57 protein-coding genes and 1 pseudogene (1 of these 58 cut by a window edge) are annotated in these 53836 nt (G+C 70.6%); 31 read left to right on the forward strand and 27 right to left on the reverse strand.

The genetic code is table 11. The annotated features are described in order from the left end of the window. Positions 1 to 1448: 1448 nt before the first annotated feature. From ACWIHY_RS31900 to ACWIHY_RS31910, 3 genes are all read left to right on the forward strand, one after another. Positions 1449 to 1823: a peptidoglycan-binding domain-containing protein gene (locus ACWIHY_RS31900; protein ID WP_454379605.1), complete on the forward strand. Its 375-nt coding sequence runs from the start codon at positions 1449 to 1451 to the stop codon at positions 1821 to 1823. Between the two features lie 223 nt (positions 1824 to 2046). Continuing rightward, the gene (locus tag ACWIHY_RS31905; RefSeq protein ID WP_454379732.1) at positions 2047 to 3057 is read left to right on the forward strand and encodes a C40 family peptidase; all 1011 of its coding nucleotides are present in this window, start codon (positions 2047 to 2049) and stop codon (positions 3055 to 3057) included. A 335-nt stretch (positions 3058 to 3392) separates the two neighbouring features. Then, complete coding sequence (locus ACWIHY_RS31910; RefSeq protein ID WP_454379607.1) at positions 3393 to 4133, forward strand: phosphatase PAP2 family protein; 741 nt, start codon at positions 3393 to 3395, stop codon at positions 4131 to 4133. A gap of 21 nt (positions 4134 to 4154) precedes the next feature. Here ACWIHY_RS31910 and ACWIHY_RS31915 read toward each other — a convergent pair whose 3' ends face one another. Both ACWIHY_RS31915 and ACWIHY_RS31920 read right to left on the reverse strand, forming a co-directional pair. Beyond that, entirely contained in the window at positions 4155 to 5759 is a 1605-nt protein-coding gene (locus ACWIHY_RS31915) for an FAD-binding oxidoreductase (protein ID WP_454379609.1), read from the reverse strand. 318 nt (positions 5760 to 6077) lie between these two features. Then, the gene (locus tag ACWIHY_RS31920; RefSeq protein WP_454379611.1) at positions 6078 to 6254 is read right to left on the reverse strand and encodes a hypothetical protein; all 177 of its coding nucleotides are present in this window, start codon (positions 6252 to 6254) and stop codon (positions 6078 to 6080) included. A gap of 281 nt (positions 6255 to 6535) precedes the next feature. Here ACWIHY_RS31920 and ACWIHY_RS31925 point away from each other — a divergent pair, with 281 nt between their 5' ends. Together ACWIHY_RS31925 and ACWIHY_RS31930 are read left to right on the forward strand one after the other, a co-directional pair. Further along, entirely contained in the window at positions 6536 to 7360 is an 825-nt protein-coding gene (locus tag ACWIHY_RS31925) for a hypothetical protein (protein WP_454379613.1), read from the forward strand. Positions 7361 to 7471: 111 nt separating this feature from the next. Then, the gene (locus ACWIHY_RS31930) at positions 7472 to 7684 is read left to right on the forward strand and encodes a hypothetical protein (protein WP_454379615.1); all 213 of its coding nucleotides are present in this window, start codon (positions 7472 to 7474) and stop codon (positions 7682 to 7684) included. 211 nt (positions 7685 to 7895) lie between these two features. Here ACWIHY_RS31930 and ACWIHY_RS31935 read toward each other — a convergent pair whose 3' ends face one another. After that, the gene (locus tag ACWIHY_RS31935) at positions 7896 to 8264 is read right to left on the reverse strand and encodes a metal-sensitive transcriptional regulator (protein WP_454379617.1); all 369 of its coding nucleotides are present in this window, start codon (positions 8262 to 8264) and stop codon (positions 7896 to 7898) included. Between the two features lie 195 nt (positions 8265 to 8459). Here ACWIHY_RS31935 and ACWIHY_RS31940 point away from each other — a divergent pair, with 195 nt between their 5' ends. Together ACWIHY_RS31940 and ACWIHY_RS31945 are read left to right on the forward strand one after the other, a co-directional pair. Beyond that, the gene (locus ACWIHY_RS31940) at positions 8460 to 9080 is read left to right on the forward strand and encodes a DUF47 domain-containing protein (RefSeq protein ID WP_028814660.1); all 621 of its coding nucleotides are present in this window, start codon (positions 8460 to 8462) and stop codon (positions 9078 to 9080) included. Between the two features lie 6 nt (positions 9081 to 9086). After that, positions 9087 to 10085 (forward strand): anion permease, encoded by a 999-nt coding sequence (locus ACWIHY_RS31945; RefSeq protein ID WP_454379619.1) that lies wholly within the window; start codon positions 9087 to 9089, stop codon positions 10083 to 10085. A 121-nt stretch (positions 10086 to 10206) separates the two neighbouring features. On the opposite strand, the gene pstB is transcribed toward ACWIHY_RS31945, so the two are convergent. The 11 genes from pstB to mshD all read right to left on the reverse strand — a co-directional run bounded on the left by pstB (position 10207) and on the right by mshD (position 21979). After that, entirely contained in the window at positions 10207 to 10983 is a 777-nt protein-coding gene (gene pstB, locus ACWIHY_RS31950) for a phosphate ABC transporter ATP-binding protein PstB (RefSeq protein ID WP_454379621.1), read from the reverse strand. Positions 10984 to 11007: 24 nt separating this feature from the next. Next, on the reverse strand, positions 11008 to 12066 hold the full coding sequence (pstA, locus tag ACWIHY_RS31955) for a phosphate ABC transporter permease PstA (protein ID WP_454379734.1): 1059 nt from the start codon (positions 12064 to 12066) through the stop codon (positions 11008 to 11010). A 17-nt stretch (positions 12067 to 12083) separates the two neighbouring features. Beyond that, positions 12084 to 13085 carry a phosphate ABC transporter permease subunit PstC gene (pstC, locus tag ACWIHY_RS31960; RefSeq protein ID WP_454379623.1) on the reverse strand — a complete coding sequence of 334 codons (1002 nt, stop codon included), beginning with the start codon at positions 13083 to 13085 and terminating at the stop codon, positions 12084 to 12086. Positions 13086 to 13181: 96 nt separating this feature from the next. Beyond that, positions 13182 to 14315, reverse strand: a complete 1134-nt coding sequence (gene pstS / locus ACWIHY_RS31965; protein ID WP_454379625.1) for a phosphate ABC transporter substrate-binding protein PstS — start codon at positions 14313 to 14315, stop codon at positions 13182 to 13184. A 415-nt stretch (positions 14316 to 14730) separates the two neighbouring features. Then, positions 14731 to 15150 carry an NUDIX hydrolase gene (locus ACWIHY_RS31970; protein WP_454379626.1) on the reverse strand — a complete coding sequence of 140 codons (420 nt, stop codon included), beginning with the start codon at positions 15148 to 15150 and terminating at the stop codon, positions 14731 to 14733. Beyond that, entirely contained in the window at positions 15147 to 16265 is a 1119-nt protein-coding gene (locus tag ACWIHY_RS31975; RefSeq protein ID WP_454379628.1) for a CHAD domain-containing protein, read from the reverse strand. The genes ACWIHY_RS31970 and ACWIHY_RS31975 overlap by 4 nt, the downstream gene beginning before the upstream one ends. Further along, positions 16252 to 18492 (reverse strand): RNA degradosome polyphosphate kinase, encoded by a 2241-nt coding sequence (locus ACWIHY_RS31980; RefSeq protein ID WP_454379630.1) that lies wholly within the window; start codon positions 18490 to 18492, stop codon positions 16252 to 16254. The genes ACWIHY_RS31975 and ACWIHY_RS31980 overlap by 14 nt, the downstream gene beginning before the upstream one ends. A 217-nt stretch (positions 18493 to 18709) precedes the next feature. Further along, complete coding sequence (locus tag ACWIHY_RS31985; protein WP_454379632.1) at positions 18710 to 19675, reverse strand: ABC transporter permease subunit; 966 nt, start codon at positions 19673 to 19675, stop codon at positions 18710 to 18712. Continuing rightward, positions 19672 to 20556 carry an ABC transporter ATP-binding protein gene (locus ACWIHY_RS31990; protein ID WP_454379634.1) on the reverse strand — a complete coding sequence of 295 codons (885 nt, stop codon included), beginning with the start codon at positions 20554 to 20556 and terminating at the stop codon, positions 19672 to 19674. Before ACWIHY_RS31990 ends, ACWIHY_RS31985 begins: the two co-directional genes overlap by 4 nt. Next, on the reverse strand, positions 20553 to 20948 hold the full coding sequence (locus tag ACWIHY_RS31995; protein WP_454379636.1) for a GntR family transcriptional regulator: 396 nt from the start codon (positions 20946 to 20948) through the stop codon (positions 20553 to 20555). The genes ACWIHY_RS31990 and ACWIHY_RS31995 overlap by 4 nt, the downstream gene beginning before the upstream one ends. Before the next feature lie 104 nt (positions 20949 to 21052). Beyond that, positions 21053 to 21979, reverse strand: a complete 927-nt coding sequence (gene mshD / locus ACWIHY_RS32000; RefSeq protein WP_454379638.1) for a mycothiol synthase — start codon at positions 21977 to 21979, stop codon at positions 21053 to 21055. Between the two features lie 119 nt (positions 21980 to 22098). On the opposite strand from mshD, the gene ACWIHY_RS32005 reads away from it, so the two are divergent. After that, the gene (locus ACWIHY_RS32005) at positions 22099 to 23946 is read left to right on the forward strand and encodes a bifunctional metallophosphatase/5'-nucleotidase (protein WP_454379640.1); all 1848 of its coding nucleotides are present in this window, start codon (positions 22099 to 22101) and stop codon (positions 23944 to 23946) included. A 144-nt stretch (positions 23947 to 24090) separates the two neighbouring features. On the opposite strand, the gene ACWIHY_RS32010 is transcribed toward ACWIHY_RS32005, so the two are convergent. The 5 genes from ACWIHY_RS32010 to ACWIHY_RS32030 form a co-directional block, all read right to left on the reverse strand. Then, the gene (locus ACWIHY_RS32010) at positions 24091 to 25524 is read right to left on the reverse strand and encodes a sensor histidine kinase (protein ID WP_454379642.1); all 1434 of its coding nucleotides are present in this window, start codon (positions 25522 to 25524) and stop codon (positions 24091 to 24093) included. Beyond that, complete coding sequence (locus ACWIHY_RS32015; protein ID WP_454379643.1) at positions 25521 to 26240, reverse strand: response regulator transcription factor; 720 nt, start codon at positions 26238 to 26240, stop codon at positions 25521 to 25523. The genes ACWIHY_RS32010 and ACWIHY_RS32015 overlap by 4 nt, the downstream gene beginning before the upstream one ends. Before the next feature lie 106 nt (positions 26241 to 26346). Next, positions 26347 to 27369 (reverse strand): S1C family serine protease, encoded by a 1023-nt coding sequence (locus ACWIHY_RS32020; protein ID WP_454379645.1) that lies wholly within the window; start codon positions 27367 to 27369, stop codon positions 26347 to 26349. 107 nt (positions 27370 to 27476) lie between these two features. Next, a complete protein-coding gene (locus ACWIHY_RS32025) occupies positions 27477 to 28505 on the reverse strand; it encodes a LacI family DNA-binding transcriptional regulator (RefSeq protein WP_454379647.1) in 1029 nt (342 codons plus the stop codon). 24 nt (positions 28506 to 28529) lie between these two features. Continuing rightward, positions 28530 to 29327, reverse strand: a complete 798-nt coding sequence (locus tag ACWIHY_RS32030) for a winged helix-turn-helix transcriptional regulator (RefSeq protein ID WP_454379648.1) — start codon at positions 29325 to 29327, stop codon at positions 28530 to 28532. Between the two features lie 219 nt (positions 29328 to 29546). On the opposite strand from ACWIHY_RS32030, the gene ACWIHY_RS32035 reads away from it, so the two are divergent. The 8 genes from ACWIHY_RS32035 to ACWIHY_RS32070 all read left to right on the forward strand — a co-directional run bounded on the left by ACWIHY_RS32035 (position 29547) and on the right by ACWIHY_RS32070 (position 34921). Next, complete coding sequence (locus ACWIHY_RS32035; protein ID WP_454379650.1) at positions 29547 to 30593, forward strand: alpha/beta fold hydrolase; 1047 nt, start codon at positions 29547 to 29549, stop codon at positions 30591 to 30593. 33 nt (positions 30594 to 30626) lie between these two features. After that, a complete protein-coding gene (locus ACWIHY_RS32040) occupies positions 30627 to 30881 on the forward strand; it encodes a MoaD/ThiS family protein (RefSeq protein ID WP_069928149.1) in 255 nt (84 codons plus the stop codon). A 10-nt stretch (positions 30882 to 30891) separates the two neighbouring features. Beyond that, positions 30892 to 32187: a hypothetical protein gene (locus tag ACWIHY_RS32045; protein ID WP_454379652.1), complete on the forward strand. Its 1296-nt coding sequence runs from the start codon at positions 30892 to 30894 to the stop codon at positions 32185 to 32187. A gap of 91 nt (positions 32188 to 32278) precedes the next feature. Continuing rightward, positions 32279 to 32977, forward strand: a complete 699-nt coding sequence (locus ACWIHY_RS32050; RefSeq protein WP_454379654.1) for an LmeA family phospholipid-binding protein — start codon at positions 32279 to 32281, stop codon at positions 32975 to 32977. A gap of 164 nt (positions 32978 to 33141) precedes the next feature. Next, a complete protein-coding gene (locus ACWIHY_RS32055) occupies positions 33142 to 33225 on the forward strand; it encodes a putative leader peptide (RefSeq protein WP_355254274.1) in 84 nt (27 codons plus the stop codon). Between the two features lie 181 nt (positions 33226 to 33406). Further along, positions 33407 to 34246, forward strand: coding sequence for a sulfurtransferase (locus ACWIHY_RS32060; RefSeq protein ID WP_454379656.1), 840 nt, complete (start codon positions 33407 to 33409; stop codon positions 34244 to 34246). A 35-nt stretch (positions 34247 to 34281) separates the two neighbouring features. Then, complete coding sequence (locus tag ACWIHY_RS32065; RefSeq protein WP_018101653.1) at positions 34282 to 34569, forward strand: DUF1416 domain-containing protein; 288 nt, start codon at positions 34282 to 34284, stop codon at positions 34567 to 34569. 91 nt (positions 34570 to 34660) lie between these two features. Continuing rightward, complete coding sequence (locus ACWIHY_RS32070; protein ID WP_454379659.1) at positions 34661 to 34921, forward strand: DUF3099 domain-containing protein; 261 nt, start codon at positions 34661 to 34663, stop codon at positions 34919 to 34921. 21 nt (positions 34922 to 34942) lie between these two features. On the opposite strand, the gene ACWIHY_RS32075 is transcribed toward ACWIHY_RS32070, so the two are convergent. After that, positions 34943 to 35305: a DsrE family protein gene (locus ACWIHY_RS32075; RefSeq protein WP_454379661.1), complete on the reverse strand. Its 363-nt coding sequence runs from the start codon at positions 35303 to 35305 to the stop codon at positions 34943 to 34945. A gap of 105 nt (positions 35306 to 35410) precedes the next feature. Here ACWIHY_RS32075 and ACWIHY_RS32080 point away from each other — a divergent pair, with 105 nt between their 5' ends. From ACWIHY_RS32080 to ygfZ, 6 genes are all read left to right on the forward strand, one after another. Further along, the gene (locus tag ACWIHY_RS32080) at positions 35411 to 36238 is read left to right on the forward strand and encodes a hypothetical protein (RefSeq protein WP_454379662.1); all 828 of its coding nucleotides are present in this window, start codon (positions 35411 to 35413) and stop codon (positions 36236 to 36238) included. Further along, a complete protein-coding gene (locus ACWIHY_RS32085) occupies positions 36235 to 36999 on the forward strand; it encodes a hypothetical protein (protein WP_454379664.1) in 765 nt (254 codons plus the stop codon). The genes ACWIHY_RS32080 and ACWIHY_RS32085 overlap by 4 nt, the downstream gene beginning before the upstream one ends. Continuing rightward, on the forward strand, positions 36996 to 37844 hold the full coding sequence (locus tag ACWIHY_RS32090; protein WP_454379666.1) for a hypothetical protein: 849 nt from the start codon (positions 36996 to 36998) through the stop codon (positions 37842 to 37844). Before ACWIHY_RS32085 ends, ACWIHY_RS32090 begins: the two co-directional genes overlap by 4 nt. Before the next feature lie 223 nt (positions 37845 to 38067). Continuing rightward, entirely contained in the window at positions 38068 to 38631 is a 564-nt protein-coding gene (locus ACWIHY_RS32095; RefSeq protein WP_454379668.1) for an FABP family protein, read from the forward strand. A 54-nt stretch (positions 38632 to 38685) separates the two neighbouring features. Continuing rightward, positions 38686 to 39159 (forward strand): Fur family transcriptional regulator, encoded by a 474-nt coding sequence (locus ACWIHY_RS32100; protein ID WP_454379669.1) that lies wholly within the window; start codon positions 38686 to 38688, stop codon positions 39157 to 39159. A gap of 10 nt (positions 39160 to 39169) precedes the next feature. Beyond that, positions 39170 to 40135 carry a CAF17-like 4Fe-4S cluster assembly/insertion protein YgfZ gene (ygfZ, locus tag ACWIHY_RS32105; protein ID WP_454379670.1) on the forward strand — a complete coding sequence of 322 codons (966 nt, stop codon included), beginning with the start codon at positions 39170 to 39172 and terminating at the stop codon, positions 40133 to 40135. A 36-nt stretch (positions 40136 to 40171) separates the two neighbouring features. Here the strand turns inward: ygfZ and dtd are convergent, their stop codons facing one another. Further along, positions 40172 to 40597: a D-aminoacyl-tRNA deacylase gene (gene dtd, locus ACWIHY_RS32110; RefSeq protein WP_454379671.1), complete on the reverse strand. Its 426-nt coding sequence runs from the start codon at positions 40595 to 40597 to the stop codon at positions 40172 to 40174. Between the two features lie 119 nt (positions 40598 to 40716). Here dtd and ACWIHY_RS32115 point away from each other — a divergent pair, with 119 nt between their 5' ends. From ACWIHY_RS32115 to ACWIHY_RS32125, 3 genes are all read left to right on the forward strand, one after another. Beyond that, on the forward strand, positions 40717 to 41340 hold the full coding sequence (locus ACWIHY_RS32115; protein WP_454379673.1) for an RsiG family protein: 624 nt from the start codon (positions 40717 to 40719) through the stop codon (positions 41338 to 41340). A gap of 55 nt (positions 41341 to 41395) precedes the next feature. Then, positions 41396 to 42370, forward strand: a complete 975-nt coding sequence (locus ACWIHY_RS32120; RefSeq protein WP_454379675.1) for an asparaginase — start codon at positions 41396 to 41398, stop codon at positions 42368 to 42370. Between the two features lie 177 nt (positions 42371 to 42547). After that, a complete protein-coding gene (locus ACWIHY_RS32125) occupies positions 42548 to 43792 on the forward strand; it encodes a GNAT family N-acetyltransferase (RefSeq protein WP_454379677.1) in 1245 nt (414 codons plus the stop codon). A gap of 79 nt (positions 43793 to 43871) precedes the next feature. Here the strand turns inward: ACWIHY_RS32125 and ACWIHY_RS32130 are convergent, their stop codons facing one another. Together ACWIHY_RS32130 and ACWIHY_RS32135 are read right to left on the reverse strand one after the other, a co-directional pair. Further along, positions 43872 to 44060 (reverse strand): hypothetical protein, encoded by a 189-nt coding sequence (locus ACWIHY_RS32130; RefSeq protein WP_454379679.1) that lies wholly within the window; start codon positions 44058 to 44060, stop codon positions 43872 to 43874. A 194-nt stretch (positions 44061 to 44254) separates the two neighbouring features. Then, entirely contained in the window at positions 44255 to 44443 is a 189-nt protein-coding gene (locus ACWIHY_RS32135; RefSeq protein WP_454379681.1) for a hypothetical protein, read from the reverse strand. Between the two features lie 161 nt (positions 44444 to 44604). On the opposite strand from ACWIHY_RS32135, the gene ACWIHY_RS32140 reads away from it, so the two are divergent. The 3 genes and pseudogenes from ACWIHY_RS32140 to ACWIHY_RS32150 all read left to right on the forward strand — a co-directional run. Then, entirely contained in the window at positions 44605 to 45486 is an 882-nt protein-coding gene (locus ACWIHY_RS32140) for a winged helix-turn-helix domain-containing protein (RefSeq protein ID WP_454379683.1), read from the forward strand. Positions 45487 to 45524: 38 nt separating this feature from the next. Then, a complete protein-coding gene (locus tag ACWIHY_RS32145; protein WP_454379684.1) occupies positions 45525 to 46232 on the forward strand; it encodes an HAD family hydrolase in 708 nt (235 codons plus the stop codon). Positions 46233 to 46331: 99 nt separating this feature from the next. Next, positions 46332 to 48368: pseudogene (locus ACWIHY_RS32150) on the forward strand (aminoglycoside phosphotransferase family protein); the annotation flags it as partial. A gap of 198 nt (positions 48369 to 48566) precedes the next feature. On the opposite strand, the gene ACWIHY_RS32155 reads toward ACWIHY_RS32150, so the two are convergent. Together ACWIHY_RS32155 and ACWIHY_RS32160 are read right to left on the reverse strand one after the other, a co-directional pair. Further along, on the reverse strand, positions 48567 to 49319 hold the full coding sequence (locus ACWIHY_RS32155) for an ABC transporter permease (RefSeq protein WP_454379686.1): 753 nt from the start codon (positions 49317 to 49319) through the stop codon (positions 48567 to 48569). After that, positions 49312 to 50268, reverse strand: coding sequence for an ABC transporter ATP-binding protein (locus ACWIHY_RS32160; protein ID WP_454379688.1), 957 nt, complete (start codon positions 50266 to 50268; stop codon positions 49312 to 49314). Before ACWIHY_RS32160 ends, ACWIHY_RS32155 begins: the two co-directional genes overlap by 8 nt. Positions 50269 to 50375: 107 nt before the next feature. On the opposite strand from ACWIHY_RS32160, the gene ACWIHY_RS32165 reads away from it, so the two are divergent. Further along, positions 50376 to 51203, forward strand: coding sequence for a TetR/AcrR family transcriptional regulator C-terminal domain-containing protein (locus ACWIHY_RS32165; RefSeq protein ID WP_454379690.1), 828 nt, complete (start codon positions 50376 to 50378; stop codon positions 51201 to 51203). Positions 51204 to 51373: 170 nt separating this feature from the next. On the opposite strand, the gene ACWIHY_RS32170 is transcribed toward ACWIHY_RS32165, so the two are convergent. After that, a complete protein-coding gene (locus ACWIHY_RS32170; protein WP_454379692.1) occupies positions 51374 to 52348 on the reverse strand; it encodes a zinc-binding dehydrogenase in 975 nt (324 codons plus the stop codon). 90 nt (positions 52349 to 52438) lie between these two features. On the opposite strand from ACWIHY_RS32170, the gene ACWIHY_RS32175 reads away from it, so the two are divergent. Then, positions 52439 to 53056: a TetR/AcrR family transcriptional regulator gene (locus ACWIHY_RS32175; RefSeq protein ID WP_454379694.1), complete on the forward strand. Its 618-nt coding sequence runs from the start codon at positions 52439 to 52441 to the stop codon at positions 53054 to 53056. Positions 53057 to 53098: 42 nt separating this feature from the next. Further along, a complete protein-coding gene (locus ACWIHY_RS32180; protein WP_454379696.1) occupies positions 53099 to 53257 on the forward strand; it encodes a hypothetical protein in 159 nt (52 codons plus the stop codon). Between the two features lie 210 nt (positions 53258 to 53467). On the opposite strand, the gene ACWIHY_RS32185 is transcribed toward ACWIHY_RS32180, so the two are convergent. Next, positions 53468 to 53836, reverse strand: the 3' portion of a protein-coding gene (locus tag ACWIHY_RS32185) for a nitroreductase family deazaflavin-dependent oxidoreductase (protein ID WP_454379698.1). The gene runs 105 nt beyond the window's last position; only the last 369 of its 474 coding nucleotides appear in the window; its start codon lies off the right edge, out of view — the gene reads right to left on this strand; the stop codon is at positions 53468 to 53470.

Here is a 53836-nt window from a genome sequence, read left to right on the forward strand (position 1 = left end):
CTCATGGCGATGCGGGTGGTGCGCGGCAGTTGAATGGGGGGACTCGTGCCGGTGTGGCGTCCGCCCCCGCCGGTGGCCGGTCGGGCCACAAGCACGTGGCCGGGCTTGGTGGGTGGAAGGGTGCCCGGGGGCTTTGTGGTCCTGCCGGCGGCTCGGACCGGTGTGATCCGACCGAGCGGTTCCTCGACCGGTTGGTTTTCAGCGGTCTAGGTGTGGCCAGTGGGGCCAGTGGGGCCGGTGGGGTGGTTGGAGGTGCCCGGCCCCGGCGGATGCGACGAACCCGGCAGAAGACGAACAAGCGCGCCCACTTTGCCCCTCTTTCGGCGCATCGGAAGGCTGCGAGCCGCATCACGTGCTGGGTTAGTCGCATAGCAACCACTCAGCTGGGCTTGGCGTGAACCGGACCCGACATGTGATGCCTGCCGACACCACACCGGCCCCACTGGTCCCTTCGTGCTCGACAAGCTGGCGGGGGAGGCGCGTTGGTGCGGTTCGGTGGCTTCCGCGCTCGGGTCCGGGAGGCCGGAAGGCGATTAACCCGGCACTTGGCGATCCTCAGTGGCTCTCCAGTCCCACCGGCCACAGCCGTATCGTTTCCTGCCATCAAGGGAGCCTTTCCACCCACGGTGCCAGCATGGGCCCTGCGCGGACAGCCGGGTGGCGTGACTGGTGTGAGCCGTGTGCGACGAGTGGGCCCCTGCGGCGGCCGGACACGCGACATCCATTACGGCGCCGTGCGGCATCGGTGTCTCACCACCCACCCACACCAGCAACCAGCTTGTGGTTCGGCCGGCCACCGGTGGGGGTGGACGCCACACTCGCCCGAGTCGCCCCATTCAACTCTCGCGCCCCACCCGCACACCCACTGGCCCGCAGGTCGTCCATCGCGATCGTCGGTCCACCGGCCCGGGTGCGCGAGTGCGGAGGAATGGGGGTGTCGCACCAACGACCGTTCCCGCACCCGCTGAGCCAGGGGCCCGAGCGGCCCCCGAAGCGGAGCGCGCCCCACTCACACACCCGCCGTCCGGCAACGCACCACCAGCCACTTGCCGAGCTTGACCCGTGGGCTTCCCCCGGGGCCGCCCCCCTTAAGCATTGCGGCGGAGGTTCGGCGGTCAAGGGTGGAGCGAAGCGCAATCGCCGCAGGCGACGCGACAAAGGAGCGCCCTTGAGGGCCGGGCCTCCGACGCCACCCTTAGCCAAGGCGGCCCCCACCCCAGAAGCAACCGCAGCCCCAGGACCGCCGAAGCACCCGCTCCCGCCCCCCGCCCCCCGCTCCCGCCGATTCGCTGGACGTCCCATTCCGGCAGCTGGGCTTCCCCAGTGCCTGCGGGGTGCCGTGCGCCGGCCCGTCACCCACATGGGTTGTTCTTCTGGCATATGCGAATGGTGGGGCGTTCGGTGGACACGAACCTCTCCGGTACTTCCGTCCCGGTAGGAGACTCCCCATGCTCGTACGCCGCCGTGTCGCCCTCGCTTCCGCCTCCGCCGCCGCACTCTGCGCGCTCGCCATGTCCGTACTGCCCGCCGCCGCCGCGCCCGCCGCTCCGGCCGCCGCCCCCGTGCCCGTCTCCCAGCTCGCCGCGCCCGCCCACTGCGGTTACTACGGCGGCAGCGTCACCACCAGGCGTGGCCACTCCGGCGCCGCCGTGAGGGAGGTGCAGTGCCTCATCAACTACTGGGCCGGCGCGCAGTCGCTCACCGTTGACGGCATCTTCGGCGCCCGTACGGAGAGCTGGGTCGTCCACTTCCAGGATGTGAACGGCCTTCGCGTCGACGGGATCGTCGGGCCGCAGACCTGGGCCGCCCTGCGCGCCCTGTGATTCGACGCGCCCCTTCAGTACGGCCGCCGTGTGATGCGACGCGCTCCGGCGCATCGAGCGGCCCCGTGATCAAGTGCGCCCGTGATCGGGCGCTCCCCGTGCCCCCGTGCCCCCCTGGCGGCACGGTGTTTCGGACGTGTTCGACGTCGCATCGGACGCGCGCGCGAAAACTGCTGTGAACCTGTCCCGGATGGGGGAGGGTTGAGGGGTGCGCAAAGTCTGGGTGGCCAGTGGGATCGGGATCGGGCTCTGCCTGAGCTTCGTCGCGCTGCTCGTCGTCGGTACCTTCTCCGCAGCCGCTGGGCTGGCCGGTGGTGCGGGCGGCGTGCGGGCGGTCGGGCTGGCCAAGGGGGCTGTGCCCGCGCTCTACCAGCCGCTCGTGCAGAAGTGGGGCAACCTCTGCCCGGCCATCAACCCCGCTCTGCTCGCCGCCCAGTTGTACCAGGAGAGCGGCTGGAATCCGCAGGCGCAGAGCCCGGCCAACGCGCGCGGAATCGCGCAGTTCATCCCCGGCACCTGGGCGTCCCACGGGATCGACGGGGACAACGACGGCGACCGGGACATCTGGGACCCCGCCGACGCGATTCCGTCAGCCGCGACGTACGACTGTGAATTGGCCGGATACGTCAAGAAGGTGCCGGGGGATCAGACCAGGAACATGCTCGCCGCGTACAACGCGGGCGCGTACGCCGTCATCAAGTACGGCGGTGTCCCGCCGTATCGCGAGACGCAGAACTACGTGAAGATCATCACCAGCCTGGAGCAGAGTTTCGCGCGCCCCGTAGGCCGGGTCGAGCCCTCGCGGCAGGCCGCCGGGGCCATCTACTTCGCGCAGAAGAAGCTCGGGACCAAGTACCTGTGGGGCGGCAACGGTACGCCGGAGCAGGGCGGGCGTTTCGACTGCTCGGGGCTGACGCAGGCCGCGTACCGGACCGTCGGGATCGAGCTGCCGCGCGTGGCCAATGACCAGTACAACGCGGGGCCGCACCCTTCGAGGGACGAGCTGCTGCCCGGGGACCTGGTGTTCTTCTCGGACGACCTCACCAATTCCCGCGCGATCCGGCACGTCGGGTTGTACGTCGGCGGCGGGTACATGATCAACGCTCCGTACACCGGGGCCGTGATTCGCTTCGACAAGATCGATACGCCGGATTACTTTGGTGCGACCCGGGTGACCGAGGATGGCGCGAAAGCGCTTCCCACGGACCTGCCGGAGGGTCGCGGCGGCGTGTGACGTGGCTTGAACTCTCTGTTATCGCCACTCTCTGAGCTGCGACGACGCATCTCTCTTCGATAACGTGATCGTGATCATTCGGTGGAGAGTGGAACGGTGGGGGCCGCACAGGCGTTCCCTGGACTGGGGAAGTGGGACAGTCGCGCTGACCACGCGGCGCTGCCCCCGCAGCACTGTCCCCGCGCACTGTCCGCGCAGTACCGGCCGGAGCACGGCAGGGCACGGCACGGCAGGGCACGGCATCGCTTGGCATCGCACGAACCACGGGGGTTCGCAGGAGCGGCACGCAGACACGCGTACCGCGCAGCAGGCAACAAGGCAAGGGGCCGCGGCAGATGGCTGGACTCGCACTGGATGGGGCGAACCCCGACGTCAGTCTGCTCTACGACATCAACGGACTGGCGGCGGATGCGCCCGGCTGGTTCGACCGGGTCATGGAGTTCGTCGGTGAGTACGGGATCATGCTCGGCATGGTTTTGGTGGCGCTCTGGTGCTGGTGGAGTGTGCGCCGGCGCGAGGACGCGGTCACCTCGGTGGCCGGGCTCGTCTGGGCGCCGCTGGCGGCCGGGATCGCACTGCTGATCAATATTCCGATCCGCGGGTTCGTGGAGCGGCCGAGACCCTTCAAGGACCACAAGGGGCTCGAAGTCCTGATCGCAGGCAAGACGGACTACTCGTTCGTCAGCGACCACGCGACGCTCGCGATGGCCATCGGCGTGGGAGTCTTCGTCGCCAACCGGAAGTTCGGGCTCGCCGCGATCGGTCTCGCTGTCCTGGAGGGCTTCTGCCGCGTCTACATGGGCGTGCACTACCCGACCGACGTCATCGGCGGATTCGCCCTCGGCACGGCCGTGGCGCTGCTGCTCGCGCCGGTCGCGATGGCGCTGCTGACGCCGCTCACTGCGGCGATCTCGCGCTCGCCGAAGGTCGGCTGGCTCGTACGGGCCAAGGGCTCCGCGGAGTTCGGAGGCGCGGGTGCCGGGGCCGGACCGGGCTTCGGCCCCGGCGACGGTGGGCCGGCGGTGGTCCCGGCGCAGCGGACCGGAGACAGCGAGCGCAACGACCTCGCCGCCTGACGGGTCATCGCGCTCGCTGGTTCAGAGAGCCTGCGGGAAGTCGAAGAGCCTGTCGGGGTCGTAACGCTTCTTCAGCTTCGTCAGCCGGTCGGCTGCCGGGCCGTAGTACGCCTTCCGCCAGTCCGTCAGGGTCGAGTCCGTGTAGTTCTGGTACGCCGCCCCGGAGGCGTACCGGCGCATCGCCCCGTGGGCGTTTTTCAGCCACGCCTGCTGGGCGGTGCCGGTGGTGCCCGCGCGCCAGGCGCCGATGTACTGGGCGAGCATCCGCTGCCGGCGGTGCACGAACGCTGTCGCGAGCGGGTCCACGCGGTTCACCGCGCCGCCGAGCGCGGTCAGCGCGATGCTGCCGCCACCACCGCCCTGGGAGACGGGGATGCGGGTGAACGCCTCGGTCCGGGCGAGCAGCTCGCGTACGCCCGAAGGCGAGAGGGAGCGGTCGAAGAAGTCGCTGCGGGCCGCGTACGTCTCACGGCCGAGGGCTCCCTGGGGGGTGCGGCCGGGGGTGGTGCCCGGCAGGTGGCACTGGGCGTCGCTGAATCCGGAGCAGCCGGCGTACACGAGCATCGACTCCTGGTAGCTGCGGCGGCGCAGCGAGACGGAGCGGGCCGGGGCGCCGATCTTGTCGGCGAGGCGGTCGACGGCGTTCTGGAGGTCTCCGTACGTGCCCAGCGAGAAGGCGGAGACCGAGACGTTGGGCGTCGAGCCGCCCGGCCCGGCGTTGAGGTGCGCGGACGACCAGATCTCGTCGGGCTGGGACGGACCCCACTCCTGCCAGGCGGTGATGACGGCCTGGGCCTTCGACCACGGCCAGGACATGTACGCGGTGACGGCCGCCGGCGCCGGGTGGGTGCGGAACGTCAGGTCGGTCACTACGCCGAAGTTGCCGTTTCCCGCGCCGCGCAGGGCCCAGAAGAGGTCTTTGTTCTCGGTGGACGAGCAGTGGAGGCGTTCGCCGGCGGCGGTGATGAGGGTGGCGGAGGTCAGGCTGTCGCAGGTCAGGCCGTACGCGCGCGAGACGACGCCGTGGCCGCCGCCGAGGGTCAGCCCTGAGATGCCGACAGTGGGACAGGAACCGGCGGGGAGGGTGCGGCGGCCCTGGCGGGCGAGGCCCTGGTAGACGTCGATGAGCTTGGCGCCTGCGCCGATGGTGGCCGTGGTGCCGCTCGCTTTGACCTGGGCGAGCTTCGATACGTCGATCACGAGGCGCCCGGTGCCCGAGGACCAGCCGGCGTAGGAGTGACCGCCGTTGCGGATGGCCACGGGGGTGCGGTGCGCCTTGGCGAAGGCCAGGCACTCCTTGACGTCCGCCTCGTTCGCCACGTACGCGACCGCGGCGGGCTTCAGGTTGTCGAAGCGGGTGTTGTAGAGCTGGCGGGCCGTCTTGTACGCGGCGTCCTCGGGGCGGACGAGCGGGCCGTCGAGGCTACGGGCGAGGGCGGCCCAGGTGGGGGTGGTGGACGGGGGTGGTGTCCGCGTCGCGGCTGCGGCCGGGGTACGGGTGGCCGAGCCGGGGCCCCTGCCGGTGCCGTTGCCTGTGCCTGTGCCATTGGCTGTGCCTGTGCAGGCGGCTGCCGCAGCAGTCGCCGCGAGGGCCGTGGCCGAGGTGAGAAGTGTGCGCCGTTCCATGTTGTTGCCTCCCGGAGGGCGAGACGGCTTTGCGGCGGCACGGGTTCCTGCGGCGCTGGGATTTTTGCGGGCTGCGGAACTGAGAGGCGTGGAGTGTGGGTCACGTGGGGTGGGGCAAGGGTGGCGCAGGAAGCTTCCCCGGCCCCGCCCGGCTTCGAAACCGGGGGCAGGCTCCTTGCCCCCGGAAGGCGAGGGGACGCCGGCGTCCACACGGTCCGCCGCGTGGCTCGCGTCACCGGTGGGCGCGCGGCGGTGGGCAAGCCGGTGCCGTGCGTCGGCGGGACGGGTGGGCGTGGGGTGTACGCGTACGGGTCAGGCCTACGGCGCGAGCGGGTCGGCCGACGTCGCGTGCAGGTCCGCGTCGGTGCGGGCCCTTTCGCGGGAGCGGCGGGCCGGCCCGCGCCAGCCACAGGAGCAGTGGGCGAAGCAGAAGGAGCCGCGTTCGGTTGTGCCGATGCGGTGGATGGTGGCTTCCGTTGTGGCGTGTTGCAGCACCCGTCCACCGTACCGGGGGACTTGGGAGTCGCGGTCAGCGGCCGCCGGACTCGAATCGGTACCGGTCGGGTACCGGTCGCGCCGGGATCGGGGCCGCGGCGTTCGTGTTTCCCCCGGCCTTCGGTCCCCCGCCCCCCGGGCCCTGCCTCGCCCCCGCGCTGTCCTGTCACCACCCCCTCCCGGGCGGTGTGTCCGCGGTGGGCGTGACCGGGGTGGTGGGGGGTCGTTAGGCGGGGCGGGTGGGATCGGACACCGGTGGTAGGCATTGGGGGTTGGCGGCGATGGTGGTGCAGCAGCACAGGGTCAAGGGCGGCGCGGTCGCCGTGGCCGTCGCGGCGGGGCTGATCGCCTCCGCCGGGTGTTCCGGTGGCGGTGCCGTCGCCGAGGACCAGCAGGGCGGTGACCCCCTCGTCACCGTGCGTGGAGCCGCGGACGCGCTTGTCACTGCGGGGAGTTCGAAGGCCCGTACGTCCATGGTCATGGCCACCGGCGGCACCCGTGTCACGATCCGGGGCGAAGGGGCGTACGACTTCGAGAAGCGGATGGGGCAGCTCAAGGTGCTGCTGCCGCCCGACCCCGACGGCGCGGACAAGCACCGGCCCATCACCGAGCTGCTCGCGCCCGGTGCGCTGTACATGAAGAACCGGGGCGCGGGAGTGCCCGCCGACAAGTGGGTGCGGATCGACACGACCACGCTGGAGGACGGGAATCTCGTCACCGGCGGGGCAACCGACCCACTGGCCGCCGCCGAGTTGTTGCGCGGGGCGAAGGAAGCGACGTACGTGGGGACGGTCGATCTTGCCGGGACCGGGGTCCGGCACTATCGCGGGGTCACCGACATCGCGCGCGCCGCGCGCGTCGCCTCGCCGCATGCGCGCGGCGCGCTGGCCGCCGCGGCGAAAGGGTTCGCCAAGGACGCGGTTCCGTTCGACGTGTACCTCGACGACCAGGGGCGGCTGCGCAAGGTCCGCCACCGGTTCGACTTCGCCAACGCGGGACGCACGGTGGCAGTCGCCTCCACCACGCTGCTGTACGCGTTCGGGGTGCCCGTCGAGGTCCGGCTGCCGGCCGGGCGCGACATCTACGCCGGGAAGATCCAGGCGTAGGGCGAGGGCCGTCGGCCTCGGCGTGGGTGGCGGGGAAATGGTCCGTCCGTGCCATGCGCGGTGTGTGCCGTGCTGCCTACGCTAGGAAGCCGACGACGGCTGAAAGAGGTGATGCACGTGGCTCCGCTCGGCAGTAGTACGCCCGTCCAGGACCACGTCGCCCTCGCCGAGATCGAGCTGTGCGGTGAGTTGATGATCGCGGCGTCCGCCGCCGACGGGGAACGGCTCAGCCCGGACCGTATCGACGAGGTGCTCAAGGTGGGAGCCACGGCGGGCGCGGCGTCCGCGGACGGCACGGAGTGGCCCCGGCAGCGGCGCGGCTGACCGTTCCGCCGCCCGTAGGCGGTGTGGCGACGTGGCGGCGAAGCGCCCGGCCGGGAACCGCCGGTCCCCGGCCCGGGCCCGCGAGGACCGGTCCGATCACATCCCGTCACCTGCGCCCAGGTCGCGTCCGTGCAGGTCACCGAGGGGCGAGTCGCCGACGGCCGGGTCACCGAGGGGCAGGTCACCTGCGGTCAGCTCGCCTGCGGTCGGATCACGTCCGCAGCAGGCGGGCGATCGCCTTCGTGGCTTCCTCGACCTTCTCGTCGATCTCTCCACCGCCCTTGACCGCCGCGTCGGCCACGCAGTGCCGCAGGTGTTCCTCCAGGAGCTGCAGTGCGAATGACTGGAGGGCCTTCGTCGACGCCGAGACCTGGGTGAGTATGTCGATGCAGTAGACGTCCTCGTCGACCAGCCGCTGCAGGCCGCGGATCTGGCCCTCGATGCGGCGCAGACGCTTGAGGTGCTCGTCCTTCTGCTTGTGGTATCCGTGCACACCGAGGTCGTGGTCGGTCACCACGGCTTCGGAGGCTCCGGAGGGCGCTTCGCTCGTCGTCGCGCCGGCCGCCTCGGTGGTCGTCATCGCGTCCTCCCGTTGTCCTGAAAGGGGCTGCATACCCCTCGTGGGTATATGGTAACGAATTTTGCGGGTAGGGGCTCGGGGGCCCGTACAGAGCACTGTGCCTGATGGGCGACACTGAAGAACGCCGGTTAGCCGTGGCCGGATGATGCGCCTAGCATCACCCTGACCGAATCCAATGCACCCCGAGGACCCCACGTGCGCTTTCGTCTGACCCCCAGGGAGACGAGCTTCTACGACATGTTCTCCGCATCTGCGGACAACATCGTCACGGGCTCGAAGCTCCTGATGGAACTGCTCGGAGCGGATTCCTCCGCCCGAGTCGAGATCGCGGAGCGGATGAGGGCAGCGGAGCACGCGGGGGACGACGCCACCCACGCGATCTTCCACCAGCTGAACTCCTCGTTCATCACGCCGTTCGACCGCGAGGACATCTACAACCTCGCGTCGCAGCTTGACGACATCATGGATTACATGGAGGAGGCCGTCGACCTGGTCGTGCTGTACCAGATCGAGGAACTGCCCAAGGGCGTCGAGCAGCAGATCGAGGTTCTGGCGCGGGCGGCCGAGCTGACCGCCGAGGCCATGCCGCACCTGCGGACCATGACGAACCTCACCGAGTACTGGATCGAGGTCAACCGCCTCGAGAACCAGGCCGACCAGATCCACCGCAAGCTGCTCGCGCACCTCTTCAACGGCAAGTACGACGCCATGGACGTGCTGAAGCTGAAGCAGATCGTGGACGTGCTGGAGGAGGCGGCCGACGCCTTCGAGCACGTCGCCAACACGGTCGAGACGATCGCCGTCAAGGAGTCCTGACCTCCGGTGGACACCTTTGCGCTCATCGTGACCATCGGGGTCGCGCTCGGATTTACGTATACCAACGGCTTTCACGACTCCGCGAACGCCATCGCGACTTCGGTTTCCACGCGGGCGCTGACCCCGCGCGCGGCCCTCGCCATGGCCGCCGTGATGAACCTCGCCGGTGCCTTCCTGGGCAGCGGCGTCGCCAAGACCGTCAGTGAGGGGCTCATCGCGACGCCGCACGGCGACAAGGGGATGGGAATCCTCTTCGCCGCCCTGGTCGGCGCGATCGTCTGGAACCTCGTCACCTGGTACTTCGGTCTTCCTTCGTCCTCCTCGCACGCGCTCTTCGGCGGCATGGTGGGCGCGGCCCTCGCGGGCGGGACCGAGGTCATCTGGACCGGGGTGCTCGAGAAGGTCGTCATCCCGATGTTCATCTCGCCGTTCGTCGGGCTGCTGCTCGGCTATCTGGTGATGGTCGTCATCCTGTGGATGTTCCGGAAGTCCAACCCGCACAAGGCGAAGCGGGGTTTCCGTATCGCCCAGACCGTGTCCGCGGCCGGTATGGCGCTCGGGCACGGCCTGCAGGACGCGCAGAAGACCATGGGCATCGTGGTGATGGCCCTGGTCATCGCCGACGTCGAGGGCCAGGGCGACGCGATCCCGATCTGGGTCAAGATCGCTTGTGCGCTGACGCTTTCGCTCGGTACGTACGCGGGTGGCTGGCGGATCATGCGTACGCTCGGCCGCCGGATCATCGAGCTGGACCCGCCGCAGGGTTTCGCGGCGGAGACCACGGCCGCGTCCGTGATGTACACGGCCTCGTTCATGTTCCACGCGCCGATCTCGACGACGCACGTGATCACCTCCGCGATCATGGGTGTCGGCTCCACCAAGGGCTCCCGGGCCGTGCGGTGGGGCGTTGCCAAGAACATCGTGATGGGCTGGTTCATCACCATGCCGGCCGCCGCGCTGGTGGCCGCGGCCTGCTACTGGGTCGTGCTGCTGGCCTTCGGCTGAGCGGTCCGTCGGTAGGTACGGAAAATGGGCCCGCCCCGCTCCTTGTGAGGAGTGGGGCGGGCCCTTTGCCTTGCGGTGGCACCGCCATGCAGCACCGCAGGACAGGCGTGGCGGCCGGCTTCTAGCCGAAGCGGCCGGAGATGTAGTCCTCCGTGGCCTGGACGGACGGGTTGGAGAAGATCCGCTCGGTGTCGTCAATCTCGATGAGCTTGCCGGGCTGGCCGATCGCCGCGAGGTTGAAGAACGCCGTACGGTCCGAGACGCGCGCCGCCTGCTGCATGTTGTGCGTCACGATGACGATCGTGAAGCGCTCCTTCAGCTCGCCGATCAGGTCCTCGATGGCGAGGGTCGAGATCGGGTCCAGAGCGGAGCACGGCTCGTCCATGAGCAGGACCTGCGGCTCGACCGCGATCGCTCGGGCGATGCACAGGCGCTGCTGCTGGCCGCCGGAGAGGCCGGAGCCGGGCTTGTTCAGGCGGTCCTTGACCTCGTTCCAGAGGTTGGCGCCGCGCAGGGACTTCTCGACGACCTCGGCCAGCTTGTTCTTCTTGTACGAGTTGTTGAGGCGCAGGCCCGCCGCCACGTTGTCGAAGATCGACATGGTGGGGAAGGGGTTCGGGCGCTGGAAGACCATGCCGACCGTACGGCGTACGGCGACCGGGTCGACGTCCTTGGCGTACAGGTTCTCGTCGTCCAGGAGGACCTTGCCCTCGACGCGGCCGCCGGGGGTGACCTCGTGCATCCGGTTGAGGGTGCGCAGGAACGTGGACTTGCCGCAGCCGGAGGGGCCGATGAAGGCCGTCACGGAGCGGGGCTCGACGGTCATCGAGATGTCGTCGATCGCCTTGTGGGTGCCGTAGTAGGCCGACAGGCCGCTGATGTCGATTCGCTTGGCCATCTGAATCACTGCTTTCTGCTGGCCTTAGCGGCCGGTGCTCGGGGCCTTCCAGCGGGCGATGCCGCGGGCCACCAGGTTGAGGATCATGACGAAGGCGATCAGGACGAGTGCCGCGCCCCAGGCCCGGTCGACCGACGCTTCCGTGCCGACGATGTACTGCTCGTACACGTAGAGCGGAAGCGAGGACTGGGCGCCTTCGAAGGGGTTCGGGTTGATCAGCTTCGTACCGAAGACGAGCAACAGAACCGGGGCGGTCTCACCCGTGATTCGGGCCACCGCGAGCATCACACCGGTGGTGATTCCGCCGATCGCGGTCGGCAGCACCACCTTGAGGATAGTTCGCCACTTGGGGACGCCGAGAGCGAGAGAGGCCTCGCGCAGCTCGTTCGGGACGAGCTTGAGCATCTCCTCGGTGGAGCGGACGACCACCGGCATCATCAGGATCGAGAGGGCAAGCGCGCCGGCGAATCCGGAGGGCCCGAAGCCCAGCATCAGATTCCAGGTGGCGAGGATGAACAGACCCGCGACGATCGACGGGATGCCCGTCATGACGTCGACGAAGAACGTGACGGTCTTCGCCAGCTTTCCGCGCCCGTACTCGACCAGGTAGACCGCGGTGAGCAGTCCGATCGGGGCGGCGATCAGGGTCGCGATGCCGACCTGCTCCAGAGTGCCGAGCAGGGCGTGGTAGATGCCGCCGCCCTCGTCGGTGTCGAGCAGGCCGCTCATCGAGTGGCTGAGGAAGTACCCGTCGAGGACCTTGATGCCCTTGCTGATCGTCACCCAGGCCAGCGAGAGCAGCGGGATGAGGGCGAGGATGAAGCAGACCCAGACGATGCTGGTCGCGACACGGTCCTTGCCCTGGCGGCTGCCCTCCACCTTGCTGGTGACGGCGAAGGTGGCCAGTACGAAGATCAGGGCGGCGATCATGCCCCACTGCACCCGGCTGTGCCAGCCGGCGCCGAGGCCGATGCCGATGCCAGCCGCGACGGACCCGGCCGCGATGGCGGCGGGGGCCCAGCGGGGAAGGCGGGCGTGGGCGAGCGACGCGTGCGGGGCGGGGGAGACCGGGGGCTTGTCCATTACCTGGCTTGTCTGGTTCATGCGTTGGCCCCCGAGTACTCCTTGCGGCGGCCGATGATCCAGCGGGCCGCGCCGTTGACCAGCAGCGTGATGACGAAGAGCACGAGACCGGAGGCGATCAGGGCGTCGCGGCCGAACTCGTCCGCCTCGTTGAACTTCGCGGCGATGTTCTGCGCGAAGGTGCCGCCGCCCGGGTCGAGCAGCCGGCCGGAAATGATGAAGCTCGGGGAGAGCACGACGGCGACGGCCATCGTCTCGCCGAGGGCGCGGCCCAGGCCCAGCATCGAGGCGCTGATGATGCCCGAGCGGCCGAAGGGGAGAACGGACATCCGCATGACTTCCCAGCGCGTGGCACCGAGGGCCAGGGCGGCTTCCTCGTGCATCTTCGGCGACTGGAGGAAGACCTCTCGCGTGACGTTGGTGACGATCGGCAGAATCATGATCGCCAGCAGGATGCCGACGGTGAAGAGGTTGCGGGCGACGCCGTCGCTCGTCTTGTCGAAGATGTACGTCCAGCCGAGGTACTCGTCGAGCCACTTGTTGAGGCCGTCCAGGTACGGGACCAGGAAGACGGCGCCCCAGAGGCCGTAGATGATGCTCGGCACCGCGGCCAGGAGGTCGACGACGTACGCGAGCGGCGTGGCCAGCTTGCGCGGCGCGTAGTGCGAGATGAACAGCGCGATGCCGATGGCGACCGGCACGGCGATGGCCATGGCGATGATCGAGCTGACGATCGTGCCGAAGAGGAGGACGGCGATGCCGAAGACCGGCGGGTCGCCGGCCGGGTTCCACTCGGACGTCGTGAGGAAGTTGGCGTCGTCCTTCGAGACGGCGAGGCCGGCGCGGTAGGTGAGGAAGGCCGCGATGGCGGCCATGATCACCAGGAGCGTGATTCCGGACCCCCGGGACAGGGCGAGGAAGACCCGGTCACCGGCATGGCTGCTGCCCTGGGACGCGAGGGTGTCCTCGTGTCCGGGCGGTGGTGGGGAGGATGAGTTTGTCTGGGTCGCTATATCCATCGGTTTTCTCCGGTCTGCGGAGCCGGTGAGGGCTCCTGGCGGCGGTGCACCGGAAGGCGCGGCCGGCCCCGGGTGGCGGGGCCGGCCGCGGCCGGGTCAGGAAAGGGTGGGGACGATCTCGCGGACCTTGGCCGCGATCTCGGCCGGCAGCGGCGCGTAGTCGGCGTCGGCCAGGACCTTCTGGCCCTCCTCGCTCACGGCGTAGTTCAGGAAGGACTTGAGGGCGGGCAGGGTCTCTGCCTTGTTGCCCTTGTCGCAGGCGATCTCGTACGTCACCAGAACGATCGGGTAGGCGCCCTCGGCCTTGGTGGCGTAGTCGAGGGAAAGGGCCAGGTCCTTGCCGGTGCCGGAGATCTTGGCGGCGGCGATGGCCTTGGAGGCGTTCTCCGTGGTGGCCTCGACCGGGGCGGAGGCGCCGGTGTCGATCTTGACGGTGTTCAGCTTGTTGGCGGTCGCGTACGACAGCTCGAAGTAGCCGATCGCACCGTCCGTGTCCTTGACGTTGGAAACGACACCGGAGGAGCCGTTGGCGGCCTGGCCGCCCTTGGCCGGCCACGACTTCGACTTCGGGTCGTACTTCCAGTCCTTCGGGGCGGCCGTGTTGAGGTACTTGCCCAGGTTCTGGGTCGTACCGGACTCGTCCGAGCGGTGGAAGGCCTGGATGGTGGTGGACGGGAGCTTGGCGTCCGGGTTGAGCTTGGCGATCGCGGGGTCGTTCCACTTGGTGATCTTCGCGTCGAAGATCTTCGCGAGCGTCGAGGAGTCGAGGACGAGGTCGTCGACGCCCTCCAGGTTGTATCCGATGGCGACCGGTCCGCCGACCATCGGGAGGTTGATCCCCTGGCCGCCCTTGCAGATCTTCTTCGACTCGGTGACCTCCTCGGGCTTGAGCGCCGAGTCGGAGCCGGCGAAGGCGACCTGGCCCTGGTTGAACTTGGTGATGCCGCCGCCGGAGCCGATGGCCTGGTAGTTGATCTCGACGCCTTCACAGGCGGCCTGGAAGTTCTTGACCCAGAGGTCCATGGCGTTCTTCTGGGCGGTCGAGCCGGCCGCGAGGAGCTGGCCCTTGGCGTCGTCGCACTTGACGTTGCTGGCGGCCTTGGTCTCACCGGAGCCACCGGTGGAGCCGCTGTTGTCGTCCGAGCCGCACGCCGTGAGGACCAGGGCGCCGGAGACGGCGAGGGCGCCGAGCGCGGTGGCGCGAAGCCGGTTCTTGCTCTGAAGCTTCACTTTCGGGTGTTCCTTCCAGGAGCCGCCGTGCCTGGGTGGTGGCGGCGTGCGAAGAGGTAGTCGTTCTCGGGTCCCAGCTGCACAGTGGGGCGGCCATCTGGCGAAGCGCCTCGCACTGCGTACGTCCGAAATTAGGCAGAACAGGTGAAGCCGTCGACGGGGGAGAGTGAACGGAAGGTGAACCGTGCCGAACGGTGTGGTGTGCGGGGGCGCCACGGCCGCGCGGCGGGTGGTGGGGGTGATGGGGGGAGAGGTGCGGGGTGGCGGCGAGGAGGCGGTGGCCGGGGGATGCTCCCCGTGCTGCCGGTGACCGAAACTAGGAGTGTGCACACTCTGCGTGATCGTGGTATTGCGCGGAGTGCGGTCAGGGCGCTGTCCCGTGGCCGTGCCCACGCGAGGCGAGGCCCGCGTCCGATCAGGCCGGGACGACCGACAGCAGCTGGTCGATCAGTGGGCGGTCGTGCGGGTAGGTCAGGCGCGCACGGGCCGTTTCCGGGGGCAGCCATTCGATCCGGTCGACCTCGTCGCCCGGGGTGAACGCGCCGTCCGTCGCCTCCGCCGCCCAGTACGACACGCGCTTCGGGCGGCCGTGCGCGACGTACCGCAGCGTGGGCAGGGCGGCGCCGGGTACGCAGCGGTGGCCCGTCTCCTCCAGGACCTCCCGCAGCGCGCCCGTCAGAGGGTCCTCGCCGCGCTTGAGCTTGCCCTTGGGGTGCGACCAGTCGTCGTACTTCGGGCGGTGCACGAGGCAGATCTCGAGGCCGCCGTCGAGCCGCGACCGGCGCCACAGCACGCAGCCGGCGGCGAGGACCGTGGCCGGGGCGTCGGAGGTCATGACGCGGTGGCCGGGGCCGGCTGCCAGGCCTGCTGGAAGGCGAAGCGGGCCGCTTCGACCTCGTGGCGCTGGTCGGCGTGGAGGACGCCGAGGGCGTACGCCGTCGCCGGGGCGATGCGCGGGGTACGGGCCGCCGACGCCGCCGCGGTGGCCGCCTCCGCCGCGTCCCGGTGGCGGTCCAGGGCCTGCGCCGTGGGGAGTGGGCCGACGGGGCCCGTGACGACCTCCTGCGCGTAGCGGTGCAGGCGCAGGAGGAGGCGTACGTGGTGCCAGGGGGCGTCCTGCGCCTCGCTGCTGGGCGCCGCGGCGAGGCCGTGGACGAGTCCCTCCGCGTTGTACGGGTGCGCGGCGCGACCCAGCGGCAGTGCGGCCACCGCTTCCCTGAGCCGCTGCTCGGCGCCCGTGGCCAGCGGCGCGAGCACCTCGGCGGCGGGCGCTGCGGCGGCGGGTCCGAGCGGAACGTCCGAGGCCAGTAAGGCCACGGCGTCGGCGACGGCGTGGAACCGCGAGGAACCCAGCGCCTGGAGCATCGCCGAGTGCGCCCGCGTCCTGGCCAGCGTCAGCTGCCGCTCCAAGAGCGCCCCGGCCCGGGCGGCGCCGACGGTCAGCGAACTCCCGGCCTCCGAGCCGCCGCCGCGCGCCGGGGGCACCGGTGCCGGACCCGCGCCGCCGCCCGTCCCCGAGAGCCGGTTCAGGGCCTCCAGCAGCCGGTTCAGGCGGCCCGCGTAGGCGTGCTCGCGGGCCAGGGTGCCCGAGAGCCACGCCAGCTCGGCGCGGAGGGTGTCCGCCCAGCCCGTTTCGGTGAGCGGCCGGAACGTGTGCAGCGTCCCGCTGATCCGGCGGGCCGAGCCACGCAGGGCGCGCGCCGCCTCGACCGCGTCCGCTGCCCTCTGGGGGTCCTGGCCACTCTCGCGGTGCAGCCGCAGGCTGCGCAGGAAGTCGCCGGCCTGGGTGTGCAGGTACGACGCCAGCAGCTCCCGGGAGAGGATTTCCGGGTGGAGGCCCGGAGGGGGCTCGGTGCCCGCCCGGGGCAGGCCGTCGTCCTCCGGCGGTGGGAGGACCGGGCCGGTGCCGGCCCTCGGGCGGGGTCGGGATGCGGTGTCATGGTGTCGCACGCCGGCGCCTCCGGGCGTCAATGAGCATCTCCTGTACATGCCGCAGCGGCTGCCCGTCGGCGTCCGCCGCGTGCCGCGTCCAGTTGCCGTCGGGGCCGAGGTGCCAGGAGGACGTCGAGTCGGACATCCCGGTCTCCAGCAGTCGGCTCAGCGACGCGCGGTGGGCCGGGTCGGTGACCCGCACGAGGGCCTCTATGCGGCGGTCGAGGTTGCGGTGCATCATGTCGGCGCTGCCGAACCAGACCTCGGGCTCGCCGCCGTTGCCGAAGGCGAAGATCCGTGAGTGTTCGAGGAAGCGGCCGAGTATCGAGCGGACCCGGACGTTCTCCGAGAGGCCGGCGACCCCGGGTCGTATCGCACAGATGCCGCGCACCCAGATGTCGACCGGCACGCCCGCCTTCGCCGCCCGGTAGCAGGCGTCGATGATCGCTTCGTCGACCATCGAGTTGACCTTGATCCGGACGTACGCCGGACGGCCCGCCTGGTGGTGCGCGGTCTCCTTGTTGATGCGGGCGACCAGGCCGTCCCGCAGCGACTTGGGCGCGACGAGCAGCCGGCGGTACGTCTCGCGGCGCGAGTAGCCGGACAGCCGGTTGAACAGGTCGGAGAGGTCCGCGCCGACCTGCGGGTCGGCGGTCAGCAGCCCCAGGTCCTCGTAGAGGCGGGCCGTCTTGGGGTGGTAGTTGCCCGTACCGACGTGCGAGTAGCGGCGCAGCAGGTCGCCCTCCTGGCGGACCACCAGGGAGAGCTTGCAGTGGGTCTTCAGGCCCACCAGGCCGTACACGACGTGGCAGCCGGACTCCTCCAGCTTGCGCGCCCACTTGATGTTGGCCTGCTCGTCGAAGCGGGCCTTGATCTCGACGAGGACGAGGACCTGCTTGCCGGACTCGGCGGCGTCGATCAGCGCGTCCACTATCGGGGAGTCGCCCGACGTCCGGTACAGCGTCTGCTTGATCGCCAGGACGTCCGGGTCCGCCGCTGCCTGCTCCAGGAACGCCTGCACGGAGGTCGAGAAGGAGTCGTACGGGTGGTGCAGCAGCACATCGCGCTCGCGCAGGGCGGCGAAGACGTCCGGCGCGGACGCCGACTCGACCTCGGCGAGGTCCCGGTGGGTGCCCGCGATGTACTTCGGGAACTTCAGCTCCGGCCGGTCCAGAGCCGCGATCCCGAACAGTCCGGTCAGGTCGAGCGGGCCGGGCAGCGGGTACACCTCGGCGTCGGACATCTTCAGCTCGCGGACGAGCAGGTCCAGGACGTACGGGTCGATGGACTCCTCGACCTCCAGGCGCACCGGCGGCCCGAAGCGGCGCCGCATGAGCTCCTTCTCCAGGGCCTGGAGGAGGTTCTCGGTGTCGTCCTCCTCGACTTCCAGGTCCTCGTTCCTGGTCACCCGGAACATGTGGTGCGCGAGCACCTCCATCCCGGGGAAGAGCTCTTCGAGGTGCGCCGCGATGACGTCCTCGAGGGGCACGTACCGCTGCGGCGACGCCTCCAGGAAGCGGGACAGCAGCGGCGGTACCTTGACGCGCGCGAAGTGACGGTGGCCGCTGACCGGGTTGCGCACGACGACCGCGAGGTTCAGGGAGAGCCCCGAGATGTACGGGAAGGGGTGCGCGGGGTCCACGGCCAGCGGTGTGAGCACCGGGAAGATCTGCTGGCGGAAGAGCGTGAAGAGGCGCGCCTGCTCCTTCTCGGTCAGTTCGGGCCAGCGGATGAGGTGGACGCCCTCGTCGGCGAGGGCCGGGGCGATGTCCTGCTGGTAGCAGGCGGCGTGCCGGGCCATGAGCTCGCGCGAGCGGGTCCAGATGAGCTCCAGGACCTCGCGAGGCTGGAGACCGGACGCGGACCGGGTGGCGACACCGGTCGCGATACGGCGCTTCAGGCCGGCCACCCGGACCATGAAGAACTCGTCCAGGTTCGAGGCGAAGATCGCGAGGAAGTTCGCTCGTTCGAGCAGGGGCGTGGCCGGGTCCTCGGCGAGTTCGAGCACGCGCTCGTTGAAGGCCAGCCAGCTGCGCTCGCGGTCGAGGAACCGGCCCTGCGGCAGCTCGGTGTCGGCCGCGGTGCCTTCCCCGTACTCGGCGTACGCGTCCAGATCCGCGTCGATGTCGGGATCCAGATTGGTCACCGGCGACCCCGCGAGGGTGTGTGGCCGGTGCGCGGCGATGGAACCGACGGACGGCTGAGCATGCTGGACAGGGACATCGGCGCTCGGCTGCTGGCTCATGACCCCATTGTTCCGCGCGTGGGGGGTGCCCGGCGCGCCGAGAAGGGGTGATGTGCGGGAGGCTCTCCCGTTCGGGGAGGGTGGCACAGCGGGCTGCATTCCGAGAGCGTCGCAAGCGTGTCTGAATGTGCGGTAACGGAGACATGACGTGCAGGCTGCGGGGGCGGGGTCCCGGGGGTGTTCCCGGGACCCCGGACGATCGCTGCCGGCGAGCCGGTCAGGCGTGCCGGCGACGCAGGACGGAGAAGGCGGCGACGGTCGCGAGGGCGGCGACGCCCAGCACGATGCCGGTTTCCACGAGCTGGAGCGGCCAGAAATGCGAGGCCGGGTGGAAGTCGGCGAAATCCGTTACGCCGCCCCGGTCGGCCATGCACTGCGGCGGGCTCAACTCGGGCCGGCCGAAGCAGGGTTCCCAGCCGAGCCGCTCGCCGGACGCGGTCAGCATGCCGTCCTCGATCCTCCAGGTTGTGACCATGGCCTCCTTGGCCGTGTCACCGGTCGCGGTCCGCATGGGCCACAGAAAGGGCCGCAGGAACGCGGCGATGATCAGCCAGATCGTCCCCGTGGTGAGCGTGGCGACGGCCATGGCGACGACGGTACGGCGTACCAGCAGCCCGGCGAGCGCCCCGACGGCCACCGCGAGGAGGGCGTACGCGACGGCGACCGGGCCGATCGACCCGTACGTGAGGGGGTCGTACCAGGTGAGGGTCGAGAAGCCGCCCTCGCCCTCGGCCAGGTACGCCCAGGTCCAGCGGTAGGCCCCGGCCAGAACAGTCACGCCGACCGTCACCACGACGGCGGGCACCGCGATCTTGGCCGTCAGCCAGCTGCGGGGCGTCATGGACTGGGTCCACAGCATCTTGTACGTGCCGCTCTCCAGGTCGCGCGCGACCATCGGGCCCGCCACGAACGCCGCGACGAGCAGCGCGATCACGAACATGCCCGTCGCGCCGTACTCCAGGGCCCACTTGCCGGCGCTGCGGGCTTCGTCGTACTGGAAGTAGTGGTCGCCGCAGGCGGTGATGCCGGCGTCCGCGCACTCCGGCTTCTCCGACGCCGCCCAGACGCGCAGCCCGACGACCGTCCCGGCGGACAGGACGAGCAGGGTGAGGGCCACCCACAGCGGGCGGCGGTGCCGGCGGACCGTGACCCAGGCCGGGCCGCGCAGGGCGAGCGCGCTCATTCGGCCGCTCCTGCCGCGCTGGGGGTGAGCAGGGCGGGCGCTCCGGGGGAGCGGAGGTGGGCGAGCAACAGTTCCTCCAGGGACGGTTCCGTGGCCTGCCAGTCCTCGCGGACCGGGCCCTCGCGCCGTACGAGCGCGGTGAGCTGACGGCCGGTCGTGCGGGATTCGACGACCGTGTGGGGGGCCAGATCCCGTACGGGGCCCGTGAGCAGGGTGTGGGCGGCGAGGATGTCGTCCGTCTCACCGCCGAGCCGGACGCGGCCGCCGTCGACGAGCAGCAAGTAGTCGCAGGAGCCCTCCAGTTCGGCCAGGACGTGCGAGGACATCACGATGGTCGTGCCGTGCTCGGCGGACTCGGCCATGAGCGCGCCCATCAGCTGGTGGCGGGCGAGCGGGTCCAGGTCGGCCATCGGCTCGTCCAGCAGCATCAGTTCCGGCCGCTTGCCGAAGGCGAGGGCGAGCGCGAGGCGGGTGCGCTGGCCGCCGGAGAGGGTGCGCACCAGGGTGTCCGCGTCCAGATTCCCCTCCCGTACGATCCGCTCGGCAGTCGCCGCGTCCCACTGCCCCGGGTTGAGTTCGAGCCCCGTGCGCAGGGTGTCCCGGACGGTCAGCTGCGGGAGCAGCGGCTTGTCCTGGGCGACGTAGGCGATGCGGGAGCGGGCCTCCGCCGGGGTGGCGCCGAGGACCCGGACCGTGCCCTCGGTGGGGCGCAGGAGGCCGGACGCGAGGGCCAGCAGCGTCGACTTGCCGGCGCCGTTCGGGCCGACGAGCGCGCAGATACGTCCGGTGGGCACCCGGAAGGAACACTCACGCAGGGCCCAGCCGCCGCGCCGCCTGCCGTAGGTCTTGCCGAGGCCGGCCGCCTCGATCGCCGGTGTCATGCGTCGTCCCCCAGGTTTTCCATGGTTTCCAGTACGGAGGTGAAGAGCGCGGTCATGTCGTCCTTCTCCAGTCCGGCCGCGCGGGCCCGAGCGACCCAGGCGGCGAGTTCGGCACGCAGCGGAGTGTCCGTCGCGGCCTGGCCGCCGCCGAGGGAGCGGGTGACGAACGTGCCGAGCCCGCGCCGCGCCTCGACGAGTCCTTCGCGCTCCAGTTCGCGGTAGGCCTTGAGCACGGTGTTCGGGTTGATCGCTGTCGCTTCGACGACCTCGCGGGCGGTCGGGAGCTTGTCGCCGGGCTCCAGGAGGCCCAGGCGCAGGGCGTGTTTGGTCTGCTGCACGATCTGGAGGTAGGTGGCGACGCCGGTGCGCCGGTCGATGCGGAATTCGACCACGTGGGCTTGCACCCCCTTTCACTAATTAAGTAGTGGAAGAGTGGTGCAAAGAAGGGGGCGGTGTCAACAGACGCCGCCCCCTGCCCTGTTGGCCAGGGATCCCGCTACGACTCCGTGCGGTACATCAGGTCGGTCTCGTGCGTGCTGAAGCCGAGCCGCTCGTACACCGTCACCGCCGCCGTGTTGTCCGCGTCGACGTACAGCATCGCCGTCGGCGCCCCCTGCGCCGCCAGGTGCCGCAGGCCCGTCGATGTGAGGGCCTTGCCGAGGCCGCCGCCCTGCGCGTCGGGGCGGATGCCGACGACGTACACCTCGCCGAGCTGCTCCTCGGCGTGCACCTTCGTCCAGTGGAAGCCGATGAGTTCGCCGTCACGCTCGGCCAGGAAGAAGCCCTTGGGGTCGAACCACGGTTCGGCCTTGCGGTCGTCCAGGTCGCGCTGCGTCATGCCGCCCTGCTCGGGGTGGTGCGCGAAAGCGGACGCGTTGACGGCCAGCCAGGCGGCGTCGTCCTGACCCGGTACGAAGGTGCGCACGCTCACGCCGGCCGGGTACACCGGCTCGGGGATGTCCAGCGGACTCAACGGACGGCGCATCTGGCGCAGTTCGCGGAACAGCGTGAGACCGAGAACCTGCGCGAGATGGCGCGCGGCCGACTTGCCGCCGTGCGCCCAGACCCGCAGGCGCTTCCCCGACGCGTCCAGCACGGTCATGCCGAGCGTGCGGCCGTGGCCCTGGCCGCGGTGCGAGGGGTGTACGACCAGCTCGGCGGCCGGTGCCTCGACGGGGTCGGTGTCCTCCAGCTGCGCGTAACCGAGGAGGGGCCCTTCGCCGACGTACAGCAGGAAGTGCCGGATGCCTTCCCGGTGTCCGCCGCGCAGCTGCAGCCGACCCTGCTCGGAGACGGCCTGCATGCCGTCCGTGCGGGCGGCCTCGTCGAGCAGCGCCAGGACCTCCTGGGCCTGCTCCTCGTCGAGTGCGTCGAGGGTCTGGATCTTCCTGAGGAAGGCGGGGGTCGCGGGGTCAGTCGTCATGAGTACGAGCGTACGGCCGCCGTACGGCAACCAGCTTGTAACCCGTCACCCCCTGTTGCGCTACGCGCGTTGACTTTAGGCTGCGGTTCGTCGATCACGCTGAACTCACAAGGGGACAGATGTCAGCGAACCCTCGTACCACCCGCAAGCAGCGAGCGGCACGGCGCATACTCGCCTCCGCCGCCGGACTCGCCACCCTCGGCGCCCTCGTCGCCGCGATGCCGGCCTCCGGAGCCGAGGACGGCGCCCAGGCCGGCGGCGACGCCCGGCACACGTCGAAGCCCTCGCGGACCGTGGACGTACAGCTGCTGTCCTTCAACGACCTGCACGGGAACCTGGAGCCCCCGGCGGGCTCGGCCGGCACGGTCAACGAGACGCAGCCCGACGGCACGGTGAAGGCGATTCCGGCCGGTGGAGTCGAGCACCTGGCCACCTCGCTGCGCAAGGCGCGCGAAGGTGAGCGGTACTCCGTCACGGCGGCCGGCGGCGACATGATCGGCGCCAGCCCGCTCATGTCCGGCCTCTTCCACGACGAGCCGACGATCGAGGCGCTGAACAGGCTCGACCTCGACGTGTCGGCCGTGGGCAACCACGAGTTCGACGAGGGCGCCACCGAACTGGCCCGCATGCAGAACGGCGGCTGTCACCCGGTCGAGGGCTGCTTCGAGAAGGGCAAGGAGTTCGAGGGCGCGGACTTCCCCTACCTCGCCGCCAACGTCACGCGCGAGAAGACCGGCAAGCCGATCCTCAAGCCGTACACGGTGTGGAGGAAGAACGGCGTCAAGATCGGTTTCATCGGCGTGACCCTCGAAGGCACTCCGAACATCGTCACCGAGAACGGCATCAAGGGCCTCAAGTTCCACGACGAGATCGAGACGGTCAACAAGTACGCCAAGGAGCTCGACCGACAGGGCGTCAAGTCGATCGTCGCCCTCATCCACGAGGGCGGCTCGCCGGCCTCCTCCTCGTACAACTACGACTGCGACTCGCCGGGCGCCGGCGACGGCATCTCCGGCCCGATCGTCGACATCGCCAAGGGCATCACCCCGAAGGTCGACGCGCTGGTCACCGGCCACACGCACCAGGCGTACGTCTGCACCGTCCCCGACCCGGCGGGCAAGCCGCGCATGGTGACCTCGGCATCCTCGTACGGCAAGCTCTACACGGACACCACGCTCACCTACGACCGCCGCACCAAGGACATCGTGCGTACGGGCGTCAAGAGTGCGAACCACATCGTCGTCCGCGACCAGGAGCAGGCCAAGATCTGGGCGAAGGACATGACCTCGCTCATCGGCCGCTGGAACGCGCTGGCCGCCCCCATCGCGAGCAAGCCGCAGGGCTTCATCGCCGCCGACATCAACGGGCGCGGCTCGACGGCACCCGAGAAGCCGCTCGGTGACCTGATCGCGGACGCGCAACTGGAGGGCCTGGCCCCGGCCGACAGGGGCGGCGCCCAGATCGCCTTCATGAACCCCGGCGGCATCCGCTCCGACCTCGTCTTCAAGGCGAGCGGCAGCGAGGGCGACGGAGTCGTGACGTACGGCGAGGCGTTCACCGTCCAGCCGTTCACCAACATGATGAACGTCGTGGACCTGACCGGCGCCCAGCTGGTCACCGCGCTCCAGCAGCAGGTCAGCGGCAGCAACGAGGCCTCGCCGAAGATCCTCCAGGTGTCGAAGGGCTTCACGTACACCCTGGACATGACGAAGACGGGCGCCGCCCGCATCGACGTCGCCTCGGTGAAGCTGAACGGCGCCGCGCTCGACCCGGCGAAGACCTACCGCGTCGCGATGAACGAGTTCCTCGCGGGCGGCGGCGACGGCTTCCCCGTCTTCAAGGAGCACAAGAACAAGCTGGTCGGCGCCTCCGACCTGGACGTCTTCAACGCCTACCTGGCGAAGAACTCCAGCGCGGCCGCACCGATCGCGCCCCCGGCGGCCGACCGGATCACGGTCGTGAAGTAACAAGCACCGAGCGCAGTACAGCGGGGCGGCACCCGGAGGACCGGGCGCCGCCCCGCACCGCTGTCCGGACGCGCCCCGCACCGCTGTCCGGACGCGCGTCACACCGCTGTCCGGGCCCGCGCTTCGCCGCTGTCCGGGCCCGTGTCACGCCGCGTCGGGCGGTGGGGTCGGTGCGCCCGGGAGCCTGATCAGCGCCTCCGTGCCGTCGGCGCCGTCCGCCGGGCGCCGCAGGGTGACCGTGCCGCCCGCCTGCTGGACCGTACGGGCCACGATGGACAGGCCGAGGCCCGAGCCCGGCAGGGCGCGGGCGGACGGGGAGCGCCAGAAGCGTTCGAAGACGTGGGGGAGTTCGCTCTCCGGGACACCGGGGCCGTGGTCGCGTACCGTCAGCGTCCCGTTGGCCAAGGTCACATCGACCGTGCCGCCCGGCGGGCTGAACTTCACCGCGTTGTCCAGGACATTGACCAGCGCCCGCTCCAGCGACGCCGGTTCGGCCCGTACGTGCCAGGGCGAGAGGTCCGCGTTGATCGTCAGCTCGGGGCCGCGAAGGCGGGCGCGCTCCAGGGCGGTGGTGGCGATCTCGTGCAGCGCGACGACGCGCAGCGGACCGCTCTGGTCGGCCGTGTCGGGCCGGGCGAGTTCCTGCAAGTCGCCGATGAGCGAGGCCAGTTCCGTCATCTGGGCCTTGACGGACGCCATGAGCGCGGCCCGGTCGTCGGGCGGGATCGCCCGGCCCGTCTCGTCGCTGCGGGCGAGCAGCTCCACGTTCGTACGCAGAGAGGTCAGCGGGGTGCGCAGTTCATGCCCCGCGTCGGCGATCAGCTGGGACTGCCGGTCGCGGGACGACGCGAGAGCACTGGTCATCGCGTTGAAGGAGCGCGAGAGGCGGGCGATCTCGTCCTCGCCCTCGACGGGGATGCGTACGGTCAGATCCTCCGTACGCGCCACATGCTCGACGGTGTCGGTGAGCTTGTCGACGGGGCGCAGGCCGGCCCGGGCGACCAGGAGCCCGGTGGCGCCGGCCCCCAGGACACCGATGCCGGAGAGCGCGAGCAGTACCCAGGCGAGGGAGCTGAGCGGATCGTCGACCTCGCTCATCGGGCGGGCGATGGAGACCGCGAACGGGGGGCCGGGGAGCAGATCCTGCTGTGCGTCCCTGAACTGGTAGGTGTAGACCCGCATCTCCGTGCCGTCGGTGGCTTCCGTGGTGTGCATGGCGTAGGGCCGTTCACCACGGGCCACAGCGGCGTCGACGTCCTGCACGGGAATCGGCGGAGCCCCCGGAGGATACGTGCAGGGCTCGTCGGTGGTGGCCGAGACGAGCTGCACGACGTACGACCCGAGCGGCTGCACGGCAGCCGTGCCGCCTGTGCAGGCCAGGCGCAGGTTCCGCGCATCCACTTCGTCGACCTTGACGCTGCGCAGCGAGTCGTCCAGCTGCGCCTCGAGCTGCACCCGTGTCACGAACCAGCACGCCGCCGCGACCGCCGCCACCGCGATCGCCACCGCCGTCGCGGTCAGCAGCGCGAGGCGGGACCGCAGCGGCAGGGCGCGGAATCTGCGCAGCGGACCGCTCACGCCTCACCGCCCCGCAGCGCGTACCCCACGCCCCGCACGGTGTGCACCAGGCGCGGCTCGCCGCCCGCCTCCGTCTTGCGGCGCAGGTACATGACGTACACGTCGAGGGAGTTCGAGCTCGGCTCGAAGTCGAAGCCCCACACGGCCTTCAGGATCTGCTCGCGCGTCAGCACCTGGCGCGGGTGCGCGAGGAACATCTCCAGCAGCGTGAACTCGGTGCGGGTCAGCTCCACCGGCCGCTCCCCCCGCGTCACCTCGCGCGTCGCAAGATCCATCCGCAGGTCGGCGAAGGACAGGACGTGCCCCGGCCCCTCCTCGCCGACCGCCGCCCCGGCGGCGTACGAACTGCGCCTGAGCAGCGCCCTGATGCGGGCGAACAGCTCGTCCAGCTCGAACGGCTTCACCAGGTAGTCGTCGGCGCCCGCGTCGAGCCCGGTCACGCGGTCGCCGACCGTGTCGCGGGCGGTGAGCATCAGGATGGGCAGGGTGTCGCCGGACGAGCGGATGCGGCGGGCTGCCGTCAGGCCGTCCATACGCGGCATCTGGATGTCGAGGACGATCAGATCGGGCTCGTACGACGCCGCTTTCGCGAGCGCGTCGATGCCGTCGACGGCGACCTCCGTCCCGTACCCCTCGAAGGCGAGGCTGCGCTGGAGGGCCTCGCGCACGGCGGGCTCGTCGTCGACGATCAGGATGCGCTCGGCGGGGGTGTTCATCGGGCTTCCTCGGCCTGCCTCTGGTCGCTGCGGATGGTCGTGGGCTGCTCTCTCAGCGTCGCACGGCACGGATCACGCACGGTACGGATCGCGCACGGTACGGATCTCAGCTGTCGCCGCCGGCGCGGAGCTGCTCCAGGTCGGCTTTGACCGTGTCGACGGGGATGGCGAAGCCGAGCCCGACACTGCCCGCCGTGGAACCGGTTGCTCCGCTCGGGGCGTACATCGCGGAGTTGATGCCGATGATCTCGCCGTTCATGTTGATGAGGGCGCCGCCGGAGTTGCCCGGGTTGAGCGATGCGTCGGTCTGGATCGCCTTGTACGTCGTCTTCGACGAACCGGTGTCGCCGTTGAACTGCTGTCCGCCGAACTCGAACGGCCACTGACCGCTGTCGCCGCCGTCCCCGCCCTGGCCCTGCTGTTCCTGGCCCGGGTTCTCGTCCTTCGACACCGTGACGTCCCGGTCCAGCGCGGAGACGATGCCGCTGGTCACGGTCCCGGTCAGGCCCTCGGGCGAGCCGATCGCCACGACCTCGTCGCCGACCCTCACGGCGTCGGAGCTCCCGAGCGTCGCCGCTTTCAGGCCGCTCGCGCCCCGGAGCTCGATGAGGGCGAGGTCCTTGTCGGGGTCGGTGCCGACCACATCGGCGGTGTACGTCCTGCCGTCGCTCAGCTTGACCTTGACCGAGGAGGCGCCGGAGACGACGTGGTTGTTCGTGACGATCTCGCCGTCGCCGGTGATGATCACTCCGGAGCCGGTGGAGTCGCCGGACGTGGACGTGGCGCTGATCTCGACGATGCTGGGGCTCACGGCCCGCGCGACCCCGGAGACGGTGCCCTTGCTGCTCTGCGAGACGTTCGTACCTGTCACACCGCCCCCGTCGGCGACGGACTCCGTGCCGGCCAGGCGATCGGCGAAGGCCGCCGTCCCGCCGCCGATCGCGGCCGCGACGATGGCCACCGCCGCGATGAGGGCGACCGGCCGCCGGGCCCGCCGGTGCGCTGCCGCCGCCGGGGGCGGCGGTGCGTACGCGGGCGGCGGCGGGTAGGCGCCGGCGCCGTACGAGAAGGAGGCGGGCTGCTGCTCGGGCTCGGGGTGGTCGCCGCTGCGGCGGGGGCTCTCGGTCATGCCTCAGAGCTTGGCCAGCGGTTATGAGAACCGTCTGAGGAGCCGCTGAGAAGCCCGACAGAACCGTGTATGCCCCATATAAAGGGGAAGGGGGCTCTGTCGCGGTGCTACGTCGCCGGGCAGCCGCAGGAGCGGCGTACCACCAGGGCGGACGGAAACTGCTTGAGCCGCTCGCGCCGCGACCCCGCCACCCGCAGTGAATCGTCCAGCACCAGGTCCACTGCCGCCCGCGCCATCGCGGGGCGGTCGGAGTACACCGTCGTCAGCGGCGGATCGGTCAGCGCCGCTTCCTTCACGTCGTCGAACGCCGCCACCGCCAGTTCGCCCGGTACGTCGATGCGCAGCTCGCGGGCCGCGCGCAGCACGCCGATCGCCTGGTCGTCGGTGGAGCAGAAGATCGCGGGCGGACGGTCGGGTCCGGCCAGCAGGTCCAGGGCGACCTTGTAGGCGTCGTACCGGTTGTAGAGAGCGTGGAAGAGACGGCCCTCCGTGGACCGGCCGGCCTCCTGCATCGCCCGGCGCCAGCCGACGACGTGGTCGGCCACCGGGTCGCCGATCAGCGGTGTCGACTCCATGCCGCCCAGGCAGGCGACGTACGGGTGACCGTGCTCCAGGAGGTGGCGGGTCGCGAGCTGCGCGCCGCCGATGTTGTCCGTGACGACCGCCACGTCGTCGATCGTCTCCGGCCGCTCGTGCAGCAGCACCACCCGGGCGTCCCACGCCTCGATCTCGGCGGCCGCCCACTCGCTCGGGCCCTGGCTGACCAGGATCAGGCCGGAGACCCGCATGCCGAGGAAGGCCCGCAGATAGTGGACCTCACGCTCGTCGCGGTAGTCGGAGTTGCCGACGAGAACCATTTTTCCGCGGTCGGCGGCGGCCTGTTCGACCGCGTGGGCCATCTCGGCGAAGAACGGCTGCCGGGCATCGGGGACGATCATGCCTATGAGATCGGTGCGGCGGGACGCCATGGCCTGCGCGACCCGGTCCGGCCGGTAGCCGAGCTCCTTGATCGCGGCGAGGACACGCTCGCGCGTGGCCGGGGCGACCGGCCGGGGTCCGTTGTTGATGACGTAACTGACGACCGCGGTCGAAGTCCCCGCCAGTCGCGCCACATCGTCCCGCGTCACCTTGGCCACGCGCGGCAGTCTACGCGTGGTGACCTACCGCTGGGCAGGCCGTACTGCCTCTTCCTCCCGGGGGGCCGTGTCCGCCACACGGGTGACGGCCGCGGGCGCCGCCTTTTGCCCCGCCTTGACCCTGGCTTCCTCGGCCGCCGCCCGCTCGACCTTCTCGGGAGTCACGAAGCGGTAGCCCACATTGCGTACGGTCCCGATGAGCGACTCGTGCTCGGGGCCGAGCTTCGCGCGCAGCCGCCGTACGTGCACATCGACGGTCCGGGTGCCGCCGAAGTAGTCGTAACCCCACACCTCCTGGAGGAGCTGGGCCCGCGTGAAGACCCGGCCGGGGTGCTGTGCCAGGTACTTCAGCAGCTCGAACTCCTTGAAGGTCAGGTCCAGGACCCGTCCCTTGAGCTTCGCGCTGTACGTCGCCTCGTCGACCGACAGGTCACCGTTGCGGATCTCCATCGGGCTGTCGTCCGAGGTGATCTGCTGGCGGCCGGTCGCCAGGCGCAGCCGCGCCTCGACCTCGGCCGGACCCGCGGTGTCGAGCAGTACGTCGTCGATGCCCCAGTCGGCGGTGACGGCCGCGAGACCGCCCTCCGTCACGACGAGGATCAGCGGACAGCCGGGTCCGGTGGACCGCAGCAGCTGGCACAGCGACCTGACCTGCGGAAGGTCACGGCGGCCGTCGATCAGGATGACGTCGGCACCTGGGGTGTCGACGAGGGCCGGGCCCTCGGCGGGGGCCACCCGCACGCTGTGCAGAAGCAGGCCGAGGGCGGGAAGCACCTCCGTCGACGGCTGGAGGGCATTGGTCAGGAGCAGCAGAGAACTCATCGTCCGCCACCTGCCTGGATCGGACAGTCGTGCACGGTTCGCTCGCCCATTACGTCGGTTCCTCCTCGGTCCCTGCGAGGACGTATGCGGCACTGCTTCGTACGTGCGGCCCCGCGCCCTGGGGCTCGCCCGCGTCATCTGTCCGTAACAACGGTCAGAAAACACAAAAGGACCCGGGGGCAACGTTGCCCAGGTCCTATGCCCAGCAGAATAGCTCACATGAGTTCCGTACCGGAGGGTCGTATCCGCAGATCAATTGTTCCCTTGATCACGCTCGGGTCCCGGCGCGCGTCGTCACGAGGGGATTCACGTGCGGTTTCGCGGACGGTACGGGGGGCGGACGGGCGCTCGGCCCAGCGGTCGGTTCTGCGGGCGGACGACGGGGTCGGGATCGAGGCGCTGTACGAGCCGGCCGCCGGCGCCGCGGACGGTCCGGCGATCGTCGTGGCGCACGGTTTCACCGGGTCGGTGGACCGGCCGGCGGTGCGGCGGGCGGCACGGGTGTTCAGGCAGTACGGCGCCGTCATCACCTTCTCGTTCCGTGGCCACGGCGGCTCCGGCGGGCGCTCCACGGTCGGCGACCGCGAGGTCCTCGACGTGGCGGCGGCGGTCCGCTGGGCGCGCTCGCTGGGGCACGAGCGGGTGGTCACGGTGGGCTTCTCGATGGGCGGCTCGGTGGTCGTCAGACACGCGGCGCTGTACCGGGACCCGGCCCGCGACAGCGGCACGGACGGCGGCCTCGCCCACGGGGGGCGCATGGAAGCGCGCGCGGCGGAAGGAGCGCCGGCGAGCGCCGGCAGTGACCCCGTACGCGCCCAGGGCGACCCCACGCGCGCCGCCGACCGGGGGCCCGGGCGGGCCGGCCGGGACGGTGAGATGTCGGCGCGGGCCGACGCCGTCGTGGCCGTCAGCGCCCCCGCCCGCTGGTACTACCGGGGTACGGCGCCGATGCGGCGGCTGCACTGGGTGGTCACCCGGCCCGCCGGACGGCTCGTGGGGCGCCTCGGGCTCCGTACCCGGATCCACGCCCGGGACTGGGACCCCGTACCGCTCTCGCCGGTCGAGGCGGCGGCCGGGCTCGGCGCGACGCCGCTGCTGGTCGTGCACGGCGACCGTGATCCGTACTTCCCGCTGGACCACCCGCGGGCGCTCGCGGCGGCGGCCGACGGGAGCGAACTGTGGATCGTGCCCGGCATGGGGCACGCCGAGAACGCGGCCGAGGAGACACTCCTCACCCGCATCGGCGCCTGGCTCACAGCGGCATAGCCCATCATGGAAGCCGACGAAAGGAGCGCCGCTATGGCAGTGGGCACCATCCGCTTCTGGGCGGCGGCCAAGGCCGCCGCCGGCACCGCAGAGGAGCCGTACACGGCCGGGACACTGGCCGAGGCGCTCGACGCGGTCCGCGAGCGGCACCCCGGGGAGCTGACGCGCGTACTCCAGCGGTGTTCGTTCCTCATCGACGGCGACCCCGTCGGGACCCGCGGTCATGAGACCGTACGGCTGGCCGAGGGCGGCACGGTCGAGGTGCTCCCGCCGTTCGCAGGAGGATGACCCCCACACCATGAGCAACCAGCAGCCCTACCCGTACGACGGCCGCGACGCACGCGACGGCTACGAGGAACAGCGCCCGTCCGCGCAGGAGCCGTACGCCCCCCAGGCCCAGGAGCCCTACACCCAGACCTGGGAGGGCCAGACCTGGGACACCCAGTTCCAGCCGGTGCAGCAGCCGCTCCAGCAGCCCTACCGGCCGCAGGACCCCGCCCCGGGCACGGCCGCCGCCGACGACACGGCGTACCTCTCGGCCCAGAACGGCGCGTACCCGCTGCCGCCCGAGCCGTCCGGGTCGTACGCCCCGTACCCGGCCGGCCAGACGGCGCACGAGCCCCCGGCGGCGGCGTACGAACCGGCATCCGCCGCTTACGAGCCCGCACCGGCGGCCCACCAGCCGGCGCCCGCCGCGTACGAACCCGCGTCCGGCGCCTACGCGCCCGCGGCGGCGGCGTACGAACCCGCCCACGCCACCACGGCGGCCCCCGCGCCCCAGCCCGCCGCCACTGGATCTGCGGCGTACAGCCCGCCCACGACCGGCGGCAACAGTCGCATCACCGACGCCCAGCGCGCCCGCGCCGAGGGCCGGTCGCCGATCATCGCGCCCGGCATGCAGCCGGCCGCGCTGACCGCCGTGCTCGCGCTGCTGCTGGCCGGCGCCGCTGCCGTCGGCCAGTACGCACTCGTCGTACCGCTCGTGCTGCTCCAGGCCGTCACCGCCGCCGGCTGGTTCCGGCTCAACGGCATGTGGCCCGCCCGCCAGGGCATCGCCCTCGCCTTCCTCGGCGGCGTGACCGCGGACATCGCGCTGCTGGCCGTCGACGCCGCGCACGCGCCCGCCGCGATCATCGGCACGCTCGGCGTCTGGGTGCTGCTCACGCTCGTACTCCAGCTCCGCAACCGCGCTTCCGCCGACGAGCGGATGTACGGCCTGACCGCCACCGTCACCTCGGCCGCCCTCGCCGTCATCGCCGCAGGTCACCTCGCGGCGGCCCCCGAGGCCGTGACCGTGGGCGGCGTGGCCGTCGCCGTCGCCGTACTGGCCCGCGCGCTGCCGCTGTCCGGCATCGCCTCCGTGGCCGTCGCGCTGCTCGCCGCCGCCGGCGCCGGGATCGCGGCGGGCGGGATGACGGACCTGGGGGCCCAGGGCGCGCTGCTGGGGCTCGCGGCCGGGGTGTGCGCGCTGGTCGGCCTGCGCGTGGCCAGCTACGACTACCCCTCGCGGTTCGTCCACATGACGGCGGGAGTCGCGCTGCCGCTGACCGCCGCCGCGCCCGCCGTTTACCTGATCGGCAGGGCCATCGCCTGACCCCTGTGATTACCTGTCAGTAGGGTCGCGATCGTCAAGGGGGCTTGGGCGAGTGCGACGAATCACACGAGTTGTGGGGGACCTGTAAGCCATGCGTGCACTGCGAATACTGCTGGTCGTCGCCGTGATCCTCGGCGGCATCTTCGTCGTCGTGGACCGCCTCGCGGTGAACTACGCCGAGTCCGAGGTCGCCAAGCGCGTCCAGAGCCGGCAGGGTCTGACCGGCGAACCCGACGTGGCGATCAAGGGATTCCCGTTCCTGACCCAGGTCGCCGCCAAGCACCTCGACCAGGTCGATGTGACCGTCGAGGGCGTCGAGGCGAGCGCGGAGGGCCGCAGGGTCCGGATCAGTGAGATGACCGCCGAGCTGCACGACGTGCGCGTGAGCGGCAGCGTCAGCGGCTTCTCCAGCGCGACGGCGGACCTGGCGACCGGCACGGCGCGCGTCTCGTACGAGGACCTGTCGCAGGCCTCCGAGAGCGGGTTCCCGGTGGCGTACGGCGGCAACGGCAAGGTGAAGGTCACCGGTTCCGTCGAAATCCTCGGCCGCGAGATCACGCGCAGTGTGCTGTCGAGCGTGAGCGTGGTCGACGGCGGCACGCTCCGGGTGCGGGCGGACGAGGTCCCGGGCGAGGGCCTCCCCGGTATCGAGGAGAAGGTGCGCGAAAAGACCGACTTCGACCGGCGGATCGGCGGGCTGCCCGAGGGCCTGAAGCTGGAAAAGGCCGAGGCGACGAAGGACGGGCTGGAGATCTCCGTGACCGGCACGAACGTGGGTCTCGCCGGATAGTGAGACGGCGGCGTCCGCCCCTCAGGCAGTGGGCGGACGCAGACCGTGCGCGGGCCCGGAACGACGCCCCGTCACCGGCACGTCGTCCCGCATCGCGGACGATCGCGTCTCAGTATCCGACACGCCGGTGACATGCCGGTCGTGACCTCCCTACGATCGGTCCCATGCAGCAGCGACAGGCGGACCTCACGAAGCGGCGGGCAGTAGACCTGTGCCGCGTCGCCGCCATGCTCTGTCGAACTGCCTGAGCGGGTTCTGGCCGGCACCGTCCGGCACCCGCCTTCCCCCGGCCCCCCCGACCGACCGAACTGGTGCAGTCGAAGTCAGGGCCACCCCCCGTGCGGTCGTACGCCGCCCTGTTCCACGTATCGGCGTACCCGCACAGCCCCTCGCGCATAACCGCCGCACACTGCCCCGGAGGAGAACAGCATGAGCCGCAGCGACGTCCTGGTCGACGCAGACTGGGTCGAGGCCCACATCGAGGACCCGCAGGTCGCCATCGTCGAGGTGGACGAAGACACCTCGGCGTACGAGAAGAACCACATCCGTAACGCGATCCGCATCGACTGGACCAAGGACCTCCAGGACCCGGTCCGCCGCGACTTCATCGACCAGGCCGGCTTCGAGAAGCTCCTGTCCGAGAAGGGCATCGCGAACGACACCACGGTGGTCCTCTACGGCGGCAACAACAACTGGTTCGCCTCGTACGCCTTCTGGTACTTCAAGCTCTACGGCCACCAGGACGTCCGCCTGCTCGACGGTGGCCGCAAGAAGTGGGAACTCGACTCCCGCGACCTGGTCGCCGAGGTCCCGCAGCGTCCGGCCACGCAGTACAAGGCCCAGCCGCAGGACACCTCGATCCGCGCCTTCCGCGACGACGTCGTCTCCGCGATCAACAACCAGAACCTCGTCGACGTGCGTTCTCCCGACGAGTTCAGCGGCAAGCTGCTCGCCCCGGCCCACCTCCCGCAGGAGCAGTCGCAGCGCCCGGGCCACGTCCCGTCCGCCCGCAACATCCCGTGGTCGAAGAACGCCAACGACGACGGCACCTTCAAGTCCGACGAAGAGCTCAAGGCCCTGTACGAGGCCGAGCAGGTCGACCTGGCGAAGGACACCATCGCGTACTGCCGCATCGGTGAGCGCTCCGCGCTCACCTGGTTCGTCCTGCACGAGCTGCTCGGTGTCGACAACGTCAAGAACTACGACGGCTCGTGGACCGAATACGGCTCGCTGGTCGGCGTGCCGATCGAGCTCGGCGCCAGCAAGTAACCCCTCTCGCCTGCGACTTGAAGGACGGATTCAACATGTGTGGAGCAAAGGCCGGCGGCCCCGACGCCTCGACGATCAAGCCCGGTGAGACCACCATCCAGGGCAGCGTGACCCGCGACGGCGAGCCCGTCACCGGCTACGTCCGCCTCCTGGACTCGACCGGCGAGTTCACCGCCGAGGTCCCGACCTCGGCCACGGGCCAGTTCCGCTTCTACGCGGCCGAGGGCACGTGGACCGTGCGCGCGCTCGTCCCCGGCGGCACGGCGGACCGTACGGTCGTCGCTCAGACGGGTGGCCTCGCGGAGGTCGCGATCGCGGTCTGACGACGCGCTTTCTACCGGCCGAAGGGCCGCACCCCAGGGGGTTGGACGCTTTCCTGGACCGGGTGCGGCCCTTCGGTCGTACCGTGGAGGTATGTACGAGCGGCGGCGGCACGCCTACTTCCTGCTGATGGGCGGATGCGTCTTCCTCTTCGTTTCCGCCTGGGCCTTCGTGCGGCTGTGGTCCGTGCCGGCGGCCGTGGCGATGTGCTTCGTCGCCATGGTCATTCCGCCCGTCGCGGCGGTGGTCGCCAACCGGCGGGGGCCGGACGACCGCTGGTGGGACGATCCGTCCGGGGACCCGAGGTCGGACGAGTGGTGGGACGAGCTGGACGGCAAGAAGCGCCGTCGGTAGACCGTCGGCGGGAGCGGGCCGTCAGTAGACGAGGGACTGGACGCCGTCCGCCATGATCTCGCTGACGAAGACCTGCGCACCCGCGATCCGCACGCCCTCGATCACGTCCTTCTCGGTGATCTCGCGCCGCGCCGCGCACTGCGTGCACAGCGTGATCTGTCCGGCCGCGTTGATCGACTCGAACAGATCCGGCAGCGGCGCCGCGTGCGGCAGTTCGAACTCCTCCGCGCGTCCCGGCAGCGCGAACCACGCGGACTCCCCGGTCAGCCAGAGCGAGACCTCGACCCCGCTGGCGACGGCTACCGCCGCCACCGTGAACGCCTGCGAACACCGCTCGGGGGCGTCGGCCCCGGCGGTCACCTTGATCACGAGCTTCTTCGCCATGTCCGAACTGTAATCCGCCGCTGTGCAACCGAGGCCGCCCCTCACTGGTCTGTAATGCGCCGCAGGTTATGGAACCTGCGCTTCAGGTCTCGTGGGGGGACCCCCTTGGAAGCTCAGCAAACCGTTCCTGAACAGCAGGAACCAGCAGAATCGCGGGCATCGGCGGAGCCGGCGGACGACCGCCCCGCAGGAACCGCGCCCCGCGTCCGCCCTCGCGGCCGTACGACCCTGATCATCGCCGCCGCCGCGGTGCTCGGCATCGTCGGCGGCGGCGCCGTCGGCTACACCGTTCAGGCCGAGCGCCCGCCGGTACCGCTGCCCGCGCTGGCGCAGGCCGGTCTGGCGTACCCCGACAAGGCCCTGCCGCAGGGCAAGGAGCCGGAGCCGCTGTCGGCCAAGGAGGACCGTCGGGTCAGGACGGACGGCGACCTGCGCAAGCGGCTCGTGCCGAAGCCCGCGGGTGCGCGTACGGCCGACAAGGACTGGCTGGAGGACGGCTGGGTGGACCTCGCGTCGTACGCCCTCGACTTCGAAAGCGAGGACTACATGTTCGGGGAGCTCACCGGCGCTGATTTCCGGCGGATCGCGGCTGTCGCCTGGAAGCAGGACGCGCACCGTGAGGTGAACGTCCGGCTCGTCCAGTTCCGGGCAGGTCCTCTGCCCGGCGCGGCGGAGCATGCCGAGGGCCAGCACAGCTACATGCCCGAAACCGAGGACGGCGCGGGCAATGGCGGCGAGGCGCTCAAGGGCAGCGGCAACGGCCGCTACTACCTCTACAAGGTCACGCGGAAGGCCGGGTACCTGCCGCAGTACCGTGCCCGCGCCATTTTCCAGCGCGGCGACGTCATGGCCGACATCAACATGTTCGACAGCAAGAAGATCAGCAAGAGCGACATCCGCCTGCTGGCCGAGCGGCAGCTGGAGCGCCTGTGAACAAGAAACTGACGCGCCGGATCCTTGGCACGGCGCTCCCGGCTGTCCTGCTGGCCGGCGCCGTGGGCGGTGGGCTGGCATACATCCGGCACACCGTCGACTCCGCGGACGTCACCGCCCGCACCACCGTGTGGGAGCGGACCGACGCCGAGCCCGGCAAGGACCCGGCGGGCGACGTCGGCCGGGGCAAGGACTCGACCGGGCTCAGCAAGCTGCTGCTGCCCGTACCCGACGAGTACCGCCTCGGCCCCGACATCGACGCGTACGGAAACGACAGCGAGCTCAGCAGCACGCAGGCGGTGGCTCTCCTCAAGGAGAGCGGGCGCGGAGCCTCCGGCAGCCAGCGCAGGGAGTACGAGAGGAGGATCGACAAGCTGGGTGTCCAGGGGATCGCCATGCGGTCGTACACCTCGGGCGAGGGTGACCTCGTCGTGCGCACCGAGATCGTCCGGATGAAGGACAAGAAGAAGATCCACGATCTGTACGGACTCCGGACCGAACTGCTCAATTTCTTCGACGTGCCCAAGGGGCCCGAGATCAAGGGCCACCAGAAGGCCCACTGCGTGATGTCGGCCCCGGCCGACGGACTGACCGGGACGGACCCGGAGTCGAAGCTCGGCGGGATGGCGTGCATGGCGTACGACGACGAGCTGTTGGTCAGCGTTGTCGCCTCGGGAACCGAGCCGTTCGCGAAGTCCGCCGTCGCGGAACTGGTGAAGGACCAGCTCGACCACATCGTGTCCCCGGGGGAGTACATATGACCGAGCAGCTCACGCCCCCGGCGGTGTCCGACGAGGTGCTCGTGGAGGCCGCCACCGCGCCGGCACCTGCGCCGGCACCTGCAGCTGCGCCGCCCCGCAGGGTGTTGCGGGCCGTGGCCCGGTGGACCGCCGCCGTGCTCGTCTGCGGGGGCCTGGGCACCGGCACCGCCTTCGCGATCGCCGGGCTGGAGCGCGCCGACGTACCCGGGCTGGCCACCGAGCACGACGGCCGCTGGGACTATCCCGCGCTGTCGATGCCCGCGCTGCCGGCCGGGTCCCCGCGCCCTTTCAACGAGGGCAACCGCGGTGAGATCCACCACGCCGACCTGCGCGAACTCCTGTTGCCCCTCCCGTCCGGTGCCGAGCGGGACAAGGAACTCGACGGCGGCTGGGTCGCCCCGGAGCGCTATACGGCGGCGTACGAGAAGGACAAGCGGGCCGAGCTGGAACTGGCCCTGTCCGACTACGCCGTTCGGCATGTCGCGGCACGCGGCTGGACCATGCCCGACGGCACCACCTCCCGGGTCCATCTGCTGCGGTTCAACTCGGTCGGGATCGCTGAGCGCTTCAAGGACCACGTGATCGGTGTCGGTCTGGACGGCGGCGTCCCGCTCGCCGGGTCGCCGGAGTTCGAGATCGATCCCGAGTGGGCGAGCTCGGGCCTGGTGGAGAACACCGCGGCGTACCTCTTCGCGGAGAAGAAGCCGTACGAGGGAGAGCAGATCCGGCTGGCGTACATCCAGTCCGGCGACACGGTCGCGCTGATCACGCACTCCAGGAAGGGCGGCGCCGCCGAGGTGCCGTTCCACCAGTCGGTGATTCTGCAGAACCAGCTGCTCGGCTGAAGCCCCCGCACGGCCGTGCCGGGCCCCGCCGACTAAGCTGGGGCCCGGCCCCCGTACTGCCCACCGCTCATGCAAGGAGCAACCCCGTGCTGACGATTTTCTTCGAAGCCCTGCTGGTTCTGGTCTGTGTCGGTGTTCTCGCCTTCACCGGCCTGGCCGTGAAGAAGCTCTACCAGGGTCAGCGCTAGCCCACCCCTCCCCTCACAGATCGCCTGAGCAGCTCATGATCGAGATCCCGTCCGACCTCCACCCGGACCTTGTCCCCCTCGTCTTCCTCCTCGGTAACTGGGAGGGTGCGGGCGTCTTCGACTTCCCTGGTGACGAGAAGGCCAACTTCGGCCAGGAAGTCACCTTCACCCACGACGGCCGGGACTTCCTCGAGTACGTCTCGCACACGTGGGTGCTCGACAACGAGGGCAAGAAGGTCCGGCCGCTGGAGAGCGAGTCCGGTTACTGGCGCATCGACAAGAACCGCAAGGTCGAGGTCGTCATGAGCCGCGACCACGGTGTCGTCGAAATCTGGTACGGCGAGCTGGCCGACCAGAAGCCGCAGATCGACCTGGTGACCGACGCCGTCGCCCGCACCGCCGCTTCGGGGCCGTACACCGGTGGCAAGCGTCTCTACGGGTACGTCAAGAGCGACCTGATGTGGGTCGGCGAGAAGGCCACCCCGGACGTCGAGCTCCGCCCGTACATGTCGGCGCACCTGAAGAAGGTCGTCGACCCGAGCGAGTGGGCGAAGGACCTGAAGGACCTGCCCGACGACGGCATCGCCTTCTTCAAGTAGGCGGACCGGGCGGACGTACCGTCGGTCGCTCGCCGCGCTGCCTACACTGGGCACGTGGTGAGCACCGACTGGAAAAGCGACCTGCGGCAGCGCGGCTACCGGCTGACGCCCCAGCGCCAGCTTGTCCTGGAGGCCGTGGACGCCCTGGAGCACGCGACGCCGGACGACATCCTCGTCGAAGTGCGCAAGACCGCGTCCGGCGTGAACATCTCCACCGTGTACCGGACCCTGGAGCTCCTGGAGGAGCTGGGTCTGGTCAGCCACGCGCATCTGGGGCACGGAGCCCCGACGTACCACCTGGCGGACCGCCATCACCACATCCACCTGGTCTGCCGCGACTGTACGAACGTGATCGAGGCCGACATCGCGATCGCCGCGGACTTCACGGCCACGCTGCGCGAGACGTTCGGCTTCGAGACCGACATGAAGCACTTCGCGATCTTCGGGCGGTGCGAGAAGTGTGCCGCCGACGCTTCGGCGGAGACCTCGGCCGAGACGTCCGCGGAAGCTTCAACTACCGAGTCGTAGGCTGGCACGTATGAAGAGTCCCCTGCTGTCCCTGCCCGGCGCCGTCCCCGCCGAAGGGCGCGACGAAGGCGTCGCCGCGCACTACGGAGACCTGTTCCGCGAGCAGCGCGCGCTCGCCGGCGGCACCGGTTTCGTCGATCTGTCCCACCGCGGCGTCGTCACCGTCACCGGCGACGACCGGCTGAGCTGGCTCCACCTCCTGCTCACGCAGCACGTCAGTGACCTTCCGGCCGGCCACGCCACCGAGGCGCTGATCCTCTCGGCGCACGGTCACGTCGAGCACGCCATGTACCTCGTCGACGACGGCGAGACGGTGTGGATGCACGTCGAGCCGGGTACTCAGGGCGACCTCATCGCGTACCTGGAGTCGATGAAGTTCTTCTACCGGGTGGAGACCGCAGACCGGACCGAGGACTTCGCGGTCGTCCACCTCCCGGCCGGTTCGATCACCGACGTGCCCGAAGGCGTGGCCGTACGGGAGACCTCGCACGGCCGTGACCTCTTCCTGCCGCGCGGTGAGCTGGAGGCGTACGCCGAGGCCCACGGCCCGGCGGTCGGCATCCTGGCGTACGAGGCCCTGCGCGTCGAGGCGCACCGGCCGCGCCTCGGCTTCGAGACGGACCACCGCACCATCCCGCACGAGCTGGGCTGGATCGGCAGCGCCGTACACCTCCAGAAGGGCTGCTACCGGGGCCAGGAGACCGTGGCCCGGGTGCAGAACCTGGGGAAGCCGCCTCGGCGGCTCGTCTTCCTGCACCTGGACGGCAGCGATGTGCTGCTGCCCGCGCCGGGTACGCCGTTGCGGCTCGCGACGGACGGCGAGGAGGGGCGCCAGCTCGGGTTCGTCACGACGTCGGCGCGCCACCACGAGCTGGGGCCGATCGCGCTCGCGCTGGTCAAGCGCAATGTGCCGGTGGACGCGGAGCTGCTGGCGGGGAACACGGCGGCGGCGCAGGAAGTCGTCGTAGAGCCGTAGGGCGGTCCTCGGGTTCGTCAGATTCCGTCAGATCCGTCAGATTTCGATCAGGACCGTGAACGGGCCGTCGTTCGTGAGGGAGACCCGCATCTCTGCTCCGAAGCGGCCCGTCTCCACGCGCGCGCCCAGCGCGCGGAGCTGCGCGACCACCTCGTCCACCAGCGGTTCGGCGATCTCGCCCGGGGCCGCGGCGTTCCAGGTCGGGCGGCGGCCCTTGCGGGCGTCCCCGTAGAGGGTGAACTGTGAAATGACCAGAAGTGGCGCATTCACATCGGAGCAGGACTTCTCGCCCGCAAGGATCCGAACCGACCAGAGCTTCCGGGCGAGCTGTGCGGCCTTGTCCGTTGTGTCCCCGTGGGTGACTCCCACCAGCACACACAGGCCTTCGCCCACGATTTCGCCGACCGTTTGTCCGGCCACGACGACGCTCGCGCCGTCGACCCTCTGCACCACTGCACGCATGCGGCCCAATCTATCCGGGGCTGAACGGGCGTAGAGCGCCTGCGTATCCGTCGCCAGGAGTGGCACGATGCACGGAGGCGGTGCGCGCCCCGCACCGGTCGAGGGGACGGAACACATTCATGAGCACACCTGGCGCCGGGCAGCCGCCCGGGCCCGTACCGATGCCGATGAGCCGGATGACGTCTTCCGCCTCCGCGGCCCGACCACCCGCGCAGCGGACCGGCGAGGGCATGAGCAGTGGCCTGCCGGTGCCGGACCGGAAGAAGAAGAGCGATCTCGGTGTGCTGCGGCTGCCGGAACTGCGCGGTCTGCGCCGTGACTCTCAGCGGGACGAGGCGGACCTCAGCTATGTACGGCGTCTGCTGCACGGGCGGATCGACATTCTGCGGGCCGAGCTGGCCCGGCGTACGGGGCCGGAGTCCCCTGTCGTCGAGCGGCTCTCGGAGATCCTCGCGGACGCCCCTTCGAGCCACCGCTCCTCCGCTCGGCACGTCACGATGTCCACGCCGCACAGCGAGGAGTTCCGGCTGCTGGCAGCCGAGATGCTGACCGACGTGGAGCTGTCGGACCTGGCCGCCCGTACGGACGAGGAGCTGCACGCGGCGATGGGGCGGCTGGTCCGTTACGAGCAGCAGGTCTCGCGGCGCCGGCAGCAACTTCAGCGGACGGCGGACGATTGCAGTGCGGAGATTGCCCGCAGGTACCGTGATGGGGAAGCACAAGTAGACGACCTGCTGACCTGAGGCTGCGATCCGGCCTTGCGGGAGCCTGGTCTCTTCCCGTCCCCGGAAGGTCGAGATGTCCTCCAGCACCGCTGCCGCCATGCCCCCGGTCATATCCCCGGTCCTCGCGGAAGTCGTCCGTTCCGGCTTCGTCGAGGGCCATCACCGGGGTTCGCTGGTCGTTCTGGCGACGGACGGCAGTGTGGAGCTGGCGGTCGGAGACCCGTACGCGCCGGTCTTCCCGCGCTCCAGCAACAAGCCGATGCAGGCGGCTGCGATTCTGCGCGCCGGACTCGACCTCTCGGGGGAGCGGCTGGCGCTGGCGGCCGCGAGCCACTCGGGGGAGCCGTTCCAGCTCGATCTCGTACGGAAGATGCTGGCGGAGGCCGGGCTCGTGGAGGCGGACCTCCAGACCCCGCCGGACCTGCCGCTGGACCCGGCGGAGGCGGAGTCGTACCTGGCGGCGGGCGGTGTGCGGGAACGGCTCACGATGAACTGCTCGGGCAAGCACGCGGCGATGCTGGCGGTGTGCGGCCTGAACGGGTGGGACCCGGCCTCGTACCTGGACCCGGCCCATCCGCTGCAGCAGCTCGTGCTGCGGGTGGTCGAGGAGGCCAGTGGCGAGCGCGTCACGGTGGTGGGCACGGACGGGTGCGGGGCGCCTCTGATGGCGATCAGCCTGGTCGGGCTGGCGACGGCGTTCCGCGGATTCGTGCTGGCCGAGCCGGGCTCGGCCGAGCGACGCGTCGCGGACGCGATGCGCGCACACCCGGAGTACGTCGCCGGTACGCGGCGCCCCGACACCTGGCTGATGCGCGAGGTGCCGGGCGCGCTGTCCAAGATGGGCGCCGAGGCGGTCCAGGCGGTGGCCCTGCCGGACGGCCGCGCCCTCGCGTTCAAGGTCGACGACGGCGCCACGCGCGCCCTGGGGCCGGTGCTGGCGCGGGCGCTGCGGCGGCTCGGGGTGGACGGGCCGGTGGTGGAGCGGATCGGACGCGCGCCGCTGATGGGCGGGGCGGCCGAGGTCGGGGAGATACGCGCGACGTTCTGAGGCTGCGGGGGCCTGTGGTCGTGCGGGCGTTTTCAGGGTGCGGGGGCCTGTGGTGGGGCGGGCGTTCTGAACGCGCGGGGCCTGAAATGGTGCGGCGTTGCGAGGGCGCGGGGCCTGTCGTCGTGCGTGCGGAAAAGCGGGCGACAGGCCGTGTGCGGTGTGCATAGCGTGGTGCGTATGAGTGTCGACGTCCGTGCGGTCACCGAGTCCGAGTTCCCCGACTGGGTTCGCGCCCTTGCCACCGGCTTCCTCCGGGCGCCCGTCTTTCCCCAGGACGAGGTGGCGGAGCGCCTGCCGCACATGGGCCTGCCCCGGATGCAGGGCGCCTTCGACGACGGGCGCTGCGTCGCGACGTACCGCTCCTTCGCGCAGGAGCTCACGGTGCCGGGCGGTGCGGCGGTCGCCGCGAGTGCCGTGTCGAACGTGACGGTGTCGCCGACGCACCGCCGCCGCGGGCTGCTCAGCCGGATGATGGACGCGGACCTCGCGGCGGCGAAGGAGCGCGGGGACGTGCTCTCGACGCTGATCGCCGCCGAGTACCCGATCTACGGGCGGTACGGCTTCGGGCCCGCCGCCTCGGTCACCGAGTGGGAGATCGACGTGCCCCGGACCGGGCTCGACGCGCGATGGGCCGGGCCCGACGACGGGGGCCGGGTCGATCTGGTCGACGGGGCCGACGTACGCAAGCTCGGACCCGAGCTGCACGAGCGCTTCCGCGCGGGGCAGCACGGCGCGATCGACCGCAACGAGCGCTGGTGGCAGCTCAACACGGGACAGGTGGTGATGTCGTACCAGCCCTGGACCGAGCCGTTCTACGCCGTCTACCGGTCGGCGCACGGTGAGGTGGAGGGGCTCCTGGTCTACCAGGCCGACGAGAAGTGGGGCGACGCCAAGCAGCCGCTGAACACGGCGAACGTACGCGACATGATCGCGGTGTCGCCGGCGGCGGAGCGCGCGCTGTGGCACTTCGTCTGCGCCGTCGACTGGATCACGACCGTACGGTCCGGATACCGCGCGGGTGACGATCTGCTCCCCCTCCTGCTCCCGGACCCCCGGGCCGCCAGGGTCGTGACCCAGGCGGACTTCCTGTGGGTGCGGTTGCTGGACGTCGTACGGGCCCTGGAGGCTCGTACGTACGCGGTGCCCGCCACGCTCGTACTGGAGGTGCACGATGCGGCGGGGCTGGCCGGCGGGCGGTTCCGGCTGGATGCCTCGGCGGACGGCGCGGTGTGTGCCCCGTCGGCCGGGTCGCCCGATCTGACGCTGGATGTGCGGGAGTTGGGGGCGCTGTACCTGGGCGAGGAGTCCGCCGCGCGGCTTGTCGCGCTCGGCCGGGTCACGGAGGAGTCGGCGGGCGCCGCCGCCATTGCCGACGCCCTGTTCCACACGCCCAGGCGACCGTGGTGCCCGGACATCTTCTGATCGCGCTCCTGTCTGATCGCGCTCCGGTCTGATCCGCTCCGGCCTGATGCGGGCTCCGGCCCTGCTCCGTTTCCCGGTCTCAGCCGAAGGCGGGTTGGAGCAGCAGGACGAGAACGACGGCGCCGATGCTCAGGCATGCCGTGTTCTTGGCCTTGACGCCGATGGACAGCAGGGCGACGGCCACCAGGCCCATCGCGCCGAACTGCCACTCGATGATCTCTTCGACGGTGAAGAAGAGTGCTGCGAGGAGGATGGCGACGAGCGGCATGGCGGTCCCTCCCTGGGATGTGCCGGTGTAGCCCACTTGGCGGCTGATCGGCCAACTCTGGGCGAGTGGTACGTACTCTCGCCATGTTGTGAAAGTTGGTGACCAACTAGGTGGGTTGTCCCCTGCGTGGACCGGGAAGTAACCATTCCGCCCACAACTCGCCCTGGATGGCGTGAAGTTGGAGCCGCACCGCGTCATGCCGCCGGTCCGGTCACCTGCATCGCGATGACCACGGCCCCGACGCCCGCGCAGGCGGGGCTTCTGGCCTTGACGCCGATCGCGATGAGCAGAAGGCCCACCGCGGCGCATGCGCCGTACTGCCATTCGGCGAACTTTTCGAACCCGACGACGACGATGGCGGCGAGCAGCAGGAGTGCGGGCATGGCGGTCCCTCCTCGGGGGCGGGGTGGGGAGATGGGTGGCGGCCTCACCAAGTTTCGATAGTTGGCGACCAACTACACTGTTTTACTGCCCAGTTGGAAGCGATTCATAAACAACTTTCAAACAACTCCCATTAGATGGTGGGAAGTTGTAGCGTCGAGTTGTGACCCAGGAGAACGCGACAGTGAACGGCGGAAAGCTCTCGTACCGGCAGGTGGCGGATGCCCTGCGGGAGCGCATCCGGACGGGTGATCTCAGGGCCGGGGACCACATGCCGACCCAGTCACGCCTGGCCGACGAGTTCGGTGTCGAGCGCGGCACGGTCCGCCAGGCGCTGCGGATCCTCCAGAACGAGGGCCTGCTGACGGACGTCACCCGGGGAGCGCCGGCCCGCATCGCGGGCGCGCTGCCCGCCGTTCCGACGCCCCTGGAGCAGGCTCAGCCGACGATGGTCAGCCTCGGGCCGCGCATCACGACGGCTTTCGCGTCCCCGCACGTCCGCATAGACGCGCTCAGTCTGACGTCGGAGTCCCTGACGATCGCCCTGGGCGAGCCGCTGCGGCTCGTGCACGAGGGCCGCTTCACACCCGAGACCATCGAGGCCCGCATCCTGCTGCCGAGCCGGGACATCACGCTGGCCTTTCCCACGGCGGTCGAGGACCCGTCGGACGACGGCCCTGTGCACTCGCGCTGGCTGGCGCAGCGGAATTCCCAGGGTCAGGTACTGCGGCACAACCTGCTGGCGCTGCGGCGGTCGCACGGAGTCGATGTGCGGGTCACTTTCCGGGCCCTGCCTTTCACCCCGCCGGTCAAGCTCTATCTCCTGAACGACTCCGAGGCCCTGTTCGGGTACTACATGATCACCAAGCGGGAGGAGGAGATCGACGACGTGACGACGGAGATGTACGACACCCTCGGCCTCAAGTCACTGCTGTTCTCCTTCAGTTCGGGCGAAGGGCCGCGGAACGCCAAGTTCGTCGAGCAGTCGCAGAAGTGGTTCGACGCACTCTGGAACACCATCACGTCGGACCTGACACTCTCCTAGTGACTTCTGACGCGACTCATATCGAACAGGTGGCATCTGTGATCGAGAAGCTGCGGGATCTGATCACGGGTGCGGAATGCGTGCTCTTCGACTTCGACGGTCCCATTTGCCGGCTCTTCGCGGGCCACCGGGCCCACCACGTGGCGGACAGCCTGGTCGACTGGCTGGAGAAGCGCGGCCGGCATGTCCTGCTGACGGAGGAGGAGCTGGCCTCGGACGACCCGCACGACGTCCTGCGGGCCGTGGCCCGGATCCGTCCCGGCAGCGAGCTGGTCGAGGCGCTGGAGGAGGAACTCACCCGCGAGGAACTCCGCGCCACCGCCACCGCCTGGCCCACCCCCTACGCCGACGCGCTGATACGCACCTGGAGCGCGGTCGGCAGCCGCCTCGCGATCACGACGAACAATTCCCCGCTGGTGGCGGAGCAGTACCTGACCGGCCGGGGCCTGGCCGGCTGCTTCACCCCGCACATCTACGGCCGTACGCCCGACCTCAGCCGCCTGAAGCCGGACCCGGACTGCCTCAACCGCGCCCTGACGGCGCTGGACGCGCGCGCCGACGCCGCCCTGATGATCGGCGACACCCCGTCGGACCTGTTCGCGGCGCGGGAGGCGGGAGTGCGCTTCCTCGGTTACGCCCGCGACGAGGGACGCGTGCGGCGGCTGCGCCGGGCGGGTGCCGAGGTGGTCGTGGGTGACCTGGAGCCGGTGCTGGAGCTGGTACGGGCGACGGCGGCCCGGGCCTGACGGGGCGGTCCCGATCCGGTTCGGCTCGTACGGAACCCGAGGGGCACCCAGCGGCACACGATCGGCCTAAGCGCCCGCAGCCGACGGCGCGGCCCCCGGATGTGGCGGCTATCGTGTGCGCATCGCCATCGACGTCCACGCGCGAGTATTCAGGAGCGGCCCGTGGGTAGGTCCCCTACGGCCGTCTTCGGGGCTTCGAACCCCACCGCACCGCTCATCTACGACGCCTTCGTGCGCGACGCCGTGCGCGAGGGTGTGTTGGCGCGTGGGCACCACAACCGAAACTTCCTCGTCCGGCTGACCGAACCCATGGCACGGCTCGTGGACCGCGAGCCCGGTGCGCCCGTCATCGTGCGCGTGCGGGTTCCCGAAGCGCTCCCGGTCGCCGTCAGGACCTGGCAGGACGAGTCCCGGATCCTCGGCGCCGTCCGGAAGTTCCTGCCCCATGTGCCCCAGTGCCTGGCCCGACGCGGCACCACCGCTGTGCATAGTTATGTGGAGGGTGTTCCTCTCGCCAGCGTGTGCGAGAACGGCGAACAGGTCGACTCGCGGCTGGTCCAGGCACTGGCCGGGCTTCTCGCCCGGACCGTCGTGCCGCGTCGTGAGGACGTGCCCAGACTGCCGCCCGACTGGCCGCGCGACGGGCACAGCCGGTCCTTTCTCCGTAGGCTCGCGCTCCTGACCGACCAGCAGCTCCGCCAGGCCAATGCGGCCGAATTCGGTGGACTGTTCGCCGCGCTCGGAGTGCCCGAGGACGCGATGACGAAGTACGCCGAGCGGGTGCCGCCCATGGTCCAGCGCCCGTTCGGTCTGCTTCACGCGGATCTCCATCGCGACAACGTGATCGTCACGTGCCCGGGCGGCCCGCCGCTGATCGGCGTCGACTGGGAGCTGGCCACCTATGGCGATCCGCTGCACGACCTGGCCACGCACCTCGTCCGGATGCGGTACCCGGAAAGTCAGCAGGAGGAAGTGAAGCGTGCCTGGTACAGGGCCGTACAACGCATCCGCCCGGAAGCCGCGCGAGGGCTGGACGCCGACCTGCGTCACTACCTGGACTTCGAGCGGGCGCAGTCCGTCTACCCGGATGTGATGCGGGCGGCGCGATCGCTGGGCGCTGGGGCCCGGGCGGCGGGTCTCCGGGAGGCCACCGAGTCGGTGTGGCAGGCCCTGCGTGCTGCCCGTGCTCCGCTGCGGCTGGCAGCCGTTCCTGAGCGTGCCGAGATCGAGAAGATCCTCTTCCGCTGGCACGGGGCGCGTGCCGGGCGTACGGAGCGGGCCCGCGGTCCCAGCCGGTCGCCCGCCGTCTTCTGGGTGGCGGACCCGGCGATCCCGGAAACCCCCGCTTTCCCGGGGGAGGCGGTGGCGGAGGCGCTGGCGTCGGAGGGCGCGGCGCCCGCACAGTGGGTCTTCAAGGGAACGGGACACCTCAACACCGTCGTACGGGTCCCGCGTACCGGTTCCACGGTCGTGGTACGCCGGAAACTGGCGGGCAGCCGCAGGGAACCCTGTTTCCTCGACGAGCACACGGTGCTGAAGGCCCTGGAGGGCCTGGGTGGCGTCGTACGGGCCCCGAAGGTCCTCGCCATGGGGATCAGCGGGCTGTCGGACAGATTTGCGGTGCACTCGTACGAAGCCCCGCCCGGCGGTCACCGCCCGGATCATCCGGTGCACGGCCTGCTGCCGAACGAAGCGGACGACCTCGTCCGGCAGCTGTGCGCCCTCGTGGAAGTCGATGCCACAGCCCTTGACGCGACGATGGGGCCCGGGGGCTTCTACCCGTGGCTCAGCGACCGGCTCGTCGAAATGGTCGCCGCTCTCCCCGAGGAATCCCTGCAACTGGCCCGAGCACTCGGCCTGCCCAGCGCGCAGCGGCTGAAGGAGATCCTGGAGCGGCACACCGTCACTCCGCGCGCCCCGGTCCTGCTGCACGGCGATCTCAACCCCTGGAACCTGGTCCGGGGCGATGCGCCGGGAGGGCTCGTCATCATCGACTGGGAGATGGCGATGGTCGGCGATCCGCTGTACGACCTGGTGCGCCATCTGCACCTGACGCCGCACCGGGCCGAGATCCGCCGACGGATGTACAAGCGCTGGAGCGAGCTCATGGACCACGCGTACGTCGACGGGTGGCAGCAGGACGCGCGCGTCTACCGCTGGATCGAGATCGTGCGTTCCGCGTATGTGGACCTGGACCGCCTGGTGACGGGGGCGAGCCTGGACACCCCCAACGTGCGCCGGGCGGTCGACTCCTACGCGATGACCCTGCAGGCGGCCACGGCCTCACTCGGGCTGCGCGGTGCCAGGATGCAGAACCCCGACCTCGCCCTGGCTCTACGCCGTCCGGCGCCTGAACAGGGCCTCCGACAGGGCGATCGCCACCGTCAGGATTCCCGCGCACCACGCCAGGGCGATCCATGGCGTGTGCCCCACCGGCTCGTTCATGAGCAGGGCCCGCAGGGATTCGATGACCGGGGTGATCGGCTGGTGTTCGGCGAAGCCGTGGAGCCAGGTGGGCATCGTTTCGGTACGGACGAACGCGCTGCTCGGGTAGGGAAGGAAGGAGACGAAGAAGGTGAATCCGCCTGCCGCCTCGGGTGACTTGGCGAGCAGGCCGACGGCTGCCGACAGCCAGGAGAGCGCGGTGATGTACGCGAGGAGGACGGCTGCCGCAGTGAGCCAGTCGGTGAAGGTGGCCGAGGGGCGGAAGCCGATCGCGTGGGCGACGCCCAGGACCAGGGTCGTCGAGACGAGGTTACGGGCGGTGCTGGCCAGCACGTGGCCGGTCAGGATGGGGATGCCGCCGATGTCCAGGGTGCGGAAGCGGTCGATGATGCCGTTCTTCATGTCCTCCGTGACACCCACGGCGGTGGTGGCCGAACCGAAGCCCGCACAGAGCACGAGAACGCCCGGAACGACGTAATTGACGTACTCCGTGCCGGTGTTGATCGCTCCGCCGAAAAGGTAGACGAAGATCAGCATCATCATGACCGGCAGCATCATCGAGGTGATGACGGCGTCCACGTTGCGGCGGCTCAGGCGCAGGGAGCGGCCCGTCATGGTGAGGAGCGCGGCGGCTTCAGGCATGGGAAGGCTCCTCGGCGGTCCGGTGGTTCGTGAGGGACAGGAAGACGTCGTCCAGCGTTGCCGTGTGGACGGAGAAGTGGGCGACGGCCGAGTGGGACGGGTCCATTTCGTCGAGCAGGGCCCGTACGTGGGGTGCCGTGCCGTCCGTCGGGGTCGAGAAGGTGAGGGTCCCGGGGGAGTGGTGGGTGGCGCGCGGGCCGAGCAGGGATGTCGTGTGCAGGTAGGCGGCCCTGGTCGAGAGCGTGACGTCCAGGCGGTGGTCCGCGATGCGGGACTTGAGTTCCGCCGCTGTGCCCTCCGCCACCAGCCGGCCCCGGTCCAGGACCGCGATGCGGTCGGCCAGTTCGTCGGCCTCCTCCAGGTACTGGGTGGTGAGGAACACCGTCACCCCCTGGGCCGAGAGTTCTTGTACGGCCGTCCACAGCTCACGGCGGCTGCGCGGATCCAGGCCGGTCGTCGGCTCGTCGAGGAAGATCACCTCGGGGTTGCCGACCAGACCGGCCGCGAGGTCGAGCCTGCGCCGCATGCCTCCGGAGTACGTCGCGACCAGGCGGTCGCCGGCCTCGGCGAGTCCGAAGCGGTCGAGGAGGTCGGCGGCGCGGGTGCGGGCCTCGGTGCGGGAGAGGCGGGTCAGCCTCGCCATCATGCGGAGGTTCTCCGCACCCGTCTGGCGTTCGTCGACCGCCGCGAACTGCCCGGTCAGGCTGATCGCCCGGCGTACCCGGCTCCGCTCGGCCCGTACGTCGTACCCGGCGACGCGCGCGGTGCCGGCGTCGGCCGTGGTGAGGGTGGCGAGGATGCGCACGGCCGTCGTCTTGCCCGCGCCATTGGGGCCGAGGAGCGCGAAGACGCTGCCCGGGGCGACGGACAGGTCGATGCCCGAGAGGACGGTCTGCTTCCCGTAGGACTTGGTGAGGGCGGTGGCTTGGACGGCGGGTTGCTCTGGCATGGGTGTGTTCCCCGTTCAGCGTTCTGCGTATGACATACGCGCTACTGTGTAAGGGTTACGCAGAACTAGGATGGCCGTCAAGGGAGCAGGGCGGCAGGGGAGCGTGGATGAGCGACGGCAACGGTGGCGGCGGTGACGGTGGTGGCGAGAGCGGCGGCACCGGCCTGCCCGCGAGCCTCGAACTCGCCTGGGGACTGCGGGAGCGCCCGGCGAAGGGGCCGAAGCCCGGGCTGAGCCTGGAGCGGATCGTCGGCGCCGCGGTGGCGGTCGCGGCGGCCGACGGGCTGGCGGCGGTGTCCATGGGCCGGGTCGCCAAGGAACTCGGCGCGTCGACCATGTCCCTCTACCGGTACGTCGGCGCCAAGGACGAGCTGTACGTCCTCATGATGGAAGCGGCCCTCGGGGCCCCGCCCGCGCCGCCGGAACCCGGCACCGCCTGGCGTGAGGCGCTCACCCGGTGGGCATGGGCCCAGCGCGAGGTACTGCGCCGCAATCTGTGGGCGCTGCGCATCCCGACCTCGGGGCCGCCGCTCACCCCCAACTCCGTTGCCTGGATGGAGCAGGGGCTGGCCGCGCTGGCCGGCACCGGCATCGGTGAGGGCGAGAAGATCTCGGTGATCCTCCTGGTCAACGGCTTCGTGCGGCAGGAGGCGCAGCTCATGGCGGACCTCGCGGCGGCGAACGCGCGCACGGGTGCGACGACGGAGGAGGTTCTCGGCCGGTACGGCCGGACGCTCGCGAAGCTGGCCGACCCGCTGCGGTATCCGGCGGTTGCGCGGGTGCTGGAGTCCGGGGTGATGGAGCAGCCGGACGATCCGGATTTCGAGTTCGTCTTCGGGCTCGAGCGGGTGCTGGACGGGGTGGAGGCGCTGGTGCGGAAGCTGGCCGGTGGCGGTGAGCAGGGCGGGGCCGGTGAGCAGGGCGGGGGCCGGTGAGGAGGACGGCGCCGGTTGTGGGCTTCCTCCCCGGCGCCGCCCCTTCCGAGGGCCGCTCCCTCCCGACGCCATGAAGCTCCGCCGGCGTCGGAAGCGGCCGTCAGTGGAGGCCCCGCAAGCCCCCCCAACCCCTCGGCCCCACCTCTCGGCCCGCCTTCTCGGCCCGACCCTCAGCCCGCCACCATAAGCAGCGCCTTGCCCGCCACTGACCGCGCTTCGATCGCCGCATGCGCCTCGGCCGCCCGCGCCAGTGGGAACGTCGCCGCGATGACCGGCCGCAGGCGGCCCGCCGCCGCCTCCGCCAGGGCCTTCGCCAGCAGCCGCGTGATGTCGGCCGTCCCGTACTGGACCTCCTTGATCCCGCGCAGCGTGATCCCACGGCGTTCCGCTTCGCCCGCGTCGATCGCCGCGAAGCCGCCGCTGGACGCGCCGTGCGCCGAGACGCGGCCGCCGTCGGCCGTCAACGCGAAGGCCGCCAGGCCGAGTTCCCCGCCCACACCGTCCAGCAGTACGTCCGCCCCGTTGCCCCCGAGCGCCTCCCGGGCCCGCTCGGACCAGCCCTCCTCGGAGTAGTCGACGACCGCGTCGGCGCCGAGCTCCCGTACGAGATCCAGCTTCCGCTTGCCGCGTGCCGCCCCGACGACGTGCGCCCCCGCCGCATGCGCGATCTGTACCAGCAGTGTTCCCATGCCCCCGGAAGCGCCCAGGATCAGTACCCGCTCACCGGGCCGGATGCCGACCGCCTCCGCTATGCCGGTGCCCGTGACGCCGTCGTGCCCCAGCGCGGCCGCTTCCCGCAGGCCCAGGCCGTCCGGCACCGGGATCAGGCGGTCGACCGGGGTGACGACCTGTTCGGCGTACGAACCGGAGGTGCCCGGGCCCGCCAGTACCCGGCGGCCGGTCCACGCCGGGTCCACGCCCTCGCCGACGGACAGCACCGTTCCGGCCGCCGCACCGCCCGGAACGTACGGCGGCTCGATGCCGAACTGCGGGCCCCAGCCGCCCCGGATCTGCGTCTCGACGTAGATCGTGTCGGCCACGGAGACCTCCACGACCACCTCGCCGGGACCGGCCACCGGATCCGGCAGCTCGGTGTCCACGAGTACCTCCGGGCCGCCGAACTCCCTCACCTGAATCGCGCGCATGACGTTCTCTCCCCATTCCGTCGGTCGGTGTCTGTCCGCGAGTCTGTGACCTCAAGTTCTGTTGAGGTCAAGCGCGTACCCTTCGTCGTCATGAGTGGTTTGCGCGAGCGGAAGAAGCAGCGGACGTACCGGGTGATCTCCGATGCCGCGATGGCCTTGTTCCTGGAGAAGGGCTTCGACAAGGTCTCCGTCGCCGAGGTGGCGGCCGCGGCCGAGGTCTCCAAGCCGACACTCTTCCGGTACTTCCCCGCCAAGGAGGACCTCGCGCTGCACCGGTTCGCCGACCACGAGGACGAGGCGGCCCGGGTGGTGGCCGCCGGGCGCGCGGAGGAGCTCGCGCCGCTGGAAGCCCTGCGGCGTCACTTCCTCGCCGGCCTCGACCGGCACGAGCCCGTGACCGGGCTGAACGACCACGTCGGCGTGCTCGCCTTCCACCGTCTGCTCTACGGGACACCGAGTCTGGTGGCCCGGCTACACGCCTACGTGCAGCGCTCCGAGCAGGCGCTCGCCGCCGCCCTCGGCGGATCCGATCCCCTCGCCTCGCGGCTCGCGGCCGGGCAGATCGTGGCCGTACAGCGGATCCTCGCGGAGGAGAACTGGCGCCGGATCGAGGCGGGGGCGAGTGCTAAAGAGGTGCTTCCCGAAGCGGTGGTGGCGGCGGAGATGGCCTTCGAGCAGCTGCGGGACGGGCTCCGGAGCAGATTTTAATGTTCGGTTAAATTCGTTACTCGGTTGCGTTATCTTTGTCGGATGACGTCACTCGACGATGTCCTCAGCCAGGAACGGACCTACCACGACCTCTGCCGCGCGGCCCTGACCCGGATGACCGAAGGCGCCGGTGAGCCGTCGAACCGGCCGAGATCGCCGGCGCGGAGGACCGGGGCCTGCACCGGCTCTACGTCGTACTGACACGGGCGGTCAGCGCCTCGACGTACTGCACCGCCTTCCGCTCCCGGCGCAGCTGGCGGCCTGAGCGGCCCCGCCGCCAGGCGCGGATCCGGCGTGAAGTCGCGGCCGGGGCCGGGGATTTGGCCGGAACCGGGGGAACCGCCCGGCGCCCCCGAAGCCCCGGGCGGCTTTCGCCGGTGAATCCGCACCGCCGTCGGTCCGGCCGTCGGATCAGATGTCCGTACGCCGCAGCCGCACCACCGGGATGTCACGGGGGGTCTTCTTCTGGTAGGCCTCGTACGGCGCGAAGATGTCCACCAGGTGCGGCCACACCCGGGCCTTCTCCTCGGCGGAGAGCGTCTCGGCGCGGGCCGGGAACCGCTCGGTGCCGACCCGCAGTTGTACCTGCGGGTTGTCCTGGATGTTCAGGTACCACAGGGGGTGCTCGTCCGAGCCGCCCTTCGACGCCACGACCAGGTGGTCGTCGCCGTCGCGCCCGTAGATGAGCACGGTGCGCCGGATGGCGCCGCTGCGCCGGCCGACGTAGTCCAGCAGCAGGCAGGGGGCGCCCTGCATGGTGATGCCCTTGGTGCCGCCGGA

This window comes from Streptomyces sp. NPDC055287, assembly GCF_053646035.1.

What these genes read in the sequence shown, in the direction of transcription:
- ACWIHY_RS32040 (WP_069928149.1), top strand. Translation starts at nt 30,627, where the DNA reads ATGGCAGTGGGCACCATCCGCTTCTGGGCGGCGGCCAAGGCCGCCGCC.
- ACWIHY_RS31985 (WP_454379632.1), bottom strand. Translation starts at nt 19,675, where the DNA reads ATGAGCGCGCTCGCCCTGCGCGGCCCGGCCTGGGTCACGGTCCGCCGG.
- ACWIHY_RS31915 (WP_454379609.1), bottom strand. Translation starts at nt 5,759, where the DNA reads ATGGAACGGCGCACACTTCTCACCTCGGCCACGGCCCTCGCGGCGACT.
- ACWIHY_RS31990 (WP_454379634.1), bottom strand. Translation starts at nt 20,556, where the DNA reads ATGACACCGGCGATCGAGGCGGCCGGCCTCGGCAAGACCTACGGCAGG.
- ACWIHY_RS32030 (WP_454379648.1), bottom strand. Translation starts at nt 29,327, where the DNA reads ATGAGTTCTCTGCTGCTCCTGACCAATGCCCTCCAGCCGTCGACGGAG.
- ACWIHY_RS32005 (WP_454379640.1), top strand. Translation starts at nt 22,099, where the DNA reads ATGTCAGCGAACCCTCGTACCACCCGCAAGCAGCGAGCGGCACGGCGC.
- ACWIHY_RS32060 (WP_454379656.1), top strand. Translation starts at nt 33,407, where the DNA reads ATGAGCCGCAGCGACGTCCTGGTCGACGCAGACTGGGTCGAGGCCCAC.
- ACWIHY_RS32095 (WP_454379668.1), top strand. Translation starts at nt 38,068, where the DNA reads ATGATCGAGATCCCGTCCGACCTCCACCCGGACCTTGTCCCCCTCGTC.
- ACWIHY_RS32035 (WP_454379650.1), top strand. Translation starts at nt 29,547, where the DNA reads ATGAGTTCCGTACCGGAGGGTCGTATCCGCAGATCAATTGTTCCCTTG.
- ygfZ (WP_454379670.1), top strand. Translation starts at nt 39,170, where the DNA reads ATGAAGAGTCCCCTGCTGTCCCTGCCCGGCGCCGTCCCCGCCGAAGGG.
- ACWIHY_RS32115 (WP_454379673.1), top strand. Translation starts at nt 40,717, where the DNA reads ATGAGCACACCTGGCGCCGGGCAGCCGCCCGGGCCCGTACCGATGCCG.
- ACWIHY_RS32130 (WP_454379679.1), bottom strand. Translation starts at nt 44,060, where the DNA reads ATGCCGCTCGTCGCCATCCTCCTCGCAGCACTCTTCTTCACCGTCGAA.
- ACWIHY_RS32175 (WP_454379694.1), top strand. Translation starts at nt 52,439, where the DNA reads ATGAGTGGTTTGCGCGAGCGGAAGAAGCAGCGGACGTACCGGGTGATC.
- ACWIHY_RS31980 (WP_454379630.1), bottom strand. Translation starts at nt 18,492, where the DNA reads ATGAGCCAGCAGCCGAGCGCCGATGTCCCTGTCCAGCATGCTCAGCCG.
- ACWIHY_RS32125 (WP_454379677.1), top strand. Translation starts at nt 42,548, where the DNA reads ATGAGTGTCGACGTCCGTGCGGTCACCGAGTCCGAGTTCCCCGACTGG.
- ACWIHY_RS32070 (WP_454379659.1), top strand. Translation starts at nt 34,661, where the DNA reads ATGTACGAGCGGCGGCGGCACGCCTACTTCCTGCTGATGGGCGGATGC.
- ACWIHY_RS31970 (WP_454379626.1), bottom strand. Translation starts at nt 15,150, where the DNA reads ATGACCTCCGACGCCCCGGCCACGGTCCTCGCCGCCGGCTGCGTGCTG.
- ACWIHY_RS32075 (WP_454379661.1), bottom strand. Translation starts at nt 35,305, where the DNA reads ATGGCGAAGAAGCTCGTGATCAAGGTGACCGCCGGGGCCGACGCCCCC.
- ACWIHY_RS31900 (WP_454379605.1), top strand. Translation starts at nt 1,449, where the DNA reads ATGCTCGTACGCCGCCGTGTCGCCCTCGCTTCCGCCTCCGCCGCCGCA.
- ACWIHY_RS31935 (WP_454379617.1), bottom strand. Translation starts at nt 8,264, where the DNA reads ATGACGACCACCGAGGCGGCCGGCGCGACGACGAGCGAAGCGCCCTCC.
- ACWIHY_RS32155 (WP_454379686.1), bottom strand. Translation starts at nt 49,319, where the DNA reads ATGCCTGAAGCCGCCGCGCTCCTCACCATGACGGGCCGCTCCCTGCGC.
- ACWIHY_RS32135 (WP_454379681.1), bottom strand. Translation starts at nt 44,443, where the DNA reads ATGCCCGCACTCCTGCTGCTCGCCGCCATCGTCGTCGTCGGGTTCGAA.
- ACWIHY_RS32045 (WP_454379652.1), top strand. Translation starts at nt 30,892, where the DNA reads ATGAGCAACCAGCAGCCCTACCCGTACGACGGCCGCGACGCACGCGAC.
- pstB (WP_454379621.1), bottom strand. Translation starts at nt 10,983, where the DNA reads ATGGCCAAGCGAATCGACATCAGCGGCCTGTCGGCCTACTACGGCACC.
- mshD (WP_454379638.1), bottom strand. Translation starts at nt 21,979, where the DNA reads ATGACGACTGACCCCGCGACCCCCGCCTTCCTCAGGAAGATCCAGACC.
- ACWIHY_RS32180 (WP_454379696.1), top strand. Translation starts at nt 53,099, where the DNA reads ATGACGTCACTCGACGATGTCCTCAGCCAGGAACGGACCTACCACGAC.
- ACWIHY_RS31925 (WP_454379613.1), top strand. Translation starts at nt 6,536, where the DNA reads ATGGTGGTGCAGCAGCACAGGGTCAAGGGCGGCGCGGTCGCCGTGGCC.
- pstA (WP_454379734.1), bottom strand. Translation starts at nt 12,066, where the DNA reads ATGGACAAGCCCCCGGTCTCCCCCGCCCCGCACGCGTCGCTCGCCCAC.
- dtd (WP_454379671.1), bottom strand. Translation starts at nt 40,597, where the DNA reads ATGCGTGCAGTGGTGCAGAGGGTCGACGGCGCGAGCGTCGTCGTGGCC.
- ACWIHY_RS31910 (WP_454379607.1), top strand. Translation starts at nt 3,393, where the DNA reads ATGGCTGGACTCGCACTGGATGGGGCGAACCCCGACGTCAGTCTGCTC.
- pstC (WP_454379623.1), bottom strand. Translation starts at nt 13,085, where the DNA reads ATGGATATAGCGACCCAGACAAACTCATCCTCCCCACCACCGCCCGGA.
- ACWIHY_RS32065 (WP_018101653.1), top strand. Translation starts at nt 34,282, where the DNA reads ATGTGTGGAGCAAAGGCCGGCGGCCCCGACGCCTCGACGATCAAGCCC.
- ACWIHY_RS32160 (WP_454379688.1), bottom strand. Translation starts at nt 50,268, where the DNA reads ATGCCAGAGCAACCCGCCGTCCAAGCCACCGCCCTCACCAAGTCCTAC.
- ACWIHY_RS31930 (WP_454379615.1), top strand. Translation starts at nt 7,472, where the DNA reads ATGCACGTGGCTCCGCTCGGCAGTAGTACGCCCGTCCAGGACCACGTC.
- ACWIHY_RS32050 (WP_454379654.1), top strand. Translation starts at nt 32,279, where the DNA reads ATGCGTGCACTGCGAATACTGCTGGTCGTCGCCGTGATCCTCGGCGGC.
- ACWIHY_RS32090 (WP_454379666.1), top strand. Translation starts at nt 36,996, where the DNA reads ATGACCGAGCAGCTCACGCCCCCGGCGGTGTCCGACGAGGTGCTCGTG.
- ACWIHY_RS32165 (WP_454379690.1), top strand. Translation starts at nt 50,376, where the DNA reads ATGAGCGACGGCAACGGTGGCGGCGGTGACGGTGGTGGCGAGAGCGGC.
- ACWIHY_RS32020 (WP_454379645.1), bottom strand. Translation starts at nt 27,369, where the DNA reads ATGACCGAGAGCCCCCGCCGCAGCGGCGACCACCCCGAGCCCGAGCAG.
- ACWIHY_RS32120 (WP_454379675.1), top strand. Translation starts at nt 41,396, where the DNA reads ATGTCCTCCAGCACCGCTGCCGCCATGCCCCCGGTCATATCCCCGGTC.
- ACWIHY_RS32170 (WP_454379692.1), bottom strand. Translation starts at nt 52,348, where the DNA reads ATGCGCGCGATTCAGGTGAGGGAGTTCGGCGGCCCGGAGGTACTCGTG.
- ACWIHY_RS32015 (WP_454379643.1), bottom strand. Translation starts at nt 26,240, where the DNA reads ATGAACACCCCCGCCGAGCGCATCCTGATCGTCGACGACGAGCCCGCC.
- ACWIHY_RS32055 (WP_355254274.1), top strand. Translation starts at nt 33,142, where the DNA reads ATGCAGCAGCGACAGGCGGACCTCACGAAGCGGCGGGCAGTAGACCTG.